The following is a 40,500-nucleotide window of genomic DNA, read 5'->3' as shown; positions in this document are numbered from 1 at the left end:
GATGCCATGGTGGAGGTACCTAGCGCAGACGCTGCCAGGCTGCTGAAGAGGAAGAAACGGCTCAGGGGTTTCAATTGCATGATCATCTCTCTTGTTATTGTCTTCGTTGGTGCAGCTGATGGACCCGACCTCGCTCCTGTCGAGCCGCATTTACCGCCAGGGCGGTAAATCTTTTTACTGCCGCTCAGTTCGCGACAGCCTTGGGCACCCGGCCCAGCAAATAGAACTCGTCGTTTGGCGGTGTTCTCGCCATCGACACCAGACGATTGGAAAGACCGAACAGCGCGGCAATCGCCCCAATGTCCCAAATATCGTTCAGAGTGAAGCCCATCTTTTCCAGTCGCGCCTGCCACGCGTCATCCAGCACGCCACGCTCAGCGGCGAGATGCAGCGCAAAATCGAGCATAGCCCGTTGACGATCACTGATTGTCGCGGTGCGGTAATTGACTGATATCTGATCGGCAAGCAGCGGGTCCTTGGCGAGAATTCTCAGAATTGCGCCGTGCGCCACGACGCAGTACAGACAGCCGTGATCGGCACTGACCGCTACGACGATCATCTCCTTCTCGGCTTTGGTCAGGCTGTCACCTTCCCTTTCCATCAAAGCATCGTGGTAGTTAAAGAAGGCACGAAATTCATCGGGCCGATGAGCCAACATAAGAAAAACGTTAGGCACAAAGCCTGCTTTTTCCTGCACGGCGACAATCCGCTCGCGGATATCAGCCGGTAGCGCGTCCAGTTTATCGACCAGTGGAAAACGACTGATGGCTTGAGTCATGTGGCGCTCCGAATGGATACACGGATGGGCAACCGGCCGGCCTCTGCCGACCGGGTAACCGTTCTAGTCAGCAAGCCCCAGCTCGGCGACGCTCACCTCACGCATGCGAAATTTCTGCACCTTGCCGCTGATCGTCATTGGAAACTCTTCCACGAACTTGATGTGCCTGGGCGTTTTGAAGTGCGCGATGCGGCCCTTGCAGAATCCGCGCAGATCGTCAGCGCTGGCCTCATGCCCCGGATGCAATTTGACCCAGGCGACGATCTCTTCACCGTAGGTCTTGTCAGGCACGCCGATCACTTGCACGTCTGCGACGGCCGGGTGGGTAAACAGGAACTCCTCGACTTCCCGCGGATAAACGTTCTCACCGCCGCGAATAATCATGTCCTTGTTACGTCCGACGATCTTGATATAGCCCTCGTCGTCCATGATTGCCAAGTCTCCGGTGTGCATCCAGCGCGCCCCATCAATCGCGCCGGCGGTAGCCTCCGGATTGTTCCAGTAGCCGAGCATCACGCTGTAGCCGCGGGTACACAGCTCGCCGATCTGCCCGCGCGGAACGATGCGGTTGTGCTCGTCTACAACCTTGCTTTCCAGGTGGGGCTGGGTGCGCCCAACGCTGGTGACGCGACGATCAAGGTCATCATCCGGGCCGGTTTGAGTCGAGACAGGACTGGTTTCTGTCATACCGTAGGCAATCTGCATCTCGGCCAGGTGCATGTCGTCGATAACACGCTTCATAACTTCGATCGGGCAGGTGGAGCCGGCCATGATCCCGGTACGCAGGCTGCTCAGATCCAGCGACTGCCGCTCGGGGTGGTCGAGCATGGCGATGAACATCGTCGGTACGCCATACATGCCGGTGGCCTTTTCTTCGGCCGCCGCCTGCAGAGCTGCCAGCGGTTCGAACGCTGCACTCGGATAGATCATCGTGGTGCCGTGGGTCACACAGCCCAGATTGCCCATGACCATGCCAAAGCAGTGATAAAGCGGGACCGGAATCACCAGCCGGTCATGTTCGCTGAGCTTGAGGCTCTCACCGACCATGTAGCCGTTATTGAGGATGTTGTAGTGACTGAGCGTGGCGCCCTTGGGGAAGCCGGTGGTGCCGGACGTGTACTGAATGTTGATCGGATCATCGAACTGCAGCTGCTCGCCGCACTGGCGAAGTTGTTCCGGGCCTACGTTATCAGCCATGTCCATCAGACTTTTCCACAGCAACATGCCATCTACGGGTTTGTCGCACAGACTGATGACGCCACGTAGCTCCGGCAGCATATGGCTCTGCAGCGCGCCGATTGCGGAGCGCTCAAGCTCCGGCAGCAGCTCATGGAGCATCGCGTGATAGTCGGAAGTCTTGAACGCATCTGCGCAGATCAGCCAACGGCAGCCGGACTGCTTCAGCGCGTATTCGAGTTCGTTCAGGCGATAGGCCGGGTTGATGTTTACCAGCACCACGCCCACCTTGGCGGTTGCAAACTGCGTGATGCACCACTGCGCATTGTTGGGCGACCAAATGCCCACCCGCTCGCCAGCCTTGAGGCCGAGCGCCAGCAAGCCTCGTGCGCAACGGTCCACTTCGTCGGCCAGCTGTGCCCAGGTGTAACGCAGGTTCTGGTGACGAACGACCAAGGCCTCACGGTCGGAGAACCGCTCGACAGCCCGGTCGAACGCCGCACCGATGGTCATCGGCAACAGGGGTTTGGTCTGCGGTCCGCAGGTGTAGCTCGGAAGACTCATGTCGAAATTCCTCAGTCTTATGTTTGTTATGAGGCCTTACTGCCACGACGGCTGCAGTTGACAGTCATTCGGGACGTGGTTACGTTAACGTAAAGGTAACAGCGTGACAACCCACCGCACCCTACGCCTAAAGTCGGTACGGAAACGGGACAAACTACAGGCTGAACCGCAGGTGAAAACCGGCTCCTACTCCCCATCGGCGGCCGGATGAGAACAACTACAAGACAGACAGGTGGCACATGAACTATTCAGGCCTCAACTTCGCTCTCGGTGAAACCGTGGACATGCTCCGCGACCAGACCCGCGGTTTCGTTGCGAATGAACTGGCGCCACGCGCCGAAGCCATCGACCGTGACAACCTTTTCCCCAGCGACATGTGGCGCAAGTTCGGCGACATGGGTCTGCTCGGTATCACCATAGACGAGGAATACGGCGGCGCTGGCATGGGTTACCTGGCGCATGTCATCGCCATCGAGGAGATCAGCCGCGGTTCAGCCTCGGTGGGCCTGTCCTACGGCGCGCATTCCAACCTCTGCGTCAACCAGATCAACCGCAACGGCACACCAGATCAGAAGGCGAAGTACCTGCCCAAGCTGATTTCCGGTGAGCATGTCGGCGCACTGGCCATGAGCGAGCCCAACGCCGGTTCCGACGTGGTCTCGATGAAGCTGCGCGCCGACAAGAAAGGCGACCGCTACGTACTCAACGGCAGCAAGACCTGGATCACCAATGGTCCGGATGCCAACACCTACGTGATCTACGCCAAGACCGACCTCGACAAGGGCGCCCATGGCATCACCGCGTTCATCGTCGAGCGCGACTGGAAGGGGTTCTCACGCGGCAGCAAGTTCGACAAGCTCGGCATGCGCGGCTCCAACACCTGCGAACTGTTCTTCGATGACGTCGAGGTGCCGGAAGAGAACGTGCTCGGCGCCGAAAATGGCGGGGTCAAAGTACTGATGAGCGGCCTGGACTATGAGCGAGTGGTGCTGGCCGGCGGCCCGGTCGGGATCATGCAGGCCTGCCTGGATGTCGTGGTGCCTTACATCCACGACCGCAAACAATTCGGCCAGAGCATCGGCGAATTCCAGTTCATCCAGGGCAAGGTGGCCGACATGTACACCCAGCTCAACGCCAGCCGCGCCTACCTGTACACCGTCGCGCAGGCTTGCGACCGTGGCGAAACCACCCGCAAGGATGCCGCCGGCGTGATCCTCTATACCGCCGAGGCGGCCACGCAGATGGCGCTGCAGGCTATCCAGATTCTCGGCGGCAACGGCTATATCAACGAATTCCCCACCGGCCGCCTGCTGCGAGATGCCAAGCTCTACGAGATTGGCGCTGGCACCAGCGAGATTCGTCGGATGTTGATCGGCCGCGAGTTGTTCAACGAAACCAAATAATAGGGCTGGAGGCGAACTCAGTAGGGTGGGCTAAAGCGGAACGACGCCCGACCCACCCTACGCGACCGAGCGCATCCACCCCGCGGATTGAACCGGAGCCGAACATGGCCATCCTGAACACCCAGATCAACACCCGCTCGCCCGAATTCGCCGCCAACCGCGACGCCATGCTCGAGCAGGTGGAAAGCCTCCGCACGCTGCTCGGCAAGGTCAGCGAAGGCGGTGGTGAGAAGTCCCAGCAGCGCCATGTCGCTCGCGGCAAGCTGCTGGTGCGTGACCGCATCAACGCCCTCCTCGACCCTGGCTCGGCCTTTCTCGAGGTCGCGCCACTGGCCGCCCACGAGGTGTATGGCGAGGACGTCGCTGCCGCCGGCGTGGTTGCCGGTATCGGTCGAGTCGAGGGCGTCGAATGCATGATCATTGCAAACGACGCCACGGTAAAAGGCGGCAGCTACTACCCGCTCACCGTTAAAAAGCACCTCCGTGCTCAAGCTATCGCCCAGCAGAATCGCTTGCCATGCATCTACCTGGTGGATTCCGGCGGTGCAAACCTGCCGCGCCAGGATGAAGTGTTCCCTGACCGCGAACACTTCGGTCGAATTTTCTTCAACCAGGCAAACATGAGCGCCGTGGGCATTCCGCAGATTGCCGTGGTGATGGGCTCCTGTACCGCCGGTGGCGCTTATGTACCGGCGATGGCCGACGAAACCATCATGGTGCGTAACCAGGCGACGATCTTTCTTGCCGGCCCGCCGTTGGTTAAAGCCGCGACCGGCGAAGTGGTGACCGCTGAAGATCTGGGCGGCGCCGATGTGCACTGCAAAACCTCCGGCGTGGCCGACCACTACGCTGAGAGCGATGAGCACGCGCTGGCCATCGCCCGGCGCTGCGTCGCCAACCTGAACTGGAAAAAGCTTGGCCAGGTGCAGCCGCGCCAACCACGTGCGCCGCTGTATGCCGCCGATGAGCTTTACGGCGTGATCCCCGCACAATCCAAGCAGCCCTACGACGTGCGCGAGGTCATCGCGCGGCTCGTCGACGGCAGCGAGTTCGATGAGTTCAAGGCGCTGTTCGGGACCACACTGGTCTGCGGCTTTGCCACGCTGCACGGCTACCCGATCGCGATCCTGGCGAACAACGGGATTCTCTTCGCCGAAGCCGCGCAGAAAGGTGCTCACTTTATCGAACTGGCCTGCCAGCGCGGCATCCCGCTGCTGTTCCTGCAGAACATCACCGGCTTCATGGTCGGGCAGAAATACGAAACCGGCGGCATTGCCAAGCACGGCGCCAAGCTGGTCACAGCGGTCGCCTGCGCGCAGGTGCCGAAATTCACCGTGGTCATCGGCGGCAGCTTCGGTGCAGGCAACTACGGCATGTGCGGCCGTGCCTACGACCCGCGCTTCCTGTGGATGTGGCCCAACGCCCGTATCGGCGTGATGGGTGGCGAGCAGGCTGCGGGGGTATTGGTGCAGGTCAAGCGAGAGCAGGCCGAGCGCAGCGGACAGACCTTCTCAGAGCAAGACGAGGCGCAGCTCAAACAGCCGATTCTCGAGCAATACGAGCACCAGGGGCACCCCTACTACTCCAGCGCGCGACTGTGGGATGACGGTGTTATTGATCCGGCACAGACGCGCGACCTGCTGGGGCTGGCAATCTCGGCGAGTCTCAACGCACCGATCGAACCGACCCGGTTCGGCGTCTTCCGGATGTAAGACCTGCGACAGAGCGGTAGTACAGACCGCTGGCTGGCGCGTACAGGAGAAGCAGATGACCGATTTTCAGACCATCGAATTAGACAAAGACGCGCGCGGCTTCGCCACTCTGTGGCTCAACCGGCCGGAAAAGAACAACGCCTTCAATGCCGAAATGATCCGCGAGCTGGTACAGGCCATCGACACGGTGCAGGCAGACAAGAGCCTGCGCTTCCTGCTACTGCGCGGCCGTGGCAAGCATTTCTCGGCCGGGGCGGATCTGGCCTGGATGCAACAATCGGCGAAGTTGGATTTCGATGCCAACCTCACCGACGCCCGCGAACTGGCCGAACTGATGTACAGCCTCTACCACCTCAAACTGCCGACGCTGGCGGTGGTACAAGGCGCAGCCTTCGGCGGTGCAGTCGGGCTGGTGGCCTGCTGCGACATGGCCATCGGTGCCCATGACGCCCTGTTTTCTCTCTCTGAGGTGCGCATCGGTCTTGCACCCGCGGTGATCAGCCCCTTCGTGGTCAAGGCTATGGGTGAGCGCGCCACTCGCCGCTACGCCATGACCGGTGAACGCTTCAGTGGCGAGCGCGCCCGCGACCTCGGCCTGTTGTCTGAGACTTACGCCGCCACCGAACTGGGCGACGCCTTGCACGGCTGGCTCGACAACCTGTTGCTCAACAGCCCGCAGGCCATGCGAGCCAGCAAGGATCTCTTACGCGAAGCCGCCAGCATCTCGCTGAGCCCGGCGCTACGCCGCTACACCGAAAATGCCATTGCGCGCATACGGGTCAGCCCCGAAGGACAGGAAGGCCTCAACGCCTTTCTCGAAAAGCGCACACCCAATTGGACGCAGGAGCCAGAACAATGATAACTACCCTGCTGGTCGCAAACCGGGGCGAAATCGCCTGCCGCGTGATGCGTACCGCCAAGGCCATGGGCCTGACCACCGTCGCCGTGCACAGCGCCATCGACCGTGATGCCCGGCATGCACGCGAAGCCGACATTCGCGTTGACCTCGGCGGCGCCAAGCCAGCCGACAGTTACCTGCTGATCGACAAGTTGATCGCCGCCGCCAAGGCCAGCGGCGCGCAGGCGATCCATCCTGGCTACGGCTTCCTTTCCGAAAATGCTGACTTCGCTCGCGCCATCGAGGATGCCGGCCTGATCTTTCTTGGCCCGCCCGCCTCGGCCATTGATGCCATGGGCAGCAAATCGGCGGCCAAGGCACTGATGGAAAAAGCCGGTGTACCACTGGTGCCCGGCTATCACGGCGAAGCTCAAGACGTGGAAACCTTCCGCGTCGCTGCAGAAAAGATCGGCTACCCGGTCTTGCTCAAGGCCACCGCAGGCGGTGGCGGCAAAGGCATGAAGGTGGTCGAGCGCGAAGCGGATCTGGCCGAGGCGCTGCAATCGGCCCAGCGCGAGGCGCAGTCATCGTTCGGCGACTCGCGCATGCTGGTCGAGAAATACGTCCTCAAGCCCCGTCACGTCGAGATCCAGGTATTCGCCGATCAGCACGGCCACTGCCTCTATCTCAATGAGCGGGATTGTTCGATCCAGCGCCGCCACCAGAAGGTCGTCGAGGAAGCGCCAGCCCCCGGCCTATCGGCCGAACTGCGGCGGGCAATGGGCGAAGCCGCGGTCAAGGCCGCGCAGGCCATCGGCTACGTCGGCGCCGGAACGGTCGAGTTCTTGCTCGATGCTCGTGGCGAGTTCTTCTTTATGGAAATGAACACCCGCCTGCAAGTCGAGCACCCTGTCACCGAAGCCATCACCGGCCTCGATCTGGTGGCCTGGCAGATCCGTGTCGCGCGTGGCGAGCCGCTGCCGATCACACAGGATCAGGTGCCGCTCAACGGTCACGCCATCGAAGTGCGGCTGTATGCCGAAGACCCCGACAATGATTTCCTTCCTGCCACCGGCACCTTGGACCTTTACCGCGAATCCGCTGCTGGACCGGGCCGACGCGTCGACAGCGGCGTAGCCGAAGGAGACCAGGTGTCACCCTTCTACGACCCGATGCTCGGCAAACTCATCGCCTGGGGGGAAAACCGTGAAGAAGCGCGCCTGCGTTTGCTGGCGATGCTGGATGAGACCTGCGTTGGCGGTGTGCGCACCAACCTTGCTTTTCTGCGTCGCGTAATCGGGCATCCGGCTTTCGCAGCGGCAGCGCTGGACACCGGCTTCATCCCGCGCCACGAAACCGAGCTGATGCGCGCACCCGGCGAACTGCCCGGCGCATTCTGGCAGCTGGCCGCCGGGCTATTCGTGCAGACCGAGCCGGCGAAAATTCGTGAGGACGACCTTCATTCGCCTTGGGCAAAGCGCGATGGCCTGCGCTTCGGTATGCCGGCGCGGATCGGCGTGCACCTGCAATGCAACGGTGAAAGCCGACTGGTGCGCATCGATACCGCCAGTGCCAGAAGCGAGTTGGCCGCCTCGCAAGCCAGCCGTCAGCCAAAGACCATCCGAAAGGACGAAACGCTTTACCTTGAATGGAATGGCGAGTTGCAGGCGGTCACCGCGTTCGATCCCATCGCTGAAGTCGAGGCCAGCCACCAACATCACGGCGGCCTCACCGCCCCCATGAATGGCAGCATTGTTCGCGTACTGGTCGAGGCCGGGCAGACCGTCGAGGCTGGCACCACACTGGTCGTGCTGGAAGCGATGAAGATGGAGCACAGCATCCGAGCCGCCGAAGCGGGCGTGGTGAAAGCCGTCTACTGCACTGAAGGCGAGATGATCAGTGAAGGCACCACTTTGGTAGAGCTTGAGTGATGATAGCCGCCGCAGGCCGGGCAATCGGGCAGGCTCTGCCGGCCTCGCCAGGCGCTGGCGGCGTAGGACCGGCCGCTCAGAACGGCAGTTGTAGAAGCGAGCCTGCTTGCGAAGGCAGCTACCCGAGAGGTCGCCGCTCTCGCGGACGAGCAATAAATCGCCCTTCACGCTCCGGGAGCTGCGCAGTCACAGCGCAGCGGCTACATCCGGAAACGACGCACCAGTCCATTCAGATCCACAGCCAGGCGCGACAGCTCCTGAGTCGCCACACTGGTTTGCTGCGCGCCAGCGGAAGTCTGCACCGACAGATCACGAATACTGACCAGGTTGCGATCAATCTCGCGGGCCACTTGCGCTTGCTCCTCCGACGCACTGGCGATAACCAGATTGCGCTCGTTGATTCCAGCTACCGTCTCGGCAATTTGCACCAAGGCAACGCCAGCCGCTTCGGCCTTGTCCAGCGTGGTCCGCGCACGCGAGGCGCCTTGTTGCAGCGCTTCGACGGTCAGTCCGGTGCCTTGCTGAATGCTGCTAAGCATCGACTCGATTTCTCGGGTCGACTCACCGGTACGTTTCGCCAACGCTCGCACTTCATCCGCCACAACGGCGAAGCCACGGCCGGCATCTCCGGCTCGCGCTGCCTCGATGGCAGCATTCAGGGCCAGCAGATTGGTTTGCTCGGCCACAGCGCGAATAACATCCAGCACACGGGTGATGTTGTGGGTCTGATTAGCCAGCTCACCGGCACGGGCCGAGGCGCTGACAACATCGTCCGCCAGCGCCTGGATCGACGCGATGGCGTCTTCGAGCTGCATACGCCCCTGCTGAGCCGACTCGCTGGAGGCTCGCGACGCCTCGGAGGTGGAGACAGCATTGCTAGCCACCTCTTCGACCGCACACGTCATCTCATTCACCGCCGTGGCAGCCTGCTCGATCTGATCGTTCTGCCGCTGCAAGCCCTCGGTGCTATCCAGCATGACAGCGCTCATTTCTTCGGCCGAAGCCGTCAGCACCTGGGCCGACTCGTTGATCTGCCCGATGATGCTGCGCAGGTTGACCTGCATCTCGCTCAGCGAGGTCAGCAGCTCAGTGGCTTCGTCGTTACCATTTACATGAACCTCATGGGTGAGATCGCCTTTGGCGATCTGATTCGAAACGGCGACAGCGCGACGCATGGGCCGCACGATGCTGGCGGTCAGCAGCAGCGCCAACGCAACAGTCGAGACCAACGCAACCAGGATCACCGAGGCAATCACCCTCTGCGCGTTCCGGTAAACGGACGTGGCCGCCTCGACAGCCTGATGGGCGCCCTCCTCGTTAAACGACCGGAGTTCCAACAAAGCCTGCTCGAACTGGTGACTCAGCTCGCTAACCCGCGCGCTCACCGCGGCAGCCCTGTCCTCACTCGGGTAGGCGGCAAGCACGCGCTGGCGCTCCTGAAGCGCTTGGGGATAGTTGGCGTATGCATTCTTGACGACACCGAACACGCGAGCCTCATCAGGATTGGATATATGCCCCTCGTAACGAGCCATCAGCTGGCTGAGCTCGTTCATTGCCGCAGAGATCTGCTCGTCACTCTTGCGAAGCGTTTCGGCGTCATGGAAGGCCAACTGCCGCATGGATTCGATACGCACGTGAGCAAGATGAAGCGCCATATCGTCAGCGGCCGCCTGGCTTGGCATCCAATCAGAATCGATCTCGCTGCCCGCGGCACGTATCGCTGCCATCTGCATCAGGCTGAACAACCCAAGCGCGGCCAGCAGCACGGCTACAAGCGCAAAGAACAGCAGCGTGCGATGGGAGATTTTCAATTTGCGTAGCATGGCGGTTCTCAAACGTGGTGGCGCCAGCAAGAGGCGGGGCTTCCAGTTTTATCTGCCATGCTGTTGATAACTTGAGCCGCAGAGTCTTGCTATGACCTGCCGGTCATCGGCTTTCACCACTCGGCGCTCGAACTTGTTCATGAGGACAACCAATGACTCCAACCACTGAAATGCCGCGTCGGGTACGCCTTGTGGAAGTCGGCCCCCGCGACGGCCTGCAGAACGAAAAGCAGCCCATCAGCGTTGCTGACAAGGTTCGCCTGGTCGACGACCTCACCAGCGCGGGGCTGCACTATGTCGAGGTGGGCAGCTTCGTCTCGCCCAAATGGGTGCCGCAGATGGCGGGCTCTGCCGAAGTGTTCGCGCAGATCAAGCAGAAGCCCGGCGTCACATACGCCGCGCTGACGCCCAATTTGAAAGGACTCGAAGCAGCCATCGAAGCCGGCGTCAGTGAAGTGGCTGTGTTTGGCGCCGCCTCGGAAGCCTTCTCGCAAAAGAACATCAACTGCTCAATCGACGAAAGCCTGGCGCGCTTCGCTCCGTTGATGACTGCAGCGCGCGAGAACGGCATTCAGGTACGCGGCTACGTCTCTTGCGTGTTGGGCTGCCCTTACGAAGGCGAAGTGGACCCCAAGCGCGTCGCGCATGTGGCGCACGAGCTGTTCGCCATGGGCTGCTATGAGGTTTCGCTGGGCGACACCATCGGTTCCGGCACACCGGGCAAAACCCGTCAGCTGATCGAGGCGGTCAGTCGCGAGGTTCCGCGAGACAAGCTCGCCGGTCACTTTCACGACACCTATGGTCAGGCGCTGGCGAACATCTACGCCAGCCTGCAAGAGGGGGTCTGTACCTTCGACAGTTCGGTCGCCGGACTCGGCGGCTGCCCCTACGCCAAGGGCGCAAGTGGCAACGTCGCCAGCGAAGACGTGCTCTACATGCTTAACGGCCTGGGTATCGAGACCGGGATTGACCTGGACATGCTGATCGCCGCAGGGCAACGCATCAGTGATGTACTGGGGCGCCCCACCGGATCGCGGGTCGCTCGGGCGCGTCTGGCCGCGCAATAACCCAACGCCATCGCCGCCACTCAAATAACAAGAGGCCTCCATGAACAAGATCTACCCCAACGCCCAGCAGGCACTCGACGGTCTGGTCGAAGACGGCATGACACTTGCCGTTGGCGGTTTCGGCCTGTGCGGCATTCCCGAAGCGCTGATCGAGGCGCTGCGCGACACGGGCAAGAAAGACCTTACCCTGATCAGCAACAACGCCGGTGTCGACGGCTTTGGCCTTGGCCTGCTGCTCGAGACGCGCCAGGTGCGCAAGATGATTTCCTCCTACGTCGGCGAGAACAAGGAGTTCGAGCGGCAATACCTGGCCGGCGAGCTGGAACTCGAATTCACGCCACAAGGCACCCTGGCCGAGAAACTGCGCGCCGCGGGCTCCGGCATACCCGCCTTCTATACCCGTACCGGTTACGGCACGCTGATCGCCGAAGGCAAGGAAACCCGCCAGTTCAACGGCGAGTGGTACGTGATGGAAGAGTCGCTGCCCGCCGATGTATCGCTGGTCAAGGCCTACAAGGCGGACAAGGCCGGCAACCTGGTTTTCAACAAGACCGCGCGCAACTTCAACCCGCTCGCCGCCATGGCCGGCAAGGTGTGTGTGGTGGAGGTCGATCATCTGGTCGAAACCGGCGAGCTGGACGCCGACCAGATTCACCTGCCCGGCATCTACGTGCAGCGCATCATCCATAACCCGAACGCCGAGAAGCGCATCGAAAAACGTACGGTGAGGAGCTGATCATGGCCTGGACACGCGAACAGATGGCGCTGCGCGCCGCGCAGGAGCTGCAGGACGGTTTCTACGTCAACCTGGGCATCGGCTTGCCGACTCTCGTCGCCAACTACATTCCCGAAGGGATGGACGTCTGGCTGCAGAGTGAGAATGGCCTGCTCGGCATCGGACCCTTCCCTACCGAAGACGAGATCGACCCGGACCTGATCAACGCCGGCAAGCAGACCGTCACCGCCCTGCCCGGCAGCGCGTTTTTCGATAACGCCATGAGCTTCGGCATGATCCGAGGGGGTCATATCAATCTGGCCATCCTTGGCGCCATGCAGGTCTCGGAGAAAGGCGACCTGGCGAACTGGATGATCCCCGGCAAGATGGTCAAGGGCATGGGCGGCGCGATGGATCTGGTGGCGGGGGTCAAGCGCGTGGTCGTCTTGATGGAACACACCGCCAAGGGCGCGCACAAGATCATCAAGCAATGCGACCTGCCGCTGACCGGCGTCGGCGTCGTCAACCGGATCATCACCGATCTGGGCGTGCTTGACGTGACGGAGCAAGGCCTGAAGCTGGTAGAGCTGGCCGACGGGGTGAGCTTCGAGGAGCTGCAAGACGCCACTGGTTGTTCGATCCAGCAATGAGTGGCGCGATATGGCCCGACGCCACTGTGCATCGGGCCAACGCAGCGTGTAGCCTTGACTCGCTTTCAAACCGTAGTAAACGCGCCCGGCTCTACGTGAGCCGTGGGTGGATAGGCAAAACTGGATACTTTCATGGCAAAGCAGACGTACAGCATTTCCGATTTGGCCAACGAGCTCGATATCACCACCCGCGCCATACGCTTCTATGAAGAACAAGGCATGCTCTCGCCGAAGCGGCGCGGCCAGGAGCGTATCTACACCCCCAAGGACCGTGTTGCCTTGAAGCTCATCCTGCGTGGCAAGCGCATCGGCTTCTCGCTCGCCGAATGCAAGACCCTGATCGAACTCTACGACCCCAAGGCCGGCAACCAGAAACAGCTGAACATCATGCTTGGCATGATTGCCGAACGCCGCCAGCAGCTCGAACAGCAGTTGCTTGATATTCAGCAGATGCAGCTGGAACTCGATACCGCCGAAGAACGTTGCCTCACAGCGCTGAAGGCGACCGTGGAAAAGGACGTGGGCTGAGTCCGGCCCGCGCTTCAGCGAAAGGCACCATGAAGGAAAGATCGCAGCGCCCGTAACGCCACACTTGCTGCTGGCTAAGCGGCTGCACAGTCCAGATAAATAGACACCAGTCCAGCATTTTGGACAGCTCGCCGGTCGGCTCAGATGAATGTCCGGCCAGTTGGACACACGCAAAGTTGGCTGAACGCCGAGAAGCCTCTGGCCCGTGGGTTATCAGGTTTTCCCACAGTCAGGCACAGAACCTGCTAAGTAATAAAGGCAAGACGCCAGAACACCTGGCGAGACGAAAATTCAGTGCTGCCTCGTCTCGCTTTCCGGCCAACTGAACGCCGGCCTGCGCCTCTGGTTACCAAAACAAAAAAAAGAAGGAAACCTGCAATGTCGATATCCAAAAAGCTGTCCCGACTCGCCTGCGCCATCGGTGCTACTACCCTTCTCAGCGCCAGCCTGATCAGCGCTGACGTCATGGCTGCCGAGAAGATTCGCTGGCAAGTTCCGCTGGCCTTTCCCTCTCACCTGGTCGGTCTGACCACACCCATCAAGCATCTCTCAGAGTCCCTCAAAGCCATTTCCGGCGGCGATATCCAGCTGCGCTATTACGAGCCCGGCGAACTGGTGCCACCCTTCGAAATCATGGATGCGGTCAGCAACGGCAAGTACCCGGCTGGCTATACCTGGATCGGTTACGACCAAGGCACCATCGCCTCGCTACCCCTGTATTCCGGCGCGCCGTTCAATATGGAACCGCCAGCCTATCTGGCGTGGTACTACGAGGGCGATGGCAAGAAACTGCTGGAAGAGATCTATGCCGAGCGCAACATCCACCCGATGCTCTGCAGCATCATCGGTCCTGAGGGTGCTGGCTGGTTTGCCCAGCCAATCGAGAAGCTGGAAGACTTCGATGGCCTTCGCATCCGCTTTGCCGGCATCGGCGGCAAGGTACTGGAGAAACTCGGCGCCTCGGTGACCATGATCCCCGGCGGCGAGATCTACCAGGCGCTTGAACGCAAGACCATCGACGCCACCGAGTTCTCGCAACCTGCAATCGACAAAATGCTGGGCCTCGATCAGATCATCAAGAACTACATCATGCCGGGCTGGCACCAGACGCTGACCACCTCGCACCTGCTGGTCAACAAGGACGTCTGGGACAAGCTGGAGCCACAGAGCCGCGCCTTGATCGAGATGGGTTGCGAGTCAGCCACCCTCAAAGGCTTTGCCGAGAGCGAGTGGGCCCAGCCGACCGCCTTGCGCGAGTACGAAAAGCAGGGCGTGAAGGCCCAGGTGCTGCCTGAAGAAGTGCTGAGGGAGCTGGAGCGCGTAACCAATGAAGTGCTGGACGAAATCGCCGCCAAGGACGAGATGTTCAACCGCGTTCTGAGCAGCCAGCGCGACTTCATGAAGCATCACTCGATCTGGCACGGCAAAGGCTACTTGCCGCGCGATTACTACAAGTACGAGTGATCCACTCAGCAAAGCCTAGTACCCGCTAGGGTTGGCCTGTCATCTACGTTTGGATCCTGCTGCGCTGAGGTCTCTGCGGTCGGTCGGCAACTGCCGAAGCGCAGTCACGCATTCTTAGCACAGCAGGTGAAGAATCTTGCCGACCTGACAGGTCGCTAGCGCACGGTTCGCGCCGTGCTTTCTCCTGATTCGGATCTCCGAGGTGGCCGTGTCCGCTCATCCCGTTTCCCCTGACGAAGCCGTGCCCGCCGTTCAAGCGGATGCACTGCCTCACAACAAACTGTCCTGGTGGCTGGACAGAGCGCTGGTCGCCATTGGCGAAGCCAGCGCATGGATCTGGTTACTGGTTCTGGCGGTCGTGCTGACCAACGTATTCAGCCGCTTCGTGCTGTCTCGCGGCTCGATTGCGTTGGAAGAATTGTCCTGGCACCTGTTCGGTGCAGCCTTGATGCTCGCCCTGGCATACGCGGTGGTGCGTGACGACCATGTGCGCGTCGATGTACTGCGTGAGAAATTCACGCTGCGCAGCCAGGCCATTATCGAGCTGCTGTCGATCCTGGTCTTGGCATTACCGATCGTGGTGTTGATGGTCGACGCACTGGTGCCCTTCGCCTATCAGGCGTTCATCTATGACGAGCGCTCGCAGGCGCCAAGCGGCCTGCCGCATCGTTTCATCTTCAAAAGCGTATTGCCCATCGGCCTGACGCTGGTGGCACTGGCACTGCTTTCACGGGCCACACGTTGCAGCACGCTGCTATTCAATTTCCCGCGGGCCTTTATAGCCTCGACGCATGACCGCGACCGCGGCCATTCGCAGCCCTGATGGAGTAGCCGTAATCATGGGTCTGGAAGAAATTCTCGTCATCAGCATGTTTGCCACCTTCATGGGGCTGCTGCTGCTTGGCTTCCCCGTTGCCTGGTCGCTGGCCGGCATCGGGCTGCTGTTCGCCGTGCTCGGCCACGTAATGGTCGAGCACTTCGACGCCGATCTCTGGTTCACCTGGGATGGCACCATCGGGGTACTGGACGCACGTATCTACGGCATCGTCGCCAATGAGCTGATGGTCGCTCTGCCGTTGTTCATCTTCATGGGCATCATGCTTGACCGCTCCGGCATCGCCGAGCGACTGATGCACAGCCTCGTTCGGGTACTCGGTCCGTTGCGTGGTGGCTACGCCGTCACGGTAGTGCTGGTGGGCATCTTGCTGGCCGCATCCACCGGTATCGTCGGCGCTTCGGTGGCCCTTCTGGGCATGCTCTCGATTGGGCCGATGCTGCAGGCCAAATACAACAAGAGTCTCGCCGTCGGCACCGCCTGTTCGGTCGGCACCCTGGGTATTCTGATTCCGCCAAGCATCATGCTGGTCTTGATGGCCGACCGGCTCGGCACCTCCGAAGCCTCGGTGGGCAAGCTGTTCATGGGTGCTCTGGTGCCCGGGATGATGCTGGCGCTGATGTACATCCTCTATATCGTCGTGGTGTCGTGGCTGAAGAAGGACTTTGCGCCTGCTCCGGCCAACCGCCAGAAGCTTGATGCAAAGGCGCTGATCAATGTGTTCTGGGCGGTGGTGCCACCCTTCGTCCTGATTCTGGCCGTGCTGGGCTCAATCTTTTTCGGTATCGCTACGACGACCGAAGCGTCTGCGGTCGGTGCGTTTGGTGCGGTGCTGATGGCGGCCCTCAGCCGCAAGTTGAATATGGCGGTGTTGAAGGAAGCGCTCTACCAGACCAGCCGCACCTCGGCATTTATCTTTGGCATCTTCATCGGTGCCACGGTGTTCGCCGCGGTGCTGCGCGGCCTGGGCGGTGACGACGTGATCCGTGCCGCACTCACGGGTTTGCCGTTCGGCCAGACCGGCGTATTGCTGACTGTCCTGTTCATCACCTTCCTGCTGGGCTTTTTCCTGGACTGGGTCGAGATCACTCTGATCATCCTGCCGCTGGTGGCGCCGGTGCTGTTTTCCATGGGCGTCGATCCGCTGTGGTTTGCGGTGCTCTTCGCGCTGTGCCTGCAGACCTCCTTTCTTACCCCGCCGGTGGGCTTCGCGTTGTTCTACATCAAGGGTGTCTGCCCGCCGGAAGTCACGACGCGGGATGTCTATCTCGGCGTTATGCCCTACATTCTGATTCAGCTGCTCGGCCTGGCTTTGGTGTTCTTCTTTGCACCGTTGGCCACCTGGCTGCCCAACGAGGTGTACGGACTCTGAGCCCGGACCGGCTGCCTTGCCCATGGCAGCCGGTGCCTTCCATAATCGGCCGAACCTCACCGGACTGCTCGAACCCATGGCAATCGCCCGCAACGACCTTGACCTCAACGGCCTGACCATCGGCGTATCTCCCGAACGCTTCCGGGCGGTCGCCATGCCGCTGTTGTTCGACCACCTCAATGCCCAGTGCGAAGGCACCATTGCGGTCAATCGCCAGGCGCGCATTGTCTGGATCAATGACAAATACGCGGAAAAGATCGGCATCAGCGACCCGCGCAGTGTTCTCGGCAAGGAAATCGAAGAAGTGCTGCCCGCCAGCCGTTTGCGCGAAGTGGTAGAGAGCGGTCAGCCGAGCATGCTCGACCTGATGGCCTTCGGCAGCGAGCATTTTGTCGTCACGCGTATTCCACTTCGGGACGAGGACGGCACCCTGGTCGGCGCGCTGGGCTTCGTGCTGTTCGACCGGGCACGGCACCTCAAGCCGTTGATGTCGAAGTTCACCACGCTGCAGACGCAGCTGGTCGCGACCCAGAACGAACTGGCCAAGGCTCGCCGGGCGCGCTACACCATTGCAGGCTTTATCGGCACCAGTCCGGCGGCGAGCGAAGTGAAACGCCAGGCCCGCCGTGCCGCCCAGCTGGACGCCACCGTGCTGATCCGCGGCGAGACCGGCACAGGCAAGGAGCTGCTGGCTCAGGGCATCCATAACCTGTCGCCGCGCGCCAATGGGCCTTTCGTTGCCGTCAACGTCGCGGCGATTCCAGAGACGCTCGTCGAAGCCGAGTTGTTCGGCACCGCACCCGGTGCCTTTACCGGTGCTGATCGCAAGGCGCGCATCGGCAAGTTCGAAGTGGCCAACGGGGGCACGCTTTTTCTCGACGAAATCGGCGACCTGCCGCTGGCCCTGCAAGCCAAGCTGTTGCGCGTGCTGCAGGAGCAGGAAATCGAGCCGCTGGGCTCCAATCAGGTCAAGCCACTGAACGTGCGGGTGATCGCCGCCACGCATATCGACCTGGAAGCCAAGGTCGCCGCCGGCGAGTTTCGCGATGACCTCTACTACCGACTCAACGTGCTGGCGCTGCAGGTGCCACCGCTGCGCGACCGTGCCGCTGACATACCGGCCGTGATCGAACACCTGCTCGATGACATAGCCAACCGCTCCGGCCAGGCACCCATGGAACTTGCGCCGAGCGCCATTGCATTGCTCTGCACCCAGCCCTGGCGCGGCAACGTGCGCGAATTGGGCAACCTGCTGGAACGCGCCCAGTTGAGCGCGGATGGCACACCGCTGGAAGCGCGCCATTTCCTTCCGCTGGTGGACGCTAAAACCGCAGCCGCGCCGCAGGCTGCTGTCACGCCCAGTGAACCGATGCTTGCTGAACCGGCACCGGAACCCAACGCACCATTGCAACGTCTCGCAGACAGCATCGCCCAGGCCGAACGTCGTGCCTTACAGACCGCCCTGCTCGCCTGCAAAGGCAACCGCCGCCGAGCCGCGACGGAGCTAGGTATATCCCGAGCCAGTCTGTATTCGAAGTTGCAGTTACATGGACTGAGCGAACGGTAGCGCGACAGCTAGAAGTTCGGACAGCAATGGTGGGTACCTTGCTGCGGCTGATGTCCGTCGTTAACGTAACGAACCGTTGACTGTCGCAGGATGCGCAAAGAATGACATTTACGATTCGCCCGGTTTGCCACGAAGATCTGCCGGCTATCTGTGAATGGCCGCAGGACGAAGCCGAACTCTTCTATTGCTTTCCAAAAGCTCATTACCCACTCACTGAGGACCAACTGCTCGAGGCGATCGCTCAACGCGCCGAGTCGTCCGTCGTCGTCCAATCAGGCCGGCCCGTAGCATTCGCGAACTTCTACCGGTGGGATCAGGGTGGGGTTTGTTCAATCGGGAACGTTATCGTTGCGCCAAGCGCGCGCAGGTTCGGGGCTGCAGGGTTCCTCGTCGACCACCTTTGCGCGGTTGCCTTTTCGAAATTTGCGGCCGCCCAGGTGCAGATCTCCTGTTTCAACCTGAACACAGCGGGCCTACTGCTCTATCCGAAGCTCGGGTTCGTGCCATTCGCGATCGAGGAAAGACAGAGTCGGGCCGGTAAACGCATCGCGTTAGTTCATCTCCGTCGCAACCCGCCATCGGCAGGGCAATAACAAACTGTTTTGCCACCGGTAGCCGCAGACGACACACCCGCTGCGGCCATGGATGGCCCGAATGACTATTGCGCCAGCCAGCCGCCGTCGACATTCCACGCAACCCCGCGGACCTGGCGAGCAGCATCGCTGCACAGGAAAACGGCCAGCTCGCCCAACTGTTCCGGCGTCACGAAATCCAGCGACGGCTGTTTTTCCATCAGCAGCTCACGGGTCGCCTGACTCTGGTCGCCGTGGGCCTGGGCCTTGCTATCGATCTGCTGCTGCACCAGCGGCGTCAATACCCAGCCAGGACAAAGCGCGTTACAGGTAATGCCGGTGGTAGCTGTTTCCAACGCCACGGTTTTGGTCAGCCCGACCAGACCGTGCTTGGCGGCCACGTAAGCAGCCTTCTGCACCGAGGCCACCAGGCCATGAACCGAGGCGATGTTGATGATCCGCCCCCAGTTGCGCTCGCGCATGCCCGGCAAGGCGAGACGCATGGTGTGAAATGCCGAGGTCAGATTGATGGCAATGATGGTGTCCCAGCGCTCGACTGGAAACGACTCGATGGGCGCGACATGCTGGATGCCGGCATTGTTGACCAGCACATCGACCGAACCGAGGTCGCGCTCCGTCCGGCTGACCAAATCGGCGATCTGATCCACATCGGATACGTCGGCAGGATGGTGCAGCACTCGCGTGCCGTATGCCGAGACGCGCTCAATGGCGGCATCAACATCGCCGAAGCCGTTGAGCATCACGTCCGCGCCGGCCTCGGCCAACTTGCAGGCAATGCCCAGGCCGATACCACTGGTCGAACCCGTCACCAGAGCAGTCTTAGCGTTGAGCGTCATGGCGTGCTCCGATTGGGTTGCGCAACTGGAACAGCGCCGCCAAAAACAACGCTTTGATTGCCAGCAAAGCGGCATTCACAGACCATGAGGGATACTCTGACAGGCAAGGTGCTGGACGAGTGACTGGCACAACGGCCAAAACGAAAAGAAGGGTCATCTGCGGTTTTCCTTGTTGTTCTTGTCACCTCACTCGGATGCATCAGCTTCAACGAGCAAAGGGAGACTTTGTCAGAGCGAAAGCCATGCCAATCCAAGCGCGGCCTGCAGAAATGGCTCCCAGGCCCTGGATTCGCTGACGTCCAGCTGCCAAACCGAGGTGAGTGGACGAACGACGGGACAACGGCGAATCACGTCAATGTACAGATTTGTGTACATGCCCATTTCGACGTACTGCCTTCATGACGATATGTCCGGATGACTGGACCCATGCGTGCCCGTCCGCTCCGCATAACGCCGCTAACCCGATTGACCAAACAAGTGATGCCGTTTACCGCCGGGCACACAACTTCAGGATGGTGCGGCTGGCCATGTTTGGTCAGGACAGCCCGAGGCGTGGCTTAGCGACGTTCCGTGATTCCTAAAGCCAGCATTTCCTGGACGCGTGTGGCAAGGGTGTCGATAGCAAAGGGCTTCGTCAGTACCTGCATCCCGGGTCCAAGGGTTTGATACCCAAGGGCTGCGCTCTCTGCGTAACCGGTGATGAACAAAGTCTTCAGGTCGCTACGGACTTCCCGGCCCGCATCGGCCATCTGCCGTCCATTCATGCCGCCCGGCAAGCCGACGTCGGTGATGAGCAGATCGATGTTGACGTCCGATTGCAGCACCTTGAGGCCGCCAATGCTGTCGGCCGCTTCAATCAGCGTATAGCCAAGTTCGCCCAGAACATCCATGAGGAACAAGCGCACGGTTGGTTCGTCATCGACAATCAGAATGGTTCCCCTGGCTTCGCCGAGGACACTATCAGTGCACGTGGGAGCAACTACGGGCTCGCTGACTTTACCCCTGTAGCGCGGTAGAAACAGCGACACCCGGGTGCCGCGTCCCACCTCTGAGTCAATACGAACCTGGCCGCCAGACTGATTGGCAAAGCCATAGATCATCGACAGCCCCAGGCCTGTACCCTGGCCGATCGGCTTGGTGGTGAAGAAGGGCTCAAACGCCTTGGTAATCACTGCCGGCGTCATGCCCGTTCCGGTGTCGGTAACGCTCAATGACAGATATTGGCCTTCAGGAACATCGTAGGCACGAGCCGATTCGCCCTCGAGCCATCTGTTGGCCGTCTCGATGGTGATCCGTCCGCCGTCCGGCATGGCATCACGAGAGTTGAGACAGAGATTGAGGATGGCACTCTCAAGCTGGCTGGCATCGACGGATGCCGACCACAGGTCATCAGCACTGACAGTGTTGACCTGGATGCCCGGACCGACCGTGCGCTGAATCAGCTCAGTCATGCCCTCCACCAGCAAATCTGCGTCGATCGGCCTTGGATCGAGCGTCTGCCGCCGCGAAAACGCCAGAAGACGGTGGGTCACACCGGCTGCGCGTTTTGCAGCGCCCTGGGCGGTCGCCAAGTAGCGGTCGATATCGTCAAGACGGCCCTGGGACAAACGCAGGCTCATCAGCTCCAATGCACCCGTTATACCGGCGAGCAGGTTGTTGAAGTCATGGGCGAGCCCGCCAGTGAGCTGTCCGACTGCCTCCATCTTCTGCGACTGGCGCAGCTTATCTTCGGCCTGCATCAGTGCTGCAGTCCGGTCGGCCACACGTTGTTCCAACGTGTCATTGAGCGATCTCAGTGCTGCGGTTGCCCGGTCGCGCTCTGCCTCGATGGAGCGCTTGTGCTCGACATCAATCAGAACGCCTGGGAAATTCTGAGGGGTACCGTCCAGGGCATGATCGACACGTCCATTCGCCTCTATCCAGTAGTACCTGCCGTCAGCCCGCCGAACCTGGTATTGATGGGCATAGGCACCACCGCGGGAGATTGCTTCCGCAATCGCAGTTTTGAGTCCCTCCCGGTCCTCGGCGTGCACGGTGGCAATGACCTGCGCAAGGCTCAGACCTTCACGGCCTAAGGACGGATCGAGGCCAAAGGTATGTGCGAAGCCCTCATCGACGGTGAAGCAGTCGTTGGGCAGATGCCAGTTCCAAGTGCCGATGATTGCGCCCGCCGCCAGGGCAAGCTGAACGCGCTGAACGTTTTCCCGCGCCAGCGATTCACTGACGCGTAGACGCTCTTCGGCCGCTCGCCTTTGTGTGACATCACTAAAGAGAATCGCGATCTGGCGGTCGGCGGGGTTTCCTACCCGAACAGCCCGAACATCGAACCATCGCTCGAACGCCTCAGCATAATTCTCGAAATTGGCAGGCTCCCCGGTTTTGGCAACATGGCCATAGGTTTCAAACCAGAACTGCTCCAACTCCGGGGCGAATTCAGTAACCCATTTGCCTCTCAGATCGACACCAGCCTGACGTTCGAAGGCGGGGTTGGCCTCCAGGAACATGTAGTCCACGGGCTGATCATCCGCGTCAAACTTGACCTGAACGATAGCGAACGCTGCTTCGATCGTCTCCAGAATGGTTCTGAACCGCTCTTCGCTCTGACGCAGCGCTATCTCTACCGCGCGCAGGCGGGTCAGATCAAGCATCGCCCCAATCATGCGCACCGCCCGCCCTGCAGCGTTGCGAATCACCTGTCCGCGATCGATTACCTCGGCGTATGTGCCGTCCTGACGGAGAAAGCGGTACTCGTCTGTCCAAGTGGTGCCGCCTCCATCGATAACGGCGTAGATCGATGAATGAATCCGTGTGCGGTCGTCAGGATGGATGCGTCCGATCCACCACTCTGCCGCGTTATCGACGTCCGCTAGCGAGTAGCCATACGCCTGTTCCAACGCTTCGTTCCAGAGCACTTGATTGCTGCTCAGATCCCAATCCCAGATGGCGTCATTGGTAGCTTCAGCAGCCAGACTATAGCGTTGTTGGGATTCTTCAATAGCGAGGCCCGCCAGCTGTTCGCTGGTGCGGTCCTGGATGACTTTCATGTATCCGATATGGCTCCGATCATCGGCGTACAGCGGCGACATCGCCTCCGACATCCAGACCTCCTGACCATCCTTGTGCAGATGCCAGCGCTCGTTGGTCACCCGCCCCTGATGGAGGGCATCGTCCATTTCCTGTTTGGCCCGATGGGTGGCTTGATCGGTCGCCGTGAAGATACATTCGATGCTCTGGCCAATCATCTCTTCCGCTCGCCACCCCATCACCCGCTCGGCTCCTGCATTCCAGTCGGTAACGATACCGGCCGGGTCGGTCAGGATAATGGCCAACTCATTGAGGTTGTTGAACACCGCAAGTCGGCGTGCGTCGCCACAGACACGCGCGCCTGTGCTGGGGGCTGTTTCTCCGGCAGGCCCTTGCACGTGCACTGGACTGCTCGCACTTGTCGCGAGGGGCATCATTACAGCAGCCGGCTGATGGAGATTGGGCCACGCCTGTTTGTTCGCGCCTGTTCCTGCCTGTTCGAGCAGCATGCGCAGGCGCTTTATCTCTGCCTCAAGCGCCTCTCTGGTAGGGTCTTTCAAGCAATACTATCTCTCTAATGACGACGCCGCGGCCACTCTCCGCGACCCGCTGACCAGACGGTCTGGGCGCATTATCCAGCCTTCATTCGACACAAGCACCTACCCCGATTTTGGCGGGGTGAGCTTAAACGTACGTGCGGTGGCACGACAAACCTCATTGCATCCACCGCCATTACACCGGACGCGCTCACACCTTCAGCTGGGAGTCATGCTCCAACAAAGATGATGTGCTTCAGGCTGCTTCGCTAGGAAACGGCCCCGCTGCCAGGAGCTGGCGTTCAAGTCGCGCAAAGCAAATCGCCTGCTCCGATCAACAAGCCTGTGCAACGCCTTGCCGCCCTGGCAGTGCAGAAATTTTCATCCTGCCAGCACCTTGTCGACCAGCGCCTTGGCCTCTTCCTGAATGCGCTTAAGGTGAGCGTCGCCCTCGAAACTCTCCGCATAGATTTTGTAGACGTCCTCGGTACCGGACGGCCGCGCGGCAAACCATCCGTTTTCGGTCACGACCTTGAGGCCGCCAATGGCGGCACCGTTGCCTGGAGCTTCGGTGAGAATCTGGGTGATGGGCTGACCCGCCAGTTCGCCCGCCGTGACCTGAGACGCCGAGAGCTTGCCGAGTTTGGCTTTTTGCTCACGGTTGGCAGGAGCATCGATACGCTGATAGACCGGAGCGCCGAAACGTTCGGTCAGGGCCTGGTAGCGCTCGCCTGGGTCCTTGCCGGTCACTGCGGTGATTTCCGCAGCCAGCAGGCCGAGGATCAGGCCATCCTTGTCCGTCGACCAGGCGCCGCCCTGCTTGCGAAGGAACGACGCGCCAGCGGATTCCTCACCGCCGAAGCCCAGACTGCCGTCCATCAAACCGTCGACGAACCACTTAAAGCCCACCGGCACCTCGACCACCTTGCGGTCGATGCCCTTGGCAACACGGTCGATCATCGAAGACGACACCAAGGTCTTGCCGATGCCTGCCGCAGCGTTCCACTCGGGGCGATGCGTGAACAGGTATTCGATGGCAACGCCCAGGTAGTGATTGGGGTTCAACAGCCCCACCGAGCGCGCGACGATCCCGTGGCGGTCGTGGTCGGTGTCGCAGGCAAAGGAGACGTCGAAGCGGTCCTTGTTCTCGATCAGGCCAGCCATGGCATGCGGTGAGCTGCAGTCCATGCGGATCTTGCCGTCCCAGTCCAGGCGCATGAAGCGGAAGGTGGGATCGACGCGGGTCGAGAGCACTTCGAGCGGCAGGCTGTAACGCTCGGCGATGCGCGTCCAGTAGTGCACACCCGCGCCGCCCAGCGGATCGACGCCAAACTTCAGCCCGGAATTACGGATCGCTTCGAGATCGATCACCTGCTCCAAGCCGCTGACATAGCTGTCGATAAAATCGAAACGCTGAGTAGTGGGCGCTTTGAGCGCTTGGGCGTAATCCATTCGCTGGACGCCCTTGAGCCCCGCGACCAGTAACGCATTGGCGCGCTCCTGGATCCACTTGGTCACGCCCGTGTCAGCCGGGCCGCCGTTGGTGGGGTTGTACTTGAAGCCGCCGTCAGCAGGCGGATTGTGCGATGGCGTAATGACGATGCCGTCAGCCAGGCCGCTACTGCGAACGGCGTTGTATTCGAGGATGGCGTTGGAAATAGCAGGCGTCGGCGTGTAGCCCGGCTCGCCACTGGTTTCGCTGCAGCCCGCGTCAATGCGCGTCTCGACACCATTGGCGGCCAGTACTTCCAGCGCGGAGACGAATGCCGGCTCGGACAACGCATGGGTGTCCATTCCGACGAAGATCGGCCCGTTGATGCCCTGTTCACGACGGTAATCACAGATGGCCTGGGTGGTCGCCAGTATGTGCCACTCATTGAAGCTGTTTTTCAGCGAAGTCCCGCGGTGGCCAGAGGTGCCGAATGCAACCTGCTGCGCCGGATCAGAAGGGTCCGGGCGCTCGCTGTAATACCGCGAAATCAGTCGCGGTATGTTGGTCAGAGTATGTTCGTTCGGGAGGCGTCCTGCGTTGAGGTCGAGGCTCATCGGTCGTTCCTTTGAAAGGTCGGTAAATCGATTCAGGCAGAACCCTGGATTCTGCCGAGAGTGTTGATGCAAAAGTGATGGTGCCGTTCGGCATAGATCTACGCGCTTCGACCATCCACCCTCGGGCTTTGTTTCCCCGCCGATGCATCGAAAACGCATGGTCGGCGGCGGCATGATAGAGCGCGCAGGCCCCGCCGCGTAGATGCCGCGATTGCTGCCTGCAACCAACCGGGATCAAACCAGCAAGCAGGTTCATGCCGAGCCCAGCAGCACCCTGTCTGCATCGAGGTTCAGGTCGACCCATTTGCCCCCCAACTCTGTTGCCTGTTTCAGACAGACATTGTCGGCCCAGCTAAGACCAGACGAGCCAGAGCGTTGGTGCAGCGATCAGTCACCTGTCGGAATGCTTCAATCAGAGCAGCGGCCTGGCTGCCTTCAGCCGATACAACGCTTGCAAGCGTTCATTTAGCGCACACCTGTCGAGCCTGGCCAATCATCAATGACCACTAACATCGCTACTCGCGTATCCAATGAAGCCGCAGGCTACACCGCCATGACCCGCCGGGCGTCACTCGGCTTCATCTACGTGGTCGCTGCGCTGTTCATCACCGTCGGCCTCGCACTGGTCTATCTGTGCATGGCGCTGGACAATCATCAGGTGCAGCACAGTGAAACAGACGCCGCCAAGGCAATGCAGAGCCGGCGAGACAAGATCGGAACCGCGCTGGCCGACTACGCCTTCTGGAACGATGCCTACAAGCATATGAGCGGCAAAGTCGATGTAGGCTGGGCCTTCGACGGCGATAACATCGGCCCGTCGCTGTTTTCGACGTACGGCCTGAACGGCGTCTTCGTTCTGGGTCCTGACGCATCGACCCGCTATGGCATCGTCGATGGCGCGTTGAGCAAGGTGGAAGCCAGTGACTGGATAGCGGGCGACCTCGCCGCCTTGCTAGCCAGCGCGCGACGCGCTTCTGCACAGGACGAGGTCACGCAGGTCTACTTCTCTGTCAAGGGAATGCCGGCTGTAGTGTCGGCCGCGGTGATACGGCCGGACAGCTCATACGACGATTTCGAACACCTGTCCTATCTCGTCTACGTCGACGTGCTGACCAGCCCAAAGCTAAAGGTGATTGACGAAGCGTTCGATCTGACCGGGCTGACCGCCACGGTTGGCACCTTTCCCAACGGCCCAAGACCCACGCTGACGCTGCAGGAGGACATTGGCGTTGCGATGACGTTGCACTGGCAGAGCGAAGCATTGGGTCGGACGGTGCTGCAGAAATTCCTACCCCTTTTGCTGCTGCTCGGAACGCTGGTCGCTGTGCTGATGTTTTGGCTGCGTCTGCGTGTGATCCATGCAGCGGATATGATCGATGAAGCCCAGCAGGCGCTGCGGGTCAGTGAGCAACGCTTCAAAAATATTTCGGAGGCGTCCTCGGATTGGATCTGGGAAACGGATTCGGAGCAGAGGCTGACCTATCTGTCTGAGCGTTTTACGCAAGTAACCGGCTTGCCTTGTCACGCCTGGATCGGCCGGCCACTTACCGATTTGCTGACATACGACAAACAGCTGATGGCAGCCACAGCCGATCGCGGGGTCCCTGCCGGTCGCAAACCGATACCGTGTGAAATGCGCGACGACCACCAGAGCCCACGCTATTGCCAACTCTCCGCCCGCGCCGTGCGAGTTGCTGACCATTTGCAGGGTTACCAAGGCACAGTCTGCGATATCACCGAGGAAATCGAAGCCAAAGCGCGCATCGAGCACATCAGCCAGCACGATGCCCTGACTGGACTGGCCAATCGTCACCGTTTGAATAACTTCCTCAACACCCGTTTGAGCGAAGGCCTGAGCGGTGACCACCCTGTGTTTCTTCTCGCCTTGGATCTGGACCGTTTCAAGCCCGTCAACGATACCTTTGGTCACGCTGCGGGCGATGTGGTACTGCGCGAAGTCGCAAAGGCCCTCACCGGCGGCACTCGAGAGACAGACCTGGTGGCCAGGCTTGGCGGCGACGAGTTCATCGTTGTGGCCACCGACTGCCGCACCCAGGAGCAAGCAGAGCGGCTATGCCTGCGGCTGATCGAGCAGATCAACCAACCCATACGAATCGGCACGAACGACGTCAGCGTAGGCGCCAGCATCGGTATCGTTTCGGCGCCCTTTGACGGGCTGACTGCGGAGGACCTGCTGCGCTATGCCGACATTGCGCTGTACGAAGCCAAGTCCAGTGGCCGTAATCTGTTCCGGTTTTACGAGCCGGCGATGAATGAGCGAATCATGGAGCGCCGGCAACTCGAAATGGACATGCGCCAGGCGTTGCGCCGCCACGAGTTCCGCCTCGATTTCCAGCCGCGCTACGATGCGTCTTCGCAAACCATTGTCGGTGCCGAGGCGCTGGTGCGCTGGCAGCATCCGCTCCGCGACTTGCTAAGCCCCGCCTGTTTCATCCCATTGGCCGAGGAAACCGGCCTGATCGTGGAGCTTAGCGACTGGGTGCTGCGTGAAGCCTGCCTTAACGCCCTGAGCTGGGGCGATGAGCTGATGGTTTCGGTGAACCTTTCTCCGGTTGAGTTTCAGCGCAGTGATCTGGTTGATCGTGTTGCAACAGTGCTGGATAGCACAGGCATTGCGCCGCAGCGTCTTGAGCTGGAAATCACCGAAAGCGTCATGCTCGAAGATGCCGCCTCGGCGCTGACGACCATGAACGGGCTCAAGGCGCTGGGAACTCGCCTGTCCATGGATGACTTCGGCACCGGCTATTCCTCGTTGAGCTACCTGCGCAGCTATCCGTTCGATGGCATCAAGATCGACCGCAGCTTCATCTCCGGGCTTGACCAGTCACAAAGCAGCGAAGCAATCGTCCACGCCATCGTCAGCATGGGTCACGCCCTCTCGCTGACCGTTACCGCAGAAGGCATCGAGACCGTCGCTCAACTTGGAAAGTTGACCGAGCTTGCATGTGATCAGGCGCAAGGCTTCTATCTCGGTCGGCCTATGTCACCGCTGCTGTTTCAAAAGGTTCTGGCGGATGCGCGGGTGGAGCGTGTCCTCGAGCCAGGCGTGAGCTAAGCGCTGATCAAGCCAGCACGCACTGGACGGCTCCTGTGCCGGACTGTGCTTGCATGTTCAAACAGCACCCGGTGCAGCCCTTCCTTCAAAGGCGGCTGAAACCGTAGCTGCCAGATGCTCAAGCGTGAAGGGCTTGGTCATCATGCTCATCCCCACGCCGAGAAACTCGGAGCGAATCGCCGCGTTTTCCGCGTAGCCACTGATGAACAGGACGGGCAGACTTGGCCGCTTCTGCTGGATGATTTCTGCCAGCTGGCGGCCGTTCAGACCGGGCAACCCGACGTCGGTTATCAACAAGTCCAAAGCATGCAAGCCATCGAGCAGACTCAACGCCTGCTGACCGTCTTCAGCGAGGTGCACCTTATAGCCGAAGTCCTCCAGCGCACTGGCGAGCAACAGGCGTACCGAATCATCATCCTCGACCACCAGAATCGTCTGCCCTTTTCCGCAAGTGAAATCCACTGGCGCGATGGTCGACGCTTTCTCGACGGCAGACGTCAGCGCCAGCGGTATATACAAGGTGATCGACGTACCGGCCCCCTCCTCACTGGTTACCGAGACGAATCCGCTGCTCTGCTGGACGAATCCGTAAACCATGGAAAGGCCCAGCCCGGTACCTTGCCCCAAGGGTTTGGTCGTGAAGAAAGGCTCAAAAATATTCCCCAATACAGACTCAGCGATACCGACCCCGGTGTCCGATACCCTGATGCTGACATAGCTCCCCTGGTTACCACCCAGTCGAATCGCGTCTGCCTCGTCGATATCAGCTCGGCTGGTCGCAATCGCCAGCGTGCCCCCATCGGGCATGGCATCACGTGCATTGATGCAGAGGTTCAACAAGGCATTTTCAAGCTGGTTGGGGTCGACCAATGCCAACCCAGCATTGTCGTCAAGCTGAAGTTCAAGTTTGATTCGCTCCGTCATGGTCCGTTTGAGCAAATCACCTAACGACAGGATCAGAGGATTAACCGAAGTGGCGCGGGCTTCAAGCGACTGTCGGCGGGAGAATGCCAACAACCGCTGGGTCAGGGCTGCTGCTCGGCTGGCGGACGTGTAAGCGGCCGTCATGTAGCGATCCAGATCGCCATATTGCTGCCGACCTATACGAAGGCGCATCAGGTCCAGCGCGCCGATCACACCGGTCAGCATGTTGTTGAAGTCATGAGCGATGCCACCGGTCAGCTGTCCCACTGCGTCCATCTTCATGGATTGGCGGAGCTGTTCTTCGGTTCGGGCGCGCTCCCGGGTCTCCTGCGTCAGCTTTTCCAATGCTTCTTCCAGCGCACGGGTGCGTGCCTTGACCTGGTACTCGAGATCATCGTTAAACCGGCGCAGCATCTCTTCGTTCTGCTTTTCAGCGTTTAGATCGATAACCACCAGGGCCGCGCCTTTGATGTTCCGCTGGCTGTCATACAACGGCACCGCATTGACGCGCGTCCACAGCTCAGGCCCGTCGTCTGGGTAGTAGCGGAAATCAGCCCCTTCCACCGTTTCTCCGCGCAGCGCGCGAGCGCCGGCGAACCGGTTGCGCGGTATCAGTTGCCCCTCGCTGTCCAGCCCCACCCACCGTTCGGCATACTGAGTGTCGGTAGATGGGATTCTGCGATTGGGCACATATCGCTCGTAGGTAGGATTGCTGAGCACGGTGGTCCCGTTCACATCGATCAGGCATATGCCAACCGGAAGGTGTTCGACCAGCTTCTCGAGCGTCGCTTGCTGCTCAGCAAGTTCGACAAGGCGGTCTGCAATTTCGAACTGACGGAGCCGTGAGCGCCAAGCCATCGCCACGGTACTCAGCAGAGCTGCTGGTGTTACAGGTTGCTCAAGAATCACCAAGTCCGTTAACCATCCAGGCAACTGCTCCTTGATCGCGATGAAGTCGTCGCGTGATTCGCTCTGGGCGTCGGAAATCAGGATAAAGGGGATATCGGCTTTGTCGCCCTGCTCAGTGACGCCGCTTCTCGCCACTGCCGATGCAAGGAATCGATCCGTGGCGATCACCGCACCTGTACGGTGATCCAGCTGTTGAAAAAAACTGTCACTGGAGCAGAAAGCGATCTCATAGCCCTCTTCCACCAGTAGCTGGATCAGGTGAGAGAAATCGACGCCGCAGCCAGTGCCAATTAATAGCCGCCTGGCCTCGGATGAAATGTCAGCAGTCACGTCGGTGCTTTCCGGTAGTTAGGAACAGGTGAGGTTGCCCTTCGCGTCCGTCTAGCACTCAAACGTCTGCAGCGAAGAAGCCACTACGTAAGCCCCCGAAGTCTCATGAGTTGCTGTGCCGGACAGCAGTGCGCCAGTCAGCCGTCGCAGCGGCCTGGCCAACGCATCTAAGTAGTGGTGTAGGCAAATGGTACAGAGCCGACCGTGCGGGCAGAAGCCACCGTGCATCTGATTCCGGCAATTATCGAGTGTGATGGAGCAGTCCAAACGGCGTAAAAGGTCAACTCGCCCGGCGATCGATGATGTAGTCCCCCAGCTTGGACAGCGGCATTGGCTGGGCGAACAGATAGCCCTGCGCCTCGTCGCATGACGACCGCAGCAACTGACGCAGCATATCGGCATCCTCCACGCCTTCGGCTACGACACGCATGCCAAGCGAGTGACACATTTCGGTCACCGCCTTGATGAAATCGAGACAATTGCCTGCCTTGCTCGAGGGACAGAGAAATGTCCTGTCGAGCTTCACGACATCAATCGGATACTGGCGCAAGTAGGCAATTCCGGCGTATCCGGTGCCGAAATCATCGATTGCAAGCCGCACACCGATGGCTCCGAGGCTTCTCAGCAGCTGATGGGAAGTGTCGGTGTCTTCGATAAGCCCGGACTCGGTCAGCTCCAATTCAAGACGGTGCGTATCCAACCCGGCTGCACGCAATGCTCCACTGACCTCACTGCACAAAGTCGGCGATTTTAGCTGCACCGGTGACACGTTGACCGATAGCATCAGCTCGGTGCCGATGCGCTCGGTCAACTGCTGAATGTCTTTGCACGCCTGCTGCAGCACCCAGTTACCGATCTTGCAGATCAGCCCCGTGGCCTCGGCGATGGGTATGAACACTGCCGGTGAAACCAGTCCCCTGCTTGGATGGTTCCAGCGGATCAGCGCTTCCACGCTGCACGGAGTGTCGTCGTCCAGGCAGATGCGCGGCTGGTAATGCAGCACAAATTCGTTTCTTTCCAGCGCTTCGCGCAAATCGAGCTCAAGCGCCATCCGGTTCTTGGTCTCGATGCTCATCTCGGCGGAGAAGAACTGCATCCCGGTGCCGCCTGCACCCTTGGCGCGATACATGGCGATATCGGCGTGCTGTAGCAGTTCGTCGATGCTGGTATCAGGGTTCGGATACAGACACATGCCCATCGATGCGGAGGGGTAGTAACGGGTGCCGAGCACGTCGCAGGGCACCTGAATCGCGCGCAGCAGATCGGCGGCCAGCCGCTCGGCCGAGCGCACGCCGTCAGGTAAATGGGCCACCACCACAAATTCGTCACCACCCAGGCGCGCCACCAAATCACCGGAAGGCAGCGCCTCGCGCAAGCGATGGGCAATCTGCACCAGCAGCACGTCACCGTAGCCATGGCCCATTGAATCGTTCACTTCCTTGAAGCGATCGAGGTCGATAAGCATGATCATCAGCTGCTGATTTTCCGGGATGAAGCTGACCAACTCACGCAAGTGATCGTTGAGGTAGGTTCGGTTGGGAAGGCCCGTCAAGGAGTCATGAGTGGCCATGTGGTGCAGCCGGTGCTCGACCTGCTTACGGTCGGTAATGTCAGTCAACCCGCCGGACCATTCCTTCATGATTCCGCGGTCATCAAAGATCGGCACCGCATGACCGGACATATGCCGATACTCGCCGTCCGCCCGCCTAATGCGGTACTCCGCGCGCTTGTTGGTATAGACCGAACACATTTCTTCAATGACGGATTCAAGCTCGGCGCGGTCTTCTGGATGCACGGCTTCGAGCCAGCCCTTGCCTCGCGATTGCTCAAAGGTCTGCCCAGTGAACTCAGCCCAATCGTGCTGCGGCTCGACAAGATCAACCTCAGGCGAAGCAGACCAGATCAGACTATTCGTCGCTTTGACCAGCCCCCTGAAGCGGCGCTCGTTGGCTGCCATTTTTCGTTCAACCTTGGCCCGCGCCCGGTTGGCTCGATCACGCTGCACAACCAATGCTGCCGTGTTGGCCAGGAGGGTGATGCCTTCCTGCTCCAGGGACGACGGCGCGCTGCAGACAGTGCTGTAACAGGCGATGGTGCCCATCACCTCACCGCCGTCGGAAAGCACGGGTGTCGACCAGCAGGCGCGCAGGCCATGCTCGAGCGCCTTGTCCCGGTGCGTGGCCCAATACGGATCGCTACCGATATCCACGGCGACGCTTGGCTTGCCGGTGCGCACCGCCAAGCTGCAACTCGATTCATTGGAACCGGCATCCATCTCATCTACCGCTGCGACAAAATCCGCAGGGAGGCTGGAGGCTTCAACGAATCGCAGCTTGCCATCCTCGTACAGGCGCATGATCGCGGCACGAATGGTTCCAGCCGACTGCTTTTGCGCCGAGCGGGTAAGTTCAACCAGCACCTCCTTCAAGGGTGCACCGGCCACCGCCAGCTCGAGTGAGCGCATCTGCCCTTCGGCAATCGCCTCGGAGCGGCGGCAGTCAGTCACGTCCTGGCTGATGAAGTGCAGCGCACGTAGTTCGGGATGCGCGGTGGAGCGACCGGACACGCTGACCATTTGCACGCCGCTGTCACCAACCAGAACACGGCATTCGAAACGAACCTCATTGCCGGTCGCGAGGGCAATGGCGACATGTTCGGCGACCGGATCGCGGTCGTCGGGGTGGATATGTTCAAGAAATTCGGTAAGTGAAGTGCCGCCTAACGAACAGGCATCGAGCGCATGAGTAACGGCTTCGACCGTCGCCTGGCTATCGCTCAGCGAATCGTCCAGTTCGACGTACCACTCCAGCAATCCAGCCGATTGCAGCGTAAAAGCAAGCCGGGACTGTAGATCTGGTTGGGCCATTCAGATTATCCAATGGAATGTATGGCGGGCTTCAGTTTGGACCCACAGAGTCGGTTACCGTTCTGAGGCGAATCCAGATGCGCGGCATTGGCTTGCCTTCCACCTTGACAAGGGTAGTCCAAGAGCCCCGCAGGCCCCGGAAAAAGCCTCTGTAGCCGACGTTCGGCGCGGCAGGCAGACGCTCTATCTCGTCGATTCAGCAAGCCGGGGTCGGACGTCCCTGCTCCGCCAGCACGTCCCGCACACAGCGGCGAAACAGCTGCTGCACCGGCAGCTGTCGGGCGCTGTGTCGGCCAACCAGGACCAGCTCCCGGTGAAAGGTCGCGCCCCCCAGACGCAGGACGCGAACGGTCGGCTGACGCTCGAGCCATAAGCCGGCCTCTGGCACCAGCGCGACGCCTAAACCACAGGCGACCATCTTGACGATGGCATCCAGCTCATCGAGTTCCAGGCCTGGGCGAACATCCAGGTGATATTTGCGTAAAAACTGACTCACCTGCCGACCGCCGAACGAGCTGCGGTCGTAACGCACGAAAGGCTGCTCGACCAGCAGTTTCAGCGGGTCGTCACCGGCTACGTCGAGCGGCGTGATCAGCACGAATGGTTCGCGCTGAACCAGCTCGGCGTGCAGTTCCTTGGGCAGGGCGAAAGGCGGTCGGATCATGATGGCCAGGTCGATCTCGCCAGCATCGACTTGTGAAAGCAGATTCAGCGAAACGCCGGGAATCAGCTTTGGCACGACGCCCGGCGCTTGTTTCAGCAGGCGAAGCAGGACTGACGGTAACAGCCCGGTCTGTACGGTTCCGATCGCACCGATCCGCAGTTCGCCACGGTAGTCTTCCAGCAACTCCGGTTGCCCCATCAGACTGAACATCTCCAAAATCTGCGCGGCCATCGGCACGGCCCGCAGTCCGGCAGGATTGAGATAAGCCGAGCGGCCCGTTCGATCGAACAAACGCAGGCCCAGCGCCGCCTCAAGATTCTTGATCTGCGCGCTGACGGCGGATTGAGTCAGACCGACCTTGTTGCCTGCAGCAGCAAAACTGCCGCAGCGGGCGACCGCGAGAAAAGTTCTCAGTTCACGGATCATAAAGACCTTGATTGATCGAAATATTCGAGGCTCGCCACGAACGATATCCGCTGTTGACGAGTGCGACAAATCGGCAAGATGGCACTCAAGGCCCCACAACAGAAGGAAGCTCTGATGAGCCTCTCCCCTTTTCACCTTGCGATTCCCGTCTACGACTTGCCCGCCGCACGCCGCTTTTACGGTGAGATCTTCGGCCTGACCGAAGGACGATCGTCCGAGCACTGGGTCGACTTCGACTTCTACGGCCATCAACTGGTCATTCACGAGCACCCTCGCACTGCTACGCAGGAAGCCGCAAACACCAATGCGGTGGACGGACACGACGTCCCGGTGCCGCATTTCGGCATCGTGCTCAGCTGGCCCGAGTGGGAAGCCTTGGCAGAGCGCCTGCGCGCCCGCGGCACTCAGTTCGTGATCGAACCCTATGTGCGTTTTCAGGGGCAGGTCGGCGAACAGGCCACCATGTTTCTCTTCGACCCCTGCGGCAATGCCCTGGAATTCAAAGCCTTCAAGGACATGAGCCAGCTGTTCGCCAAATGACGCCGATGGCCAGGCTGATTTGAGCATCGGCCATCCCGTGCGTTGATTTCCCCGGACGTTAACGCACTGCGAATCAACGCCAATGACCGTCAACCGAGAACGGATGTTTATTGAAGGACGGCCGTAAACCGCTCGACTAGTCCGTTATCGGGCTGATGCTGCTGTGCTCCGTCCGAGGCATGCAGCAGATCGCGTTGAAGCATCGCAGCGGATTGCTTACTGGTGCTCAAACCCCGCTGCGAGTGGGGGCCAGTGCAATGCCGGTACTGAGCGGAATCCTGTTGAGCAATAGCCCCCGCATCAAGCAGCGAGACGTCTCCCGCCAAACCGTCATCCGTTCGCCGCAGCCTGCGGTCTCCACGCCCCATCTTTCTGGTCGGGCGCGCCCACGGCTGTAACGCGATCAGCACCACCGTGGCGGCCAGCGACCACGCATTCAAAGCGGATGATAACTGGCTGTTGGACGAACCTTTCGCTCGCTCGGGGCTAAACAAAACCCTCGATCAACCGATAACCCGTCATGCCAAGCGAAGGCTGATCAGCTCACAGCAGGAAGCCTCACACCGCGCTATCTCGTGGATTTCGTCCTGCTGCGTATTGATCGCTTCAGCCCGAAATGCGCAACCATCCCCCTGCAGACGGAAGCCATGACCGTGCAACTCATCGATAACCGAGCGCTGATCAACGATGCCTTGAGCCAGTCGGCGGAACTGACGGGGGGACGTTTCGATCATCGCTATTGGTTGAGCAAGGTGGCGGATGTAAAGCTGCTGATCATCTCCAAGCCGGAAGTGCTTTTCGATCTTTCGGTCAAGGTCTACATCCCCTTACCAGCCGGGCAGCACACGCCGCTGACCTATGGCGATGGCTGGTTCAACTGGCACTTTCTCGGCAGCAAGAGCGCGGTTGTCACCATTGCTCGCGAGATTCTGGCGATCGCGATGCGCAACCGGAAATCTCACTCTCCGGTGCTGCAGGCCTGGTTGACCCAGCTGGTGGCGTTCAAGCACAGCGACCATACGATCGCCGTACTTGAACCCGAGCAACAACAGGACTCGGTAGGCGGTTAGACGCTCTCACCAGCGCCCAGCGCAGCCTCTTCGTAATCGAGTTCACGTAGCAGCGTCTGCAGCATCTGCTCGTCGATCTCGTGCCGCTTTCTCATCCGGTACATTTCCTTGCGCTGCACAGCAATGGCGTTGAGGCGGATATCGCGCTCCAGCGCCATGGTTTCACGTGCCTGATTCGCCCGGCCGTGATGATCCATCAGGGCCTCGATGTCGTGCCGGTAGGATTCGGTAACCCGCGCCGTGACTTCACTGCGCAGCAGCATCTCGTCCGGGTTCTCGACCGGGTTGGCCTGTTTCCAGTTCTCCAGCCAGCTGACCGCCGCCTGAGCGGCGATTCGACGGGCTTTTTTCAACTCTTCCCGATGTTCTTCGAAGTCGTTGTTGGGTAACTGCTTGAGGAAATAGGGAATACCCAGCGCCCCGATCAGCAGGGACAGGATGATCACCGCCGCAGCGAGGAAGATCATCAGGTCCCGACCGGGAAACGGCGTGTCGCCAATCATCAATGGGATCGAGAGCACACCGGCCAGGGTGATCGCGCCGCGCACGCCAGCCACCGCGCTGAGTGCGGAGAACAAGCCAAGAGGCTTGGGCTGAACCGTCTTGCCGAGCAGGCGGCGCACCCGAGCCTCGCCCCAGTGATAGGCAAACACGAACACGAAGCGCACTACCAGCAGCAGCGCCATGATCGCCAGCGCACTGAACACCAGCATTGGCATGCTGTAGGTCTCGTGCCCGGCCGCTTCCCAGACACGCTCAACGATCCGCGGGAACTGCAGACCGAGCAACAGGAACACCAGTCCGTTGAAGCTGAAATCGAGCATTTCCCAGATGCTACGGTTGAGGATGCGGGTGCTGGTCTTGACCGGCAGCATGTCGATGCGGCTCTGCACCATGCCTGCTGCCACTGCCGAAAGAATGCCGGACATGCCGGCATGCTCAGCCAGGAAGAACGCAGCGAACGGCAGCAGCAGGATCATCACCACGTAGGTCGAGGGATCGAACAGGTTTCGCGCGGTCATCCACTGCTTGGCCTTGCCCACCGACCAGCTCAGCCCTGCTCCGATTGCCAGCCCGCCCAGCGCAATAACGAAGAACTCTCCGGTGACGTTCAATAGAGAGAACGAACCGGTGATGGCCGCAGCCAAGGCGAACTTGAACGAGACCAAGCCCGTGGCGTCGTTCATCATCGCCTCACCTTCCAGCTGGTGAGACATGTGCCGTGGCAGCCGGCCCTGGGCGATGGCGATGACTGCCAGCGCATCGGTTGGCGAAAGGATCGCGGCCAGGGCGAAACTGGCGCCCAGCGGAATGGCCGGCAGCAACCAGTGAATGAAATAGCCCACCACCACCAGAATGATCAGCACCAGCACCAGCGCCATGGCGGTCATTTCCGGACCGTGCTCGGTAAATTCGCGCTTGGGTATCTTCCAGCCGTCGTAGAACAACAGCGGGGGAATGAACAGCAGCATGAAGATCTCGGGCCGCAGTTCCACGCCCATGCCAAACGGCGGGAGCGCCAGCACGCTGCCCATGATGATCTGCATGATCGGCAGTGGTAGCGGAACGACATTGGCCAGGATGCGACTTGCGCCGACTGCGAGCAGCAGCAGGAAGATGAGGTAAAGCGTTTCCATGGGGCGGGCTGATCTCTACAAAAAATAGGCGGGGGCATGCGGCCTGTGAGCGCACGCGACGAAAGTATAGTCGGGAGGTTTTGGAATAGCCGGTTCGCGGATCAGATCCGCTTGGACTAACTGGCGACAACCGCGACGCTTCGCTTGCTACAAGCACAGACGTCATCGCTCAGGTGCCCCGTCACGCCTGAACGCAGCTTTTCTGCGACTCTCCCCGCACCGCCTGTCGAAAAAGTCCGAGTAGCCATACAGAGTGTCCAGACGGGACGACATTGCGCCTGTCCATGTCGTGCAACCTGGACAGACGAGATCGTCTGAGAGCACCGCGTTCAGCCTGCTGCTCGACGCGCTAGAGCGGTCCGCCGGTGATCTAGTGACCAGTCATCGGCCTCAACCTCCACCCACGTATGACTGGCACAGCTTTGGCTCAACCTCCAGGCCCGGTTGCAGCGCTGTCTTCTCGGGTATCCACCTTGTGGCGTCAGCTGCAAGGCATTACAACAAGAAGAGGAAACGCCAGATGAAAGCACCCCATGCACCCCGCTTTCGCTACGCCACATCCCAGCGGCTGCGGCTGACGATCCCGGCCTTACTCGCGCTTGCAGCGGCCGAGCCCACGTTCGCTGCCAGTTGCGCTGAGTTGAACGGTGCCCAGATTCCTGCCGCTGCGATAGCTCTGCCGACCTCTGGGGCGAAAGTTACCGCTGCGACGTTGATGCCAGGCGGTGGCAGCGCACAGCAAACCTTTGGCCCATATTGCGACCTGAGCGTGGAAATCGCGCCGATTGACCGAAGTGCGCCCAACATCAGGATGCGCATCGTTCTGCCTGAACAATGGAACAGCAAGGCGATGATGTATGGCGGTGGCGGCTATAACGGCACCGTGCCAAACGTGGCCGGCAATGTTCCGGCCGGCCCGGTCGACCAGCCGACGCCGCTGGGCCGGGGCTATGCGGTGTTCGCCAGCGACTCGGGCCACGTGGCCAATCCCCTCAACCCCGGCGACTTCGCCTGGAACGAAGAGGCCTTGGCCAACTATGGTCACGATGCCTTGAAGAAAACCCGTGATACGGCGATGTACCTGATCGAGCAACGCTACGGCCAGCCTCCGGTGCGCAGCTACTTCGCCGGCGGATCCACCGGGGGCCGAGAGGCGCTTGCGGTGGTGCAGCAGTGGCCAACGGATTTTCACGGCGCGATCGTGCTCTACCCGGCCTACAACGCCGCCGCACTCGATTTGCAATTTGGCCGCATTACCCGCGCGCTAGCCGCGCCGGGCGCCTATCCCAGCCTGGAAAAGCGCTCTGCCCTGCTGGAAGCCTCGATGCAGGCCTGCGACGGGCTTGATGGCGTGCGCGACCGGGTGATCAGCAACCAGGCGGCATGCAACGCCCGGTTCGATCCGGCCACCGCCAAGCTCAACGGTCGCCCCTTGCGCTGCCCCGATGGCGCTGACACGGGTAGCAGCTGCTTGTCCGATTCGCAGATCAGTGCGCTCAAGGTGTTCGATACGCCGATCCATTTCAGCCAGCCCTTGGCCAGTGGTGAACGCGGCTACCCCGGTTTCAATACCTGGGGCACCGATCTGGGACGGCCTGGCGAAGGCCTGCAAGCGATCGTCAACCGGCTCGGCCTCAACACGCTGCAGCCCGACTATCCGATGCCGGTACACGGCACAGGCTTTGCCGAGGGCGCGCCCTACCACTCCGGGTTCTGGGATGAGTGGGTGCGCTACTTCGTGACCCGCAATCCGGCCTTCAACTCGCTGACACTTGACCCCGCCAACCTTGGCCCGTGGCAAGCGCGAGTCGATGCGCTGTCGTTGCGTCAGGACGTCAACCAGACTGATCTGTCCGCGTTTGTTGCCAATGGCGGCAAGATTCTGATGGCTCACGGCACCTCGGATCAGCTGGTCAGCACCCGCGCCACGGCTGAGTATTTCCGGCGCGTGCAGCAAGACATGGGCGTCGGGCAGACCCGTCGGTTCATGCGCTATTACGAGATCCCCGGCTACGCCCATGCGGCCAGCACGGTGTTCGACGCCGCCTGGGATTCGCTGTCAGCGCTGGAAAACTGGGTCGAGCTGGGCGTGGCACCCAAGCGCCAGGTCGTCACTGACACCGTCGCCGTGCCCGGTCGCACTCGCCCACTTTGTGAGTATCCCGGCTGGCCGAAGTACAAGCGACGCGGCGATGTAAACGACGCCTCCAGCTTTGTCTGCGTGAAGAGCCATCAAGGCCGGCACTGAAGCCGCCGCCGCATTCATGCTGCTCAGGATGAATGCGGCGCTTCGTAGCCTCACCGACAAGCGTCCAGCGGACTGAACACTTCCTGGTTCCTGCCCTGAACATGTCCGCACGATTGGACATCCGATCCATCGCCGCTGCCTCAGATCCTCGGTACGCCAACTGCACATCCTGCTCCGATGACGCTCTGCGCACGCTGTTCCGGGATTTGCTAGCGCGCCCTGCCAGAGCTGGCACGGCATTCGCTGAGGCCAACCCAATAACAACAAGAGGAAAGACCATGCAAGACCACCGCAAGACCACCCACGGCCTCCTTTGCCTAGGCGTTGCGCTAGGCACTGCCGGCACCGCCAA

28 protein-coding genes are annotated in these 40,500 nt (G+C 60.6%); 17 read left to right on the top strand and 11 right to left on the bottom strand.

Features of this window, described 5'->3' with window-relative positions:
* Positions 1–184: 184 nt before the first annotated feature.
* Both AAGW23_RS21125 and AAGW23_RS21120 read right to left on the bottom strand, forming a co-directional pair.
* The gene (locus AAGW23_RS21125; RefSeq protein WP_342408225.1) at positions 185–778 is read right to left on the bottom strand and encodes a peroxidase-related enzyme; all 594 of its coding nucleotides are present in this window, start codon (positions 776–778) and stop codon (positions 185–187) included.
* Between the two features lie 63 nt (positions 779–841).
* Positions 842–2,518, bottom strand: coding sequence for an AMP-binding protein (locus tag AAGW23_RS21120; protein WP_342408224.1), 1,677 nt, complete (start codon positions 2,516–2,518; stop codon positions 842–844).
* A 239-nt stretch (positions 2,519–2,757) separates the two neighbouring features.
* Here AAGW23_RS21120 and AAGW23_RS21115 point away from each other — a divergent pair, with 239 nt between their 5' ends.
* The 4 genes from AAGW23_RS21115 to AAGW23_RS21100 all read left to right on the top strand — a co-directional run bounded on the left by AAGW23_RS21115 (position 2,758) and on the right by AAGW23_RS21100 (position 8,402).
* Positions 2,758–3,921, top strand: a complete 1,164-nt coding sequence (locus AAGW23_RS21115; protein WP_342408223.1) for an isovaleryl-CoA dehydrogenase — start codon at positions 2,758–2,760, stop codon at positions 3,919–3,921.
* Positions 3,922–4,025: 104 nt separating this feature from the next.
* Complete coding sequence (locus AAGW23_RS21110; RefSeq protein WP_342408222.1) at positions 4,026–5,633, top strand: carboxyl transferase domain-containing protein; 1,608 nt, start codon at positions 4,026–4,028, stop codon at positions 5,631–5,633.
* Positions 5,634–5,688: 55 nt separating this feature from the next.
* Positions 5,689–6,492: a gamma-carboxygeranoyl-CoA hydratase gene (locus tag AAGW23_RS21105; RefSeq protein WP_342408221.1), complete on the top strand. Its 804-nt coding sequence runs from the start codon at positions 5,689–5,691 to the stop codon at positions 6,490–6,492.
* Positions 6,489–8,402, top strand: a complete 1,914-nt coding sequence (locus tag AAGW23_RS21100) for an acetyl/propionyl/methylcrotonyl-CoA carboxylase subunit alpha (RefSeq protein ID WP_342408220.1) — start codon at positions 6,489–6,491, stop codon at positions 8,400–8,402. The genes AAGW23_RS21105 and AAGW23_RS21100 overlap by 4 nt, the downstream gene beginning before the upstream one ends.
* Before the next feature lie 200 nt (positions 8,403–8,602).
* Here the strand turns inward: AAGW23_RS21100 and AAGW23_RS21095 are convergent, their stop codons facing one another.
* Positions 8,603–10,225, bottom strand: a complete 1,623-nt coding sequence (locus tag AAGW23_RS21095; RefSeq protein WP_342408219.1) for a methyl-accepting chemotaxis protein — start codon at positions 10,223–10,225, stop codon at positions 8,603–8,605.
* 152 nt (positions 10,226–10,377) lie between these two features.
* Here AAGW23_RS21095 and AAGW23_RS21090 point away from each other — a divergent pair, with 152 nt between their 5' ends.
* The 9 genes from AAGW23_RS21090 to AAGW23_RS21050 all read left to right on the top strand — a co-directional run bounded on the left by AAGW23_RS21090 (position 10,378) and on the right by AAGW23_RS21050 (position 19,016).
* Entirely contained in the window at positions 10,378–11,292 is a 915-nt protein-coding gene (locus tag AAGW23_RS21090) for a hydroxymethylglutaryl-CoA lyase (RefSeq protein WP_342408218.1), read from the top strand.
* A gap of 40 nt (positions 11,293–11,332) precedes the next feature.
* On the top strand, positions 11,333–12,028 hold the full coding sequence (locus tag AAGW23_RS21085) for a CoA transferase subunit A (RefSeq protein ID WP_342408217.1): 696 nt from the start codon (positions 11,333–11,335) through the stop codon (positions 12,026–12,028).
* Positions 12,029–12,030: 2 nt separating this feature from the next.
* Positions 12,031–12,657, top strand: coding sequence for a CoA transferase subunit B (locus AAGW23_RS21080; RefSeq protein ID WP_342408216.1), 627 nt, complete (start codon positions 12,031–12,033; stop codon positions 12,655–12,657).
* A gap of 132 nt (positions 12,658–12,789) precedes the next feature.
* Entirely contained in the window at positions 12,790–13,185 is a 396-nt protein-coding gene (locus AAGW23_RS21075; RefSeq protein ID WP_102835083.1) for a MerR family transcriptional regulator, read from the top strand.
* Positions 13,186–13,563: 378 nt separating this feature from the next.
* Entirely contained in the window at positions 13,564–14,649 is a 1,086-nt protein-coding gene (locus tag AAGW23_RS21070; protein WP_342408215.1) for a TRAP transporter substrate-binding protein, read from the top strand.
* Positions 14,650–14,857: 208 nt separating this feature from the next.
* Entirely contained in the window at positions 14,858–15,472 is a 615-nt protein-coding gene (locus tag AAGW23_RS21065; protein ID WP_425540847.1) for a TRAP transporter small permease subunit, read from the top strand.
* 16 nt (positions 15,473–15,488) lie between these two features.
* Positions 15,489–16,856 carry a TRAP transporter large permease subunit gene (locus AAGW23_RS21060; RefSeq protein ID WP_342408214.1) on the top strand — a complete coding sequence of 456 codons (1,368 nt, stop codon included), beginning with the start codon at positions 15,489–15,491 and terminating at the stop codon, positions 16,854–16,856.
* 76 nt (positions 16,857–16,932) lie between these two features.
* A complete protein-coding gene (locus tag AAGW23_RS21055; RefSeq protein ID WP_342408227.1) occupies positions 16,933–18,423 on the top strand; it encodes a sigma-54 interaction domain-containing protein in 1,491 nt (496 codons plus the stop codon).
* Positions 18,424–18,524: 101 nt separating this feature from the next.
* Positions 18,525–19,016, top strand: coding sequence for a GNAT family N-acetyltransferase (locus AAGW23_RS21050; protein WP_342408213.1), 492 nt, complete (start codon positions 18,525–18,527; stop codon positions 19,014–19,016).
* Positions 19,017–19,081: 65 nt separating this feature from the next.
* On the opposite strand, the gene AAGW23_RS21045 is transcribed toward AAGW23_RS21050, so the two are convergent.
* From AAGW23_RS21045 to pgm, 4 genes are all read right to left on the bottom strand, one after another.
* Positions 19,082–19,852 (bottom strand): 3-hydroxybutyrate dehydrogenase, encoded by a 771-nt coding sequence (locus tag AAGW23_RS21045; protein ID WP_342408212.1) that lies wholly within the window; start codon positions 19,850–19,852, stop codon positions 19,082–19,084.
* A complete protein-coding gene (locus tag AAGW23_RS21040) occupies positions 19,836–20,009 on the bottom strand; it encodes a hypothetical protein (RefSeq protein ID WP_342408211.1) in 174 nt (57 codons plus the stop codon). The genes AAGW23_RS21045 and AAGW23_RS21040 overlap by 17 nt, the downstream gene beginning before the upstream one ends.
* Positions 20,010–20,409: 400 nt before the next feature.
* Positions 20,410–23,310 (bottom strand): PAS domain S-box protein, encoded by a 2,901-nt coding sequence (locus tag AAGW23_RS21035; RefSeq protein ID WP_425540848.1) that lies wholly within the window; start codon positions 23,308–23,310, stop codon positions 20,410–20,412.
* A 483-nt stretch (positions 23,311–23,793) separates the two neighbouring features.
* Entirely contained in the window at positions 23,794–25,458 is a 1,665-nt protein-coding gene (pgm, locus tag AAGW23_RS21030) for a phosphoglucomutase (alpha-D-glucose-1,6-bisphosphate-dependent) (RefSeq protein WP_342408210.1), read from the bottom strand.
* A 499-nt stretch (positions 25,459–25,957) separates the two neighbouring features.
* Between pgm and AAGW23_RS21025 the strand changes: the two genes are divergently transcribed.
* Complete coding sequence (locus AAGW23_RS21025; RefSeq protein WP_342408209.1) at positions 25,958–28,534, top strand: bifunctional diguanylate cyclase/phosphodiesterase; 2,577 nt, start codon at positions 25,958–25,960, stop codon at positions 28,532–28,534.
* Positions 28,535–28,591: 57 nt separating this feature from the next.
* Here AAGW23_RS21025 and AAGW23_RS21020 read toward each other — a convergent pair whose 3' ends face one another.
* From AAGW23_RS21020 to AAGW23_RS21010, 3 genes are all read right to left on the bottom strand, one after another.
* Complete coding sequence (locus AAGW23_RS21020; protein WP_342408208.1) at positions 28,592–30,697, bottom strand: response regulator; 2,106 nt, start codon at positions 30,695–30,697, stop codon at positions 28,592–28,594.
* A 280-nt stretch (positions 30,698–30,977) separates the two neighbouring features.
* Positions 30,978–33,563, bottom strand: coding sequence for a sensor domain-containing protein (locus tag AAGW23_RS21015; RefSeq protein ID WP_342408207.1), 2,586 nt, complete (start codon positions 33,561–33,563; stop codon positions 30,978–30,980).
* A gap of 196 nt (positions 33,564–33,759) precedes the next feature.
* The gene (locus AAGW23_RS21010) at positions 33,760–34,653 is read right to left on the bottom strand and encodes a LysR family transcriptional regulator (protein ID WP_342408206.1); all 894 of its coding nucleotides are present in this window, start codon (positions 34,651–34,653) and stop codon (positions 33,760–33,762) included.
* Positions 34,654–34,767: 114 nt separating this feature from the next.
* On the opposite strand from AAGW23_RS21010, the gene AAGW23_RS21005 reads away from it, so the two are divergent.
* Complete coding sequence (locus AAGW23_RS21005) at positions 34,768–35,193, top strand: VOC family protein (RefSeq protein ID WP_342408205.1); 426 nt, start codon at positions 34,768–34,770, stop codon at positions 35,191–35,193.
* A gap of 575 nt (positions 35,194–35,768) precedes the next feature.
* Positions 35,769–36,263, top strand: coding sequence for a hypothetical protein (locus AAGW23_RS21000; protein WP_342408204.1), 495 nt, complete (start codon positions 35,769–35,771; stop codon positions 36,261–36,263).
* Here the strand turns inward: AAGW23_RS21000 and AAGW23_RS20995 are convergent.
* A complete protein-coding gene (locus tag AAGW23_RS20995; protein ID WP_342408203.1) occupies positions 36,260–37,900 on the bottom strand; it encodes a Na+/H+ antiporter in 1,641 nt (546 codons plus the stop codon). The two genes, AAGW23_RS21000 and AAGW23_RS20995, sit on opposite strands and share 4 nt — an antisense overlap.
* Positions 37,901–38,420: 520 nt before the next feature.
* On the opposite strand from AAGW23_RS20995, the gene AAGW23_RS20990 reads away from it, so the two are divergent.
* Positions 38,421–40,148 (top strand): tannase/feruloyl esterase family alpha/beta hydrolase, encoded by a 1,728-nt coding sequence (locus AAGW23_RS20990; RefSeq protein WP_342408202.1) that lies wholly within the window; start codon positions 38,421–38,423, stop codon positions 40,146–40,148.
* Positions 40,149–40,500: the final 352 nt, after the last annotated feature.

This window comes from Stutzerimonas chloritidismutans (genome assembly GCF_038562055.1).
In the GTDB taxonomy this organism is placed as follows: domain Bacteria; phylum Pseudomonadota; class Gammaproteobacteria; order Pseudomonadales; family Pseudomonadaceae; genus Stutzerimonas; species Stutzerimonas chloritidismutans_A.
This window is presented reverse-complemented; position numbering and strand designations above follow the sequence as displayed.

Coding starts and splice junctions, on each gene's coding strand:
- AAGW23_RS21035 (WP_425540848.1), bottom strand. CDS start 23,310: ATGCCCCTCGCGACAAGTGCGAGCAGTCCAGTGCACGTGCAAGGGCCT.
- pgm (WP_342408210.1), bottom strand. CDS start 25,458: ATGAGCCTCGACCTCAACGCAGGACGCCTCCCGAACGAACATACTCTG.
- AAGW23_RS21045 (WP_342408212.1), bottom strand. CDS start 19,852: ATGACGCTCAACGCTAAGACTGCTCTGGTGACGGGTTCGACCAGTGGT.
- AAGW23_RS21080 (WP_342408216.1), top strand. CDS start 12,031: ATGGCCTGGACACGCGAACAGATGGCGCTGCGCGCCGCGCAGGAGCTG.
- AAGW23_RS21110 (WP_342408222.1), top strand. CDS start 4,026: ATGGCCATCCTGAACACCCAGATCAACACCCGCTCGCCCGAATTCGCC.
- AAGW23_RS21125 (WP_342408225.1), bottom strand. CDS start 778: ATGACTCAAGCCATCAGTCGTTTTCCACTGGTCGATAAACTGGACGCG.
- AAGW23_RS21040 (WP_342408211.1), bottom strand. CDS start 20,009: ATGACCCTTCTTTTCGTTTTGGCCGTTGTGCCAGTCACTCGTCCAGCA.
- AAGW23_RS20995 (WP_342408203.1), bottom strand. CDS start 37,900: ATGGAAACGCTTTACCTCATCTTCCTGCTGCTGCTCGCAGTCGGCGCA.
- AAGW23_RS21075 (WP_102835083.1), top strand. CDS start 12,790: ATGGCAAAGCAGACGTACAGCATTTCCGATTTGGCCAACGAGCTCGAT.
- AAGW23_RS21015 (WP_342408207.1), bottom strand. CDS start 33,563: ATGGCCCAACCAGATCTACAGTCCCGGCTTGCTTTTACGCTGCAATCG.
- AAGW23_RS21105 (WP_342408221.1), top strand. CDS start 5,689: ATGACCGATTTTCAGACCATCGAATTAGACAAAGACGCGCGCGGCTTC.
- AAGW23_RS21005 (WP_342408205.1), top strand. CDS start 34,768: ATGAGCCTCTCCCCTTTTCACCTTGCGATTCCCGTCTACGACTTGCCC.
- AAGW23_RS21095 (WP_342408219.1), bottom strand. CDS start 10,225: ATGCTACGCAAATTGAAAATCTCCCATCGCACGCTGCTGTTCTTTGCG.
- AAGW23_RS21090 (WP_342408218.1), top strand. CDS start 10,378: ATGACTCCAACCACTGAAATGCCGCGTCGGGTACGCCTTGTGGAAGTC.
- AAGW23_RS21060 (WP_342408214.1), top strand. CDS start 15,489: ATGGGTCTGGAAGAAATTCTCGTCATCAGCATGTTTGCCACCTTCATG.
- AAGW23_RS20990 (WP_342408202.1), top strand. CDS start 38,421: ATGAAAGCACCCCATGCACCCCGCTTTCGCTACGCCACATCCCAGCGG.
- AAGW23_RS21025 (WP_342408209.1), top strand. CDS start 25,958: ATGACCACTAACATCGCTACTCGCGTATCCAATGAAGCCGCAGGCTAC.
- AAGW23_RS21120 (WP_342408224.1), bottom strand. CDS start 2,518: ATGAGTCTTCCGAGCTACACCTGCGGACCGCAGACCAAACCCCTGTTG.
- AAGW23_RS21085 (WP_342408217.1), top strand. CDS start 11,333: ATGAACAAGATCTACCCCAACGCCCAGCAGGCACTCGACGGTCTGGTC.
- AAGW23_RS21100 (WP_342408220.1), top strand. CDS start 6,489: ATGATAACTACCCTGCTGGTCGCAAACCGGGGCGAAATCGCCTGCCGC.
- AAGW23_RS21115 (WP_342408223.1), top strand. CDS start 2,758: ATGAACTATTCAGGCCTCAACTTCGCTCTCGGTGAAACCGTGGACATG.
- AAGW23_RS21050 (WP_342408213.1), top strand. CDS start 18,525: ATGACATTTACGATTCGCCCGGTTTGCCACGAAGATCTGCCGGCTATC.
- AAGW23_RS21055 (WP_342408227.1), top strand. CDS start 16,933: ATGGCAATCGCCCGCAACGACCTTGACCTCAACGGCCTGACCATCGGC.
- AAGW23_RS21010 (WP_342408206.1), bottom strand. CDS start 34,653: ATGATCCGTGAACTGAGAACTTTTCTCGCGGTCGCCCGCTGCGGCAGT.
- AAGW23_RS21070 (WP_342408215.1), top strand. CDS start 13,564: ATGTCGATATCCAAAAAGCTGTCCCGACTCGCCTGCGCCATCGGTGCT.